Genomic DNA, 57,317 nt, shown 5'->3' on the forward strand with positions numbered 1-57,317 from the left:
CCATCACGGATGCGATGCACGCGCAGGACATGCTCTACACCGTCGTCGAGATCTCGCCCGACGGATCGACGTTCTCGACGCCACGCGTGCACACGGATGCCTTCGTTGCGGCACAGGAACCGCAGCGCGTTGTGGCGGCCATTGGCGCCGAGACCACGCGCATCGTATCGCTGACCGTCACCGAAAGCGGCTACACCTACAGTCCCGCAACCGGGTCCCTCAACGTCGCCGATCCTGACGTCCAGCACGACCTCGCCAACGGCCCGGTCCCCCGCACCCCGATCGGGCAGATCGTCCGCGGCCTCCAGCAGCGCGCACGGACCCACGGCAAGCCGCTGACAGTCCTCAGCTGCGACAACCTCGAGGACAACGGACACCACACTCAACGGCTCGTCCGCGAATTCGTTTCATTGCTGCCTGCCTCTGAGGCCGCGGAAACGCTGCCATGGATCGACGCCAACGTAACGTTCCCTTCGTCCATGGTGGACAGGATCGTGCCCGCCACGACAAACCACTACCGCAGGCTCGTCGCCGAGCAGCTCGGCTATGCGGACCAGATCCCCGTGCCCGCCGAGCCATTCACCATGTGGATCCTCGAGGACAACTTTATAGCCGGCCGCCCTGCCTGGGAGGCCGGAGGCGCGATCTTCACGGACGACGTCGCGGCATACGAGCAACTCAAAGTCAGGCTCCTCAACGGCACCCATTCGCTCATCGCCTACCTGGGAGCGTTGTCGGGTGCAGCCACCATTCCCGACGCCACTGCCATGGACTACGTCGAGGCGGCAGCCCGCCGCGTCCTCCGCGATGAGTACCTGCCGAGTGTCACCGTGCCCGGCGCCGTCGACGTCGACGCCTACGTGGAGCAGCTCTTCTCGCGCTGGCGCAACTCGGCATTGGGGCACCGGAGCAGCCAAGTGGGCAGCGATGGTTCGGTCAAACTGCGCCAACGGATCCCGATTCCAGCATTGGAAATGCTCGACGCCGGCGCCATGCCCCACTACCTCGCCCTCACCACGGCGGCGTACCTGTCATGCATCGCACCCCTGCAGGGTTTCGACCCCGGCAACCACGCCAACGAGATGCAAGACCCCGCCCGGGAAACACTCCAAAAACTCGCAGCAGCATCCACCTCCGGACGCGACCTTGCCGCCAAGGTGCTTGGCGAGCACCACCTCCTGGGTGACGAACTCGCGGTGCGTGAAGACTTCATCGACCGCACCGGCGAGCTGATCGACATCATTCACGGGCAGGGCCCCCTCGCAGCCGCCCAGGCGGCATCCGAGTCAACCTCGCTTCTCCCCGCACAGAACCGGAGCATTCGATGACCACACAAGCAGTCCGCCACGCCGAAAGACCTTCACTACCGCTCACCACGGAGGCAGCCGTCCTGCACGGTGCGGGCGACATCCGCATCGAACAGAAAACCGTGAAGGCCCTGGGACCGAACGATGTCCTCGTGGAAATGCGTTCGGGCGGAATCTGCGGCTCGGACATGCACTACTTCGCTGACGGCCGCAACGGCACCAACATCCTCCGCCAGCCCACCGTCCTGGGCCACGAGGGAGCGGGCGTTGTCATCGCGGCCGGTGAGGCGGCCAGCATTGCCGCAGGGACCGCCGTCGTGATTGAACCCGCGTTGCCCTGCCGGAAGTGCCCCACGTGCCTCTCCGGACGATACAACCTGTGTCCTACGGGGACGTGCTTCGGTTCCCCGCCCACAGACGGACTGTTCGCCCGCCACGTGGTGGTTCCCGAGACCGCCCTTCACGAACTTCCGGACAACATCCCGGCCGACATCGGGGCAGCAATCGAGCCGCTCGCCGTCGCGGTCTGGGCGGTTGAACGGGCCCAGGTCGAGGCCGGGCACCGAGTACTGATCACGGGTGCCGGCCCGATCGGGCTACTCGTCGCGCAAGTCGTGGCATCCCGCGGAGCGTCCGAGATCATCGTGACGGACGTCAACGACGATCGGCTGGCTGTTGCGGCGGCCTTCGGGGCGACGAAGACCATCAACACGGCCAACGAAGCCCTTGGCCTGAGGGACCTGGATCGCCTGATCGAATGCTCCGGCAACAGCAAGGCGCTGGCCGACGGCATCCAGACCTTGGCCCCCGCAGCCCGGGCCACAGTGGTGGGCCAGGCCCGTCCCACCGTGGACGGCATCCCACTCGGATTCCTCCAACGCTACGAAATCGACCTGGTGACCGCATTCCGCTACGCCAACGCATTCCCGACGGCGATCCAGCTCGCCTCATCGGGGGTTGTGGACCTCCGGTCCATCATCACCTCCACGTTTGACCTCACCAACGCCGCGGCCGCTCTCACGGCCCCAGTGACAGACCCCACCAACCTCAAAGTCCTCATCACCTACTGACTCGGCCCACCTACAGGCCAGCGGGCATCCATTCAAAGGAGTATGGAAATGACCACAGCAGCAAACCTCCCACCCACGCCGGTGGACCAAAGCAAGGTCCGGAAGGCCGCCGTCGCCGGACTTATCGGCACCACCCTGGAACTCTACGATTTCGTCATCTATGGAACGGCGTCGGCGCTGGTCTTCAGCAAGCTCTTCTTCCCCAACATCTCGCCCGCCGCGGCACTTCTCGCCAGCTTCACCACTTTCGCCGTCGGATTCCTGTTCCGGCCCCTCGGCGGGATTTTCTTCTCCCACTTCGGCGACCGGCTTGGCCGGAAATGGGTCCTCGTCGTCACCCTGCTCCTGATGGGCGGGGCCACGCTGGCCATCGGGCTCCTTCCGACGTTCGGCCAGATCGGCATCTTTGCCCCGGTCCTGCTTTGTGTCTGCCGTGCAGCCCAGGGCTTCGGCGCCGGTGCCGAACAATCGGGCGGCGCAACCCTGCTCACAGAGTCCGCAGCCCCCGGAACCCGAGGCAAGCTGGCTTCCCTCATCATGGTTGGTGCAGCCGCCGGAACGGCGCTCGGCGCACTCGTGTGGATCGCAGCGCAGTCCCTGGCACCCAACGACATGCTCACGTGGGGCTGGAGGCTCGTCTTCCTCTCCAGCATCTTCGTTACCATCGCCGCGCTGGTCATCCGGCGCAAGCTCGACGAATCACCGGTCTTCGAGGAGATCAAGCAGGCCCGCACGGAACCCCCGGCACCCCTGAGGGAGGTTGCCAAGTATGGCAAGGCCAACGTCCTGCGCGTCATCCTCATGAACCTCGGCGTCAGCACCCAGTCCTACACCATCCAGGTGTTCATGGCCTCCTACCTCATCACCGTGATCGGAACGGACCCGAAGTTCATTCCTCCCGTGCTCCTCATCGGTTCACTTTGCGGCGGCATCGCGGCCGTTTCCTTCGGAATCCTGTCCGACAAGATCGGGCGCCGGCGCGTCGTCTCCCTCATCACCGGGGCGCTCATCCTCTTCCCCGCCCCCGCATTCCTCCTACTGACCACAGGGTCGCCGGTAGCCATCGTGTTGGTGATCGTGGTCGGCTTCGTCCTGGCCTGCCAAGGCGTGGTGGGCGTGCACATGAGCTACTTCCCTGAGATCTTCGGCAGCCGCTACCGGTACGCAGGAGTCACCTTGGGCCGCGAGTTCTCCTCCATCATTGGCGGAGGTATCGCCCCCATGATCTGCGCTGCGCTGCTGGGCATGTTCAGCAACTCCTGGATTCCTGTAGCGATCTACATGTCCGCAACCATGCTCATCAGCTTCATCGCCACCCGGATGTCCCCTGAGACCCTGAACCGCGACCTCACGGACCCCGAGGACGCCGCGCACAGCAAAAGCGGGGTTATCCCGGTGACCGCCGAAGCGCAGCACGTCCAGTAACACCCGAAGGTCCGACGGCGGCACGCGCCGCCGTCGGAACCCCGCCAACCAAAAACCGCACGAAGGACTTCCATGCCCCGCCTCGAAACCCCGGACACCGTCTCCCGCCCGGCACCATCCGCCATCCTCCGCGACACCAGGGTCGTGGCGGTGCTGCGGGCCCGGCACGCGAAGGACTACACCCCCGTCATCGAGGCCCTCCGGGATGGCGGCGTGCTCAGTATCGAATTGACTCTGAGCACACCGGGAGTGTTCGACGAGCTTCCCCGACTGCAAGAGCGGTTCGGCAACTCCGTTGAACTCGGCGTCGGCACCGTGACCACTGCTGCCGAGGCCGAAACGGCACTCGACCTGGGTGCCGCCTACATCGTCACGCCCATCACTGAACCGGATGTCATCACCGTGTGCACAATGCGCGGCGTGCCCGTCTTCCCGGGTGGGCTGACCCCCACCGAACTCCACGCCGGTTGGAAGCTTGGTGCCACCGCCGTCAAAGTCTTCCCAGCCTCGACGGTCGGTCCTGGCTACGTATCCCAGTTGCGCGGCCCCTTTCCGGACATCCAGGTGGTTCCGTCCGGCGGGGTCGACATCGAGGACGTGCCGGCATGGATCCGCGCCGGCGCATTGGCAGTCAGCCTCGGAGGGCCACTTCTTGGCGACGCGTTCAAAGTCGGGAGCCTGACCGAGTTGACCGCACGTGCGCGACGGGTCCGCAACCTCGTTGATGAGGCACGTGGCGAGCGATGAACAGCAAGGCATACGTCGTGACCCTCGGCGAAACCATGGCGCTCATGTCATCGGACAAGGCCGGCCCGTTGGCCCATGCCTCCACGATGAGCCTCGGCATCGGAGGGTCTGAGTCCAATGTCGCCATCGGCCTGCAACGCTTGGGCGTCCAAAGTGTCTGGTGCGGCCGCATCGGTGCGGATTCCCTCGGTCAGCTTGTGGAGCGGGAGATCCGCGCCGAGGGCGTCGACGTCCGCGTGACTGTTGACGACGAGGCGCCGACCGGCCTGATGATCAAGGAACGCCGGACCCCCTCAGCCCAGAAGGTCGCCTACTACCGGTCCGGCAGCGCGGGCTCACGGATTGCCCCCGACGACGTCGACGAACGGCTGATCGCCGGGGCCGCCCTGCTCCACGTCAGCGGAATAACGCCGGCGCTCTCTTCCCAAGCTGCTTCCACGCTCCGGTACGCGATCGCAGCAGCCAAAGCATCGGGCGTTCCGGTCTCCTTCGACCTGAACTACCGCAGCAAGCTCTGGGCAGCCGAAACCGCCGGAAGCGCCTACCGCGAGATCATCCCGCGCGCGGACATCGTGTTCGCGGGACTTGAGGAAGCCCGGCTCGCCGTCGGACCCGCCGCCGACGCCGAAGAAGCCGCCAGGCGCATTGCCGCCATGGGCCCAAGCCAAGTGGTTATCAAGTTGGGCGCCGAAGGAGCCCTGGCTTGCATTGAAAGCCAGGTCTTCCGGCAGGAAGCACTGGCCATCGAAGCCCTCGACACCGTGGGCGCCGGCGACGCGTTCGTGGCCGGCTATTTGGCCGAATTTATCGAAGGACGCCAGCCCCGGGAGCGGCTTCAAACTGCCGTAAGCACAGGGGCATTTGTTTGCCTGGTACCCGGCGACTGGGAAGGGCTCCCGCGCCGCGAAGAATTGCGGCTCCTGGGCAACCATGAACCGGTCAGCCGATGACCGGGTTTTTCGTGGGAGCGTATGCCGCCGCTCCAAGCCTGACCGGTTGGAACCCATCGACTGAAGGAAGATTCCTGAAATCCGTTGTGGAACTGGAAGGCGTTGCCGGCCTCGAAGTCCCGTTCACGGGAGCGCTGCACAAAGACGACGAAGCCTGGTTCCTGCAGCAATTGCCTGACAAAGCGGACTTTGTGGTGACGACCATTCCCGGGACCATGGCCAGGCTCGGTTCAGACCCGTGCTTCGGGTTGGCCTCAACCTCCACAGCCGGGCGCCGGGCAGCGATCGACTTCATTCGCGATGCGCTGAAGGCCGTCGGAAGGCTCAACGAGCGCGTAGGCCGGCCCGCGGTTGCTGCGCTTGAGATCCACTCAGCCCCGTGGGCAGATGGGCAACGTGCCTCCACGGCCGCCCTGTCCGAGTCGTTGGCCGAAATTTCGCAGTGGGAGTGGAACGGTGCACGGCTTGCGCTCGAACACTGTGACGCATTTGTCCATGGCCAGGCACCGGCCAAGGGGTTCCTTGCCCTCGAGGATGAGGCCGAGACCGTGAACCGTGTGGTCGAGTCAACCGGCCGGCCCATGGGAATTGCCATCAATTGGGGGCGTTCAGTCCTTGAGCAACGCAGACCGGATGCAGCCCTGGAGCACATCAATTTCCTTCGCGAGGGTGACCTGCTCGGAGGTTTCGTGCTCTCGGGCTGCGCGGGCGTTGATACCCGCTACGGCGCGGCCTGGGCCGACGTGCATGTCCCGCCCGCGCCCGCCGCGGCAAGCGATGCGAATCCAACCGAACCGGCTTTGGCTACCGGCCTCGACGTCCTCGAGGTCGCGTCCCTCCTGACCGTGGAACGCATGGAGGAATGCCTGCGCGCCGCAGGCCCCGGGGCCGGCAACGACTTTCGAGGAATCAAGGTGGCCGCCCCTCCGCACGCAACCGTGGAGCAGCGCGTGTCCGTCATTTCAAAGACCCTCGATCTGGCCCGGCAAGCGAGCGGGCAGGACCTACGGAGCGGGACAGCCCCGTAGCGGGAGGGCCGAAAGACCCTCCCGCTACGGGCTGCGCATAAGCCAGTCTTCTGGCTGGGAACCCCTAGCGCTTGCCGGCGTCCGAGTTGCCCTCGGCATGGGCGCGGTCCGGCTTGTGCTGGCCTTTACCCTTCGACTCGTGGTCCGCCGTGCGGTCGCCAGCGTCTCCGTCCTTGACCTCCGTCATTCCGTCGTCGTCACGATCAGCGGGGTCAACCGCCGAGGCGTTGGACGAAGGTGACGCGTGGGTTGGAGCTGGAGCTGGTGGGCTCGGAGTCCGGGTGGACGCCGGGCCGCTGGTCTCCTCCTCAGCTGGCGCCTCAGTTGCGGGAGCCGACTCCGAGTGGCCCGAGGGCTCCGTCTCGGGAGCCTTCTCAAGGGGTACCGCCGTCGTCGGAGGCACCAAAGGCGCCGACGGCGACGGGCTGGCCGATGCGGTGGACGCAGGAGCCGGCGCTTCTGTGGTGCTGATGCTGGTAAAGGCGGCGGCGCCGCCTCCTGCTGCAATGGCCCCAGCAGTGATCATGGTGATCACTGCTTTACTGGCTGCAAGACTAGTCAGAATAGGCATGAAGACCTCCGGAATTCTCTTCTTGATTGCTCATTGGATATTTCACGGACTGGGTTGCGGTTGCCTCACCGCGCGCTCCGGTATCGGAACTCCCGCACCAACGTAGGCACAGAAGCCGCTGAATATCACCCCGCGGACGGGCGCTCGGGCCTTTGTTCACCCGCCATTCATCTTGTCAGGGGACTTTCGGCCGAACCGTAACTTTCTGGGCGCTCGGGACGATTACCCTAGAGGGGCGTGTGTCTCGCAAGCTGCATTGCAGTTTCCGCAGGTTCAAGAAAGCGAGGGGAGCTGTGCCGGATGGCTCTATCACCGGAGAGAACGATGCTCTTGTAGCAGGTCGATACAGGCTGGGAAGCCTGATCGGCCGCGGAGCGACGGCGTCCGTGTACCAGGCACAGGATGAGAGACTGGGCCGCGACGTGGCGCTGAAACTCTTTGCTCCGCTATTGGGAGGCCCGGACGAGCTCGCCCGGCACGAAAACGAAATGCGGCTCTTGGCGACATTCAATCATCCCTCGCTCGTCACTCTCTTGGACGCGGGTACCGACCATCGGGACCCGGAGCATGCCCGGACATTCCTCACCATGGAACTGATTCACGGTCCGGACCTGTATGCCAAGTTGCGGGACCGACCGCTGACGACACAGGATGTAGCCAACATAGGAGCGGATCTGGCTTCGGCCCTGGAATACGTCCATGGGCGCGGGATCATCCACCGCGATATCAAACCCGCGAATGTCCTCCTGCCTGACGCCCCCGTAGGATCCCCCATCCGGGCCAAGCTCACCGACTTCGGAATCGCGCGCATCATCGAGGGGACGCGCTTGACCGCAACAGGCACCATGGTGGGAACCGCCGCCTACCTGAGCCCGGAACAGGCCACCGGCTCTGCCCTCGGACCGGCTAGCGATATCTACTCCCTCGGACTTCTCCTCCTCGAATGCCTGACCGGAAAGCTCGAATACCCGGGAACCAGCGTGGAGTCGGCCGTTGCGAGGCTCCATCGCCCACCCCGTGTGCCGGAGGCCCTGGGGACACGGTGGGTTGACCTCCTCACCGCCATGACATCGACTGAGCCTTCCACACGGCCCGGCGCACTAGAGGTTGAGCAAGCACTTCGGAGCGCCGTCAGTTCCGGCGTCCCTGCGGCGACGCCCGTTGGCGCCAGCGGAGCCACGCAGACCCTTCCCCGTATGCCCGACCGTCCGCCCCGGACAGCCAAGGCAACCATCCAGATGCGGGTGCGGCCCGCGGCAACGGCGGGCGAAATCGCGGGCGGGGGCGACGTCGTCGGGCCGGCCTTAAGAAACGGGCGCCAATGGCGAGGGAAGCCGGTAAGCCGCGCGCGCAGACCGGCGTGGGCTGTGGGCGCCGCACTTCTTACCGCCGCCCTGGTGATCGTTGGTGTGAGCGCCTTCCAGCCCCCTGCTCCCGCCGCCCCGGACCGGTCCGTTTCGGCAACGCCGACGCCCAGCACCCCTACGCCAACGCCCTCACCGAGCGTTGAGGCCTCGACGCCGGTTGCGCCTGTTCCGGTGGCACCGGCCCCGGGGCGGCACAAGGGCAACGGCAAGGGAAATGGCGGTTAGGAACCGGCGCCTGCGCTGACGAACGATAGCTCTGGGGGTCGTACATGAACTCGCGGAGCTCCTGCGGGCAACGGCAGGCCACCGCGATCTTCCGTACCCACTCGACCGCGTCCCCGCGCGTCGGCAGTTCCAACACGGCGAACCCACCGGTGAGTTCGGAGCCCGGATAGATATCGGTGCTCACCGAGCCGTCGGCGGAAACCAGTACGGGATCGGTTTCCTCGTCGAATCCGCATCGAAAAGGGGAGGTTCGGCACGCCGACCCTCCCCTTCGTTCCTACTGTTGCTAGATTCCGCCGTCGCGGGTGTCCCGGGTCACGATGCGGTCCCCCGTGACCGGGTCTACTGTGGCGCGGCTTTCGCTGATTCGGCGGGTCCGGCGCGGGCCGAACACGAAAACGGAAACGATCAAGCCGATGACGCCGACAACCATGAGGATGTAGCCGACCATATGGAGGTCAATGAAAGACACGACATCTCCGGGGATGGCGAAGGCCAGGATGGCGCCTATCGCGATAAGGAAAATGGATGATCCGATACCCACTGCTGTACCTCCTGCTGAACCGCGGACCCGGCGGTGGCGGGTATTACTAAGGTTACTTTGCATCGCCAAAGCTACACGTCAGCACCTCATCCGGCAACCACGCCCGGAGTATCCGGAATCCGGGCGGTACAACCTGAGAAAACTAAGGGTGCTTTGCTTTAAGGTGACCGCCGGGTACGGTCGATAGAAGGACGATATGTCTCTATTGGGGAGGTCAGCGTGGCAGGAAAGTTTGAACTGTTTGTCGATGCGCGGGAACGCTACAGGTTCCGGCTTAAGGCAGCGGACGGGACTGTCATGGCGGTCTCGAAGGATTTTGAGACAAAACGCGCCGCAGTGGTGGGAATCCGCGAAGTGCGGGCATGCGCGGGAATGGGACTGATCACGGACCTGTGCCCGGGCCAGCCGGCAGCACCCGGACCAACACCGGGAATCTCCGCGCCTGCCCTGCCCGAAGCGAGGCCGCCCCGGGGCCGGAATTGGCTGGGCCGAACCTCCATCACTCGCAGGCGCGGCCACAAAGCACTGACGTCCAAGAGATGGCTCGACCGGGTCAAATAGCAGTCGAACTGCAGAACTGGCCGGGACTCAATGAGTCCCGGCCAGTCCCATTGCGCTTAGTACGTCCTCATGGCTTCCGGCGGTTGGGTGGTCCATTCGGTCTCGGTGGCGCGCATCCAGGGATACGGCAGGAGTTCCTCCAAGCCGACACTTCCAACCTCTCCCCCGGCATCAACCAGGACAGTTGCCTCGGCCGCAAAGTTCCGCAGCAGCTCCCGGCAAACCCCGCAAGGGTTGGTGACCTGGGGTTCGCCGTGTTCGTCCATGCTCACTGCGACGGACGACCGGATGGAGGCTTCCTGCGCGATGCGGGCATTGGCGAGGGCGCTGGATTCGGCACACACGTTGATTCGTTTCGAGCCGATGTGAAGGCCCAGGTAGATCGCCCCTGACTCGCCTCGCATCGCCGCGGCCACCCGGTGGTTCTCGCCGTGGTGGGCGGTGAGAAGCAGCTGACGGGCCGCAGTGTAGAGCTCCACATCGGACTGGCTGAGGTCAAACGAGATCACATTCCTACCTTCCAATGAAGATGCCGTTCTTCCGCCGCGCCAGCACGTAGAACACGATGCTCAGTGCGGACAGGACGGCCACATAGACCGGGAAGATCCACGATGCATTCACGGACTGAAGCCAGACCAGCAGGTAAGAAGCCGTGCCGCCGAAGAGGGCGACGCCGATTCCGTAGCCGAGTGCAGTTCCGGCGCCACGGCAGGACTTCGGCATCAGGGAACTTGTGACGACGTTGTAGAGGGTCATGTTCAGGACCAGGACCACCGAGCCGCCCAGGAGGACCGCAGCGAATCCGCCGATGCCTGGACGGACGTACATCAGCATCAAGAAGACCGAAGGAATGGACAGCGCACGAGTGATCAGGAACCACTTCGAAATCGACCGACCATCGGCGAGTTTGCCGATCACCAGGCTGCCGACAACCAGCACCACACCAAGAATGGTGGTGAGGGCGAAGACGGCGGTCGCGTCTTCCTTGAAGCCGCTGCGGGCCGCAGTGGGAAGTCCTGTGTTCCAGGCGTAGTTGTAGGCTTGGGCCGCTCCAACAACGAACGTAATCGCCAACACGCTTAGCCAATGCTTGCCCACCCCACCCCAGACCGCCTTCGACGAGGAGTTTTGGGCAAGCTCTTCCGGCTTCATGGTCTCCGGAAGGGTCCGGCGCAGGTAGACCACGACGAAACCAAACAGTGCACCCACGATGAAGGGGACACGCCAACCCCAGTCAGCCATGACGGCACCACTCAGCATCAGGCTGCACAAATAGCTGACCAGCGAAGCAAGCAGGATGCCCGAGTTGACGAAGAAGGAGATGATGCCTGCGACGAACCCTTCGCGCCCCTCCGGCACCAGCTCGACGGCGTGGGCGGTGGAAAGGGGTGCCTCAACACCCGTGGAGATGCCCTGCACAACGCGGCAGACCAGGAGGATGACGCCGGCAGCGCCGCCGATCTGCTGGTACGTAGGGCACAAAGCGATGATCAGCGTAGTGATCGCCATCATCATGATGGACCAAAGCATCACTTTTCGACGGCCGATTCTATCCGCGAAGGTACCGAGCAGGACGCCGCCAAGCGGGCGGAACGCGAAGCCGACGGCGAAGACCGCCAGGGCGTTGAGGGTTGCGGCGGTGGGGTCCTGCGAGGGGAAGAACTTTGGCCCGATGAATGCCGACAGGAGTCCGAAGACCATCCAGTCATACCACTCAAGGGTGTTCCCGAGTCCGAGGCCCAGCAGCCCACGTCGGATTTCCGGAGAGAGCCGGGATTTCCGGGCGCTCTCCGGGCCAGTCTTGACGACAGTGTCAGTCATGATTCTTTCCTTCCTCCACACCTTCGCGGTGCGTGAGGGTACGGATCACCATTGCCGCCCGGAGGGTGGCAAGTGATCGAAACTATCATTTTGGCTTGGTTCGGCAGGGCCGCACCAGCTCACCTCATGGGAGGAGAGTCAGCCCAGATAGCTACGCGTGCCTCTTCGTAGCGCTTGAATGCAAACGACGACATCCAGCCCGGCGACAAGGAGCTTGGACGGTGCGCTTGGATATCGCAGCATCAGCATGGAGAACACGAAGATGGACGTAGGGCGGGCTGGACCTTCCGCCAGAAGGATGAAAGCGCCCACGTTTCCGATCGTGCAGCAAACTTCCCCACGTGATGCGACTCACATAACTATATTGAAGATTTTCACCAGGTCAATGCTTTTTGAGAAATACCCCTCAGAAAGAATCTTCACCAAACCATTGATTCGCTAAAATTTTTCACTATAGTTATGTGAGTCAGCTCACCGAGAGAAAGCTGGATCATGACCAACGAGATCATTGCGGCATCCTCACCGGCCGGCACGAGCGCACTTCTTGCAACTGTCGGCAACAAGGTCCGCACCATGCGTAAGGACAAAGGGATGACCTTGTCCAAACTCTCGGAGATCACTGGCCTCAGCCCGGCGATCGTTAGCCAGATCGAGCGTGGACTGGCCAATCCGTCATTCACCACCTTGGCGCAACTGGCTCACGGCTTGGACATCCCTGTGGGGAAATTCTTCCTCGGGCAGGAAGAGACCAGGTCGCCCGTTGTCCGTAAGTCCGAGCGGCGAAACCTCAAAGGCGTTACCAAGAAGTCCGTGGGAGAGGCAGTCTATGAGCTGCTCACCCCGGATCTCAATGGCGCGTTGGAGGCCCAATGGATCGTGAGCCCGCCAGGCCACGACACCAGCGCCACTCCTTTCCGCCACAGCGGCGAGGAATTCGGCATCATCCTCTCGGGAAAGAAAGACATCTTCCTTGATGGGGAGTGCTACACGCTAGAGGCGGGCGATTCGATTACTTTCTCCTCGGATACGCCCCACTGGTACAAAAACAGCTACGAAGAGGTATGCGTAGCGATCTGGGTCAACGCCCCCCACGTGTGGTGATTAGCCGGGCCTAGCGTCCGTCGTCCGCGTACACCGACACGTACGGACCCTTCGGTGTCCGTTCGCAAACATCTCCATTTCCGCGTCCAGGTCCCTCAGGACCTCTACTCGTCATGCCCTCCGCCAGGTCCAGTCCGCTGTTTGCGTCCCCGCGAGCTCCTCCTGAGCACCTCTTCTATACCCCGGCAACCGTTCCAACGGCATGCCTGCCGGGAAGTAAGGATCCTCCACCATGAACCCCATTGCCACCACATCGTCACTGGAACTCAGTACGACGACGGCGGATCTCACCGCACCAGTCATTTCCCGCTCAGACGTCCTCGTAGTCGGCGGTGGTCCCGCTGGTGTGGCCGCGGCCGTTACTGCAGCACGTTCCGGCGCATCCGTTACGCTTCTGGAGCGCTACTCCTCGCTTGGTGGCCTTGCCTCCGGCGGCATGGTCCTGGTGCTCGACGACATGATCAACGGCCAGGAAATCACGGTCACCGGCATCGTTTCGGAGTATGTGGAACGCCTGGAGAAGCTCGGCCTGGCGATTGTCCCGCCTGCAGATGACCGCAAGACCTCCGAGGAACTCTGGAACAAGTGGGGCCGCTATGGCACCTTCGACTTCCACTCCCACACCAACCCCAAGCCCATCTGCTACGCCGCAGCCTTCGATCCCGACGGCTGGAAGCGCGTCTCCAACGACCTCGTCCGCGAAGCCGGCGTCAACCTCCGCCTGCACTCGTGGTTCTCACGCCCGATCGTGGACAACGGCGTCATCAAGGGTGTCATTTGCGAGACCAAGTCCGGCCCGCAGGCGTTCATGGCGGACATTGTCATCGACACGACCGGCGACATCGACGTCGCCTCCCGTGCCGGAGCCAGCCACATCAAGGACAGCTACCTCACCACCCTCGTCTTCCGCCTCGGCAACGTAGACACCGCCGCCGCGGAGGCCTTTGAACAGGCCAACCCGAAGGAAGCACGTGCCATCAACCGGACCATCAAGCGCCTCCTTGGCGGCGCTTGGGAACTGTGGTGGCTCAAGACCCCGATCGACGGCGTGGTCTGGTGCAACGCTCCCCACATGACCGGGTACGACGGCGTGGACCCGGCGGACATGACAGCCGCCGAGTTCGCTGCACGTGACCGGATCACTGAGGCGGTGGAGTACGTCCGCGCCCACCTGCCGGGCTTTGAGAACTGCTACATGCTCGACGTCGCGTCCCAGATGGGGGTCCGGCAAACCCGCCTTCTCGACGGAGAATACGTCATGACGAAGGACGACGTCACCTCCCGCCGCCACTTTGCGGACACCGTGGCACGCGGCCGTGACTACTACTACCCGTACCGCTCGCTGCTCCCCAAGGAAGTGGACCAGTTGCTCGTGGCTGGCCGCCACTACTCGGCCACCCCGGAGGCTCAGAAAATGTCCCGCGAGATTCCCCCGTGCATGGCCATGGGCCAGGCAGTCGGCGTCGCCGCGGCCCTCGCCGTCGAAAACGGTGTCACTGTCCGCGAGGTCTCCGCGCAGGACATCCAGCAGGGCATGCGCCGGCACGGCGCGGACCCCGGCGACGTCCCGTCGTCGAACGCTACCCTCGACAACGAAGCTGTGGTGGGGGCATGAGCACCGACACCCTTCTCGATGAGTTTGAGGAAACCACGACGGCGGCGCCCGCCGCCGCTGCCAAGCCCAACGGCACCCCGCTCCCCCTCGACGGCATCAAGATCGTGGACTTCACCCAGGTGTTCATGGGACCGTCCTGTACTCAACTCTTGGGCGATTACGGCGCGGACATCATCAAGGTGGAACGCCCGGGCGCCGGCGACATCTCGCGCAACTCGTTCCCGGACAAGGACGGCCAGGACAATCCCATCTTTCTGTCCATCAACCGGAACAAGCGCAGCATTTCCGTGGACACCCGCACCGACGAGGGCAAGGCGGTCCTCCGCCGCGTCATGGCCGACGCCGACGTGGTGGTCAGCAACTTCCGTTCCGGCGTGATGGAGCGGATGGGCTTTGGCTACGAGGAACTCAAGGCCGGGAACCCGGGTCTCATTTGGGCCTCCGGCACGGGCTTCGGCCCGGTTGGCCCCTACTCCCACAAAGGCGGCCAGGACGCGATCGCGCAGGCCTATTCGGGCGTGATGTGGCGCCGTGAATCGGACGACATGAAGCCGTCCATCTACCCCACCACGCTGTGCGACTACATCACGGGCATGCACCTCATGCAGGGCATCCTGCTGGCATTGCGTACCCGGTCGACCTCCGGTGCCGGGCAAAAGGTCGAGGTGACGATGTACGACTCCATGCTCCACCTGCAGATGCAGGAGGCCTGCATGCAGCTCAACCGTGGCTACGAGGTCAACTGGGGCGCCATGCCCCTGAGTGGCGTCTTCGAAACCACCGACGGAGCCGTCTGCATGGTGGGCGGTTTCACCCCGGACCCGCTCGCACGGATTTCCGAAGCGCTGGGCCTGGACGAGGACCTCACGCAGCGGCCCGAGTTCGCCAACCTGCAGCAGCAGTTCAAGCACAAGCCGGCCTTGCAGGCTATTTTCAGGGAGCGCATCGCCACGGACACCACTGAATACTGGACCAACCAGCTCGAAAGCCAAGGCCTGCTCAACGCGCCTGTCCACACCCTGGAGCAGGCCTTGGCCGATGCCCAGACAGAAGCCAACGGGATGATCGTGGAAGCGGAACACCCGGGCGTCGGCACGGTGAAGATGCTCAACGCGCCCATCCGGCTCTCCGCTACGCCGCCCACCGTCCGCCGCGTGGCGCCGAGGCTCGGCGAACACAACGTGGAAGTCCTGCTCGAGAACGGCTTCGACAAGGAGACCATCGAGCGCCTGCAGAAGTTGGGGGTCCTCCGGTGACTGCTTCGATAGACGAGTCAGTAGAGACAATCGTGGACGAGGTCACCCTGACCATCGAGAACCACATAGCCACAGTGGTCATAGACCGCCAGCACGTGCTCAACGCCGTCGACGGGACCGCCCAGGCCAGGCTCAATGAGATCTGGGACCAGCTCGAAGCTGATCCTGAAGTACGCGCCGTCGTCATCACCGGTGCCGGCGCGCGCGCGTTCTGCGTGGGGGCGGACATGTCCGCCTCTGCCGTGGACAAGACCGGCCTGCAGTACTGGGCCGAACTCGACCCCAACGGCTTCGGAGGACTGAGCCTGAGGACGAGCCTGGACATTCCAGTGATTGCCCGGGTGAACGGCTACGCGCTGGGCGGCGGCATGGAGATCGTGCTCGGTGCCGACATCGTCGTCGCAGCGGACACCGCGCGATTCGGCCTCACTGAACCTCGCGTCGGGCGTCTGGCGCTCGACGGCGGGATCCATCAGCTGGTGCGCCGCGTCCCGTACACCCAGGCGATGGGCATGCTCCTCACTGGTCGCAAGGCCGAGGCCTCGGAGATGCAATCGATGGGATTGGTCAACGAAGTGGTTCCCGCAGATGAGCTCGACGCCGCGGTGCAGCGCTGGGTGGACCAGATCCTCGCGTGCGCGCCCAGCTCCGTCCGGGCCGTCAAGCAGATGGTCATCAGGACCGGCCACCTCAGTGCCGCGGAAGCCCGCGGCCTCAGGCTACCGGCCCTCATGGCCGCCCTGGACAGTGAAGACTCCGCCGAAGGCGTGCGCGCCTTCCAGGAAAAGCGCCCGCCAGTGTGGCCGGGCCGCTAGATGCGGCGCGAACAAGTGCAGGACACCGAACTTCAGCATGAACGGAAGGACAATCCCATGCGGGAATCACTGACACCCGGAGTGTGGGGCGTCGTCGCCACGCCATTCCAGGGCAGCACCCTGAATCTGGACACCGGCAGCCTGGCCCAGTTGGTGGAGCACTATGAATCGATCGGCGCCACCGGGCTGACTGTCTTGGGTGTCTTCGGCGAGGCCGCCGCCCTGACCGCAGCGGAGCGCAGCCTGGCGCTGGAAGTGGTAGTCGAAGAAACCCGATTGCCCCTTGTGGTGGGGGTGACCTCGCTCTTCACCGGCACCGCGGTCGAAGAAATCCGCGCGGCCCAGGCCCTGGCCGGAGACCGGCTCGCGGCAGTCATGGTGCAAGCCAATTCGGCACGCCCGGAGGTGGTGATCGCGCACCTTAACGCCATCCACCAATCCACCGGCGCCAAGGTGGTCCTGCAGGACTACCCGGTGGCCAGCGGCGTCAGCATCAGCACGGAAGCACTTATTTACGTAGTCCAGACGTGCAAGTTCGTCGTCGCGGTAAAGGCGGAGGCCCCGCCCACGAGTGTGGCCATCGCCCAGCTGGCTGCCGCCGTCGACGTCTCCGTGTTCGGTGGGCTGGGCGGACAAGGGCTGCTGGATGAGCTGGTGGCCGGCGCCGCAGGCGCCATGACGGGGTTCTCCTTCCCGGAAGCCCTCGTGGCCTGCGTCCGCGCATGGCAGTCCAACGGCTACGACGCCGCCCGGGACGCACTGCTCCCGTATCTGCCGCTCATCAACTTCGAGCAGCAGGCCCGGATCGCCCTGGCGGTCCGGAAGGAGTGTTTCCGCGAGCGGGGCCTCATCAAGGACTCCGGCGTCCGCCCGCCTGCGGCTCCTTTCCCCGAGGTCCTCAGGAACGGAATGCTGACGCACCTCGCTGAAGCCGCCCGTGCACTCTCGCTTGCCCCAACCGCCCACACAGCAGGAAGGCTCTGATGGATTTCGGAATCAGCGGAAAGACCGCCTTCGTCGCCGCGTCCACTGGAGGACTCGGACTCGCCGTCGCCCGCGCCCTCGCTGCCGAGGGCGTGCGGGTGGCCGTTACCGGCCGCCGCGGCGAACTGGCCGAGAAGATCGCGGCGGAGCTGCAGGCCGACGGCCACAGCGCCGTGGCTGTCGAAGCGGACCTGAGCACCGCGGACGGAGTGACCGCCGCCGTCGAACGTGCCGTGGATCTGCTCGGTCCCATCGATATCCTGGTGCTCAATGGCCCCGGCCCCAAGCCCGGAGCCGCAGCGAGCCTTGGCGCCGACGACATCGCTGCGGCGTTCGAGTTGCTGGTGAAACCGCACCACGCGCTTGTCTCGAAGATCCTGCCAGGGATGCGGGAGCGGCGCTGGGGGCGAATCCTGGCCATCGGATCCAGCGGAATCGTGGCACCCCTGCCCAACCTTGCGGTCTCCAACACGGGCCGTGCAGCATTGGCCGGTTACCTCAAGACCCTTGCGGCTGAAGTAGCCCTCGACGCCGTCACGGTCAACATGCTCTTGCCCGGACGCATCGGCACAGACCGGGTCGCCGAGCTGGACCGGGCGGCAGCCAAGCGCCGCGGCACCACACCGGAGGAAATCCAACTCGAATCGCGCAAGACCATCCCGGCACGGCGCTACGGCGAACCCGAAGAGTTCGGTGCCGCGGGCGCCTTCCTCTGTAGTGCCCCGGCGTCGTACATCACCGGCGTCGCGCTTCGCTGCGACGGCGGCCTGATCCGGAGTCTCTAGTCCCCGGTCTCCAACAAAACCAAACTGCCCAATCCCAACTGCCAAGCCAAAGGATTACCATGACTTCCACCGCGACAGAATCAGCAACCTCCACCGACGCGGCAAGCGCGCTGCACCTGATCAACGGCGAATGGTGCGGTGAGCCCGAAACCCAGCGAATCAACCCGGCCCGCCCGGACGAACTCGCTTCCCTCTCCCCGAGTGGCACCGCCGCCGATGTCGACGCGGCCATCACCGCCGCTGCCGCCGCCCAACCGGCATGGGCAGCCTTGCCCGCCCCGACGCGTGGCGCCATCCTCATGACCGCCGGCAACCTGCTCGCGGACCGCCAAAGCGCCATCGCAGAGGACCTGGTCCGCGAGGAAGGCAAGACCCTCGCCGAGGCCATGGGAGAGGTCAAGCGCGCCTCGGACGTGCTGCGCTTCTTCGGCTCCCTCGGCTGGGCCGCCAGTGGCGAAGTGCTGCCCAGCGGCCTGCCGGACACGACCATCACCACCCGGCGCGAGCCGCTTGGCGTCGTCGGCCTCATTACCCCGTGGAACTTCCCCATTGCCATCCCGGCATGGAAAGCCGCCCCCGCACTCATCAGCGGTAACGCTGTGGTCATCAAGCCGGCCGAACTCACCCCGCTCTCCGCGACCCACCTCGCCCACGCGCTGCGGGACGCCGGACTCCCGGCCGGGATCTTCAACGTGGTGCACGGCAAGGGCCGCGTGGTGGGCGACGCCTTGGCGCGCGATCCCCGCATCGCCGGGCTGTCCTTCACCGGATCCACCAAAGTGGGGCTCGGGCTCCAGGAAATCCTGAACGCCCGCCGTGCCCGCGTGCAGCTGGAAATGGGCGGCAAGAACGGTGTTTTGGTCCTCGACGACGCCGATCCGCGCAAAGCCGCTGCGGTAGTCGCAGCCGGCGCGTTCGGACTCACCGGCCAGGCGTGCACGGCAACGTCCCGCGTCTACGTCACCCCGGGCATCCGCGACGCCTTTCTTGAGGCCCTGGTTGCCGAAGCGGCCAAGTACACTGCCGGTGACGGCCTCGACGGCGCCAAGATGGGCGCGGTGGTGAGCAGCCAGCAGTTCGAACAGGACCAGGCTGCGGTGCGCACCGCCGTCGAACGCGGCGCCACCCTCCTGCACGGAGAATACGACGGCGATTCCTCCGGCGCGCTGTTCTTCCCGGCCGCTGTGCTCACTGATATTCCGTTTGACGACGCTGCCGTGACGGAGGAAATCTTCGGTCCGGTGGTTGCGGTCCTGGAGGTCCCCGATTACGAGGCGGGCCTCGCCGCGATCAACGATTCCCGCTACGGCCTCACGGCCGGCATCTGCACAGATTCTTTGGTCCTGGCCACTGACTTTGCCGCGCGGGCGCAGGCTGGCGTGATCAAGGTCAACCGCCCCACGGCGGGCCTGGACTTGAACGTGCCGTTCGGTGGCGTGAAGGACTCCTCCACCAACACCTTCCGCGAGCAGGGCAAGTCCGCACTGGACTTCTTCACCTGGGGCAAGACCGTCTACACGGGTGTGTAGCGCGCCATGACGTACGTGATCGCGCAGCCCTGCGTGGATGTCAAGGACAAAGCCTGCATCGACGAATGCCCGGTGGACTGCATCTACGAAGGCGAACGCTCGCTCTACATCCATCCGTCCGAGTGCGTGGATTGCGGTGCGTGCGACCCCGTCTGCCCGGTTGAGGCAATCTACTACTCCGACGATGTCCCGGACGAGTGGGCAGACTATGTCCGCGCCAACGTCGAGTTCTTCGAGGACCTCGGATCCCCGCAAGGAGCATCGGCGCTGGGGAACCTCGGCCGGGACCACCCGGTGGTTGCAGCGGCGCCAGTACCGGGCTGATGTTAAGCGGCCAGCCTTGCCCGGATCGCCTCTCGAAGCGACTCCAGGCTGGGCAGGCCGGACAGGCCCCCGGCCGTACGGTAGACACGACACGTCATGGCCGGCTCTGCTGCAGAGGGGAAGAGGTCAATTCCGTCCACCGTGAATGTCGGGGATCCGTGGAATCCGGACGCTTCGGCCTCTTCGTCGCTCGTGATCTCCCTGGCCGCAATCAAGGCCGGGTCGTTCCCTTCCAGTTCAACGGCCCGGGAGAACAATTCCCTGGCCGCGGTGCCATGGGGACAGTCCTGGATGGTGAGCAATTCGAAATCCATGACCCCATTATCCGGCACCGCACTGTCAGGCTCACAGCAGGTCGGCGTGATGCTCTGCGACGACGTTCGGGTGGGCCCGAAGCCGGTAACGGAGCGCGTTGTCACCGTAGGTCTCCAGAATCGGACTATTCGTCGGGTCAACCGATAAGCCGCGGGCTTTTGCCTGGAACTCAGGGCTCACGGCAAGCTGCGGCATAGTCGCGTCAAGTGCAGGATTGTAGAAGAAGGGAAGGGAAATCCGGTCCGTTCCTCGAAGCGGTGAGATGACCCGGTGCAGGGTCGCCTTGAGGTAGCCGTTGGTGGCTAGTTCCAGCATTTCGCCGATATTGACCACGAAAGTCCCCGGCACTTGGGGCGCGTCGATCCACTTCCCTTGATACTCGACCTGGAGACCGCCCTTTCCCGGCTCAACCAAGAGGAGTGTCAGCACGCCTCCGTCACGGTGGGACCCCACACCCTGCTTGGGTTCCGGGTTCGACTCCCCCGGATATCTCACAATCTTGAGGACAGGGAAAGCCCGTGCGGCGAATGCCGCATCAAAGGTGTCCTCGGGCGCTCCGAGGGAAACTGCAAGGGCCCGCAGCAGGGCCAGGGAGATGGTGCTTAGCCGTTCGGTCCATTCTGAGACAATCTCCCGCATTTCCGGCAGCGCATCGGGCCACAGGTTGGGCCCCTCCAGGCGCCAATATTCCGCGACACCGGGACCCGGTTCAACAGAGTCACGTTCGACGCCGATGTCGATCTGCTCGCGCCAGTCGATCCCGCCGTCCGTGAGCTCGCCGCCAACGCGGGTGTAGCCGCGGAATTGGGGGCTGCGGACGTTCTCGATCGCGAGTTTTTCTTCTTCCGGCAGCTCGAAAAAGCGGCGCGACACGTCGAGAATGGCGTCCGTCAACTCCTGCGGAATGCCGTGGCCAGCCAGGTAGAGGAAGCCAACCTCATGCATGGCATCGCGCAGTTCGTCACGGAATCGGGCGGCCTCCTCCGGCCCTGCATTCAGACGGGAGAAATCGATTACGGGCAATGTATCGAGTGTCAATGCATTTCGTCCTTTTCATCGAGTGTCGCAAGCCTGCGCATTGTCCTGTCGCTTCAGTTCGGCTGTTTGGGACGCCACACGCCGAAACGGTTGCCGTGCGGGTCCAGGAGGTGCGCGAACTCGATCGCGCCGTTGTCGACGAACGGGATGGCTACCCTCGCACCGAGCGACTCGGCCCTAGCGATCGCGGCTTTTACATCGTCGACTTGCACGTAGAAGATCGCCCACGATGTTCCCTCGAGCGAGGACGTGTCCCACAACCCTCCCTTGTCGCCATTCACCATCTGGTAGCTGGCAGGCGAGGACTCACCAAACGACCAGTCGAAGAGTGAGCCGTAGAAGGCCCGCGCGCTCTCAGGATCGGGCGAACCGACTTCAAAGTAGTTCACTACGGAGGCCATGACAGTTTCCTTTACATTTCCGCCGCTGAAGGTCGAAGGCCGCCCGCGAGACCTGGGGGCGGCCTTCCTGATAGTTAGGGCATGACCTTGTAGAGATCGACGCCCGTCTCTTCCGGGGGCGACTCGAATCCACCCTCGATGCCCGCCTGCATGCGGGGCATGAGAATGCCGTCGCGGAATTTCTCCCAACTCTCTTTTGACTCGTGGACGGCCATTATCGTCCAACCGCCGGCCGAGGGGCCTGCGGCGTGGAAAGTCTGCCCCTCGGGCAGGAGCCCCTCCCCTGGGTGGACAGCGGCAATTGACGCCTCGTATTGGTCCTTCGTCCCTCCTGGGAAGAAGTGCACGACTCCATACAGCTCCATATCTGCTCCTTGCTGGTGTAAACGGGTGTGGACATGCCAAGCAATAGACCCCGCCACCCGGGATGTCAATGAGTTTTCAGGGGCAGGATCCAATTCCGGGATTCAGGTCCAGAATTCGTCTGCCTTGGCCGTGTCCTCGAAGAACTCCCTTCCCTCTACAACCTTTCCGTCGCGGAGGACGTACGTGATGGCGGTCGCCAGATCCAATGTCTTTCCGTTGTTCTCTGCGTGGCTTTGCTGGAGCCCAATTGTGTGGTTTTCTCCGCCGACGATGTCCTGGACCGTCGCTTGGAAGGTACCCTGGGAGCGCGCTCCCAGCTCGCCGAAATACGCCAGGATCGCGTCGCGTCCCTGCTTCGTCCCGGACAGCACGCCATTTCCAGCCGCGTACCAGACTGCGTCCTCCGCGAATAGCTCGCTGAGTGCCGCCAGATCACCTGCGTTAAAGGCCTCGTACCCCCGCCGGACCAATTCAGCGTTTTCTGTAGCTCCCATGTCGGATACCTCTCCGTCATCCTCGTCGGTCAATGGGACGGCTTAAGGCTATTCCTGGCCAGAGTGCCTGTCGATGGAAAGCTCCAAGTGCGGGGACCACACCAAGGGACGCTGCCGGCAATTCAGTGGCAAGCTTGACTACAAAGACGCCGCACCCATACGGAGGGCAAGCCGTGATTGACACCGCTGAAGCCGTTCTCCACGACGGCACGACAATCCCCATAACCTTGCACGGAAACGGACGCGCCCTTCTGGTCCCGGCCCGCGTCGCCCCCTATCCGCCGGAGGAAGCCGAAATGATGCGCCGCTGGGGCGCTGATCCGGATCTGGGACCCAACTTGGTCAACGGACTCGCGCAAACACACCGGGTCGTCGTCGCCGATTACGAGGGTCACCGGATGGCACACCCCGCGCCGGAGACCCTTACTCCAGGGAATGTCACGGCTGATCTCCTTGCCATCGCCGACGCCGCCGACGCCGGCAGCTTCGCCTACTACGGCTACTCCTGGCTGGCACTCTGCGGCCTGCAACTCGCAATCCGCACCGACCGGCTTTGGGCGCTGGTGATGGGCGGCTTCCCTCCCCTCGATGGGCCTTACGAGAGCATGTTGGCGGTGACCCGGGCAGCACATTCGATGTCCATACAATCCGCCGACCTGGTTCCTTCGCCGACCACGGACGTTGAGCCTGGAGACTGGGATTCGGTGCCGGTTCAAACGAACGAAGCCCAGACCCGCCAATTCGTGACCCTCTACGAAGCCCTTCAAGACTTCGACGATTCCTCCGCCGAAGTCCCGCCGGGCTTGCCCCGCCTCGCCTTCGCAGGGGCGGACGACCGGATCGATTACGGCCCGGCGTGGGGCAACGTCGAGGTGAAGATCGGCGAGCCCCTGGCGACACACAAACAAGCCCTCATTGAGGCCGGATGGGAGGTCCAAGTACTTCCCGGCCTCGACCACATCAGCGCGATGCACAGCTCAGTCGTCTTGCCCATCTTGAGCGACTGGCTCCAGAAGGTCGGCTAGGTCTGCTTCCATCGACGAGCCCGTCCCCATTGGCGGCCACGTGCCCGCCCACAAATATTCAGCCCCGAGCGACCCCCGGCTTCTTGCCAGCTTTGGCCTCTTGAGACCGCTCCGGGCCGGTGGGACGATGAAGCGGTGAATCCCTTCTTCGAATTTCTCAGCCATTACTGGTGGCTGGTCTTTCCCCTGAGCGGTTTGGCTGGCGGATGGGCGCGGTCCTGGTCAAGGGCCAGCGAACGGCGGTATCGCCGTCGGGTGGAGCTCTACCGGCTCCAGAACCAAGCGGCGCAGGCTGAGCAGGCCAGCAAGGCCGAGGTCCTCCGGCTGCAGGAGGCTCACGACGCAGTGAACCGGCGATGGCTGGAATACGAGCTTGACGTCGGAAAACTCATTGATTTTCCCGTCATGTCCGATGTGCGCGAACCGCTCACGGTGGCCTTTCTTCGGGCGAAGCGGGAAGCGGACGGTTTGCGCCCTGCCGCACCCGGCGACATTACTACGGCGGCCCGGTTGGCGGAATACCGCGCGGCCGTGCGCAGCTTTGAGCTGGCGTTCGACGTCGCCGAGCGGGAAGCCAAACGCGTCAAGGACAGCAACTTCTCCGAGCCCGAGCGCCAGCGGTTGGCGACCGCCAGGAAGCTGCTCAGGATCGCCTCGGACAGCGCTGCGACGCCGGCAGAGCGGCAGACCGCCTACAAGCGTGCCCGGCGCGAATTGGATGGGCTGATTGTCCTGCCCGAAGCGACCATCGCGGCTTTAGAAGAAAAAGTCGCCGGCATACTCGATGCCCCAAAGGCCCCCGACTTTCATCAAAGCTGACAAGCCCGCCAAGACAGGCGGCTGGGCGCCTACCCGCTCCCCATCAGTGTTTGAGGCGATGAATTATCACGTACTTGTGATGCTTCCGGTGGCCAGTCTTGCCGCGACGGGGACTCAGTCCCAGAGGGGGCAGTCCAAGAGCTTTCCGCCTGCGTGACAAACGAATGTTTACGTAAACCAAGAAGACGATGAAACCCAGCGACGGGATGAGCAGCACGAATATCCACGGTAAATTGCCCACGGTGCGCCTCCTATGCCCAGTTTCCGGCTGGCCAGACTGGACGTCAAGACACGCCCAAGGGCTAGCCATGCGGGCACGCCCGGCGTAGCTTTTTTCTCATCAGGACACCCGCGTTGGCTGCCAGTCGGCACCTATCAGGAGGTCAGCATGGACAACTTTCTCCGACGCGGCGGACTCGAAGTCCCGGAGCCCGTCAGACGTTTCCTTCAAGGCGAATCCGACCCTTCGCTTCGCATCGAGCAATACCAAGAAGGGGACACCCTGGTCGTCAGAGTGGACTTGCCGGGAATCGACCCGGAGACGGACGTCGACATCAGTGTCTACGAGGACAGCCTCCACATCCAAGCGCGGAGGGAGGAGAACGCCGATCACGTAGCCAAGAAGGGTTATCGCAGCGAACTTCGCTATGGCGAACGCTCACGTAGCATCCCGCTTCCCAGGGGTGTGCGCCAGGACGGCATCGTGGCCACGTTCGAGGACGGTGTCCTCGAAATCCGCATCCAGCTTCCCGAACAGTCGGAGTCCCCAACCGCGAAAATCCGCGTTGTCCGTCCGGGTAGCCGCGAAGCCAATCAGTCTCCAGAGGAGCCAGAGAACTTAGTCACCTGAGGATGCAAATCCTCAAGGACTGTGGACGGCATGGCGAGGACCGCGGCGACGGTGAGCGCTGCGCATACAAGCACCGCAAGAAATACCGCAGCAGAGGCGTATACGATCGTCTGCGGATTCTTCTCGCCTCCTGGGCTGCCAGCGTAGATTGCATTTGCCACGGCCCCGAAGACTGCAACCCCTAGTGAGCTGCCAATGGAACGCGCAAAGAGATTGGTGCCCGTCACTACTCCGCGCTCGCTCCAATCGACACTGGACTGGGCAGCGATCAGGCTCGGGGTTGCAAGGAGCCCCAGTCCGAGTCCAGAGATAAAACAACTGGAAGCGACGAGGACGAGGTTCGGCGTGTAGGCAGTGATGGCAAGGACCAGCGCACCGATGATAGTGACCGTGATCCCGATCAAAGCTGTTGCCCTGAATCCAATTCGAAGATAGAAACGCCCCGATTGCGAGGCGCTGATCGGCCAACCAATTGTCAAGGCCGCCAAGGAAAGGCCCGCCAGAACCGGGGAAACCGAAAGCGCTCCTTGGAGGAAAGTGGGAACGTAGGAGGTAAGTCCGAGCACTATTGCTCCGGCACCGAAGGAGATCATTGTCGTTGTAACAAGAAGGCGCCTCGAGACGACCCAGGGTGGAAGGACGGGCTCGGCCGCTCGCCGCTCGACCAAGACGAAGGCAACAAACAGGACTGAACCAATGGCGAACACGCCGACGCTGATCGGGGAGGCCCATGACCACGCCTGGCCGCCCTCCAGGGCTCCCAGGATTATCAGGGTCAAGGACGTCGTGAGAAGAGCGGCTCCGAGGTAGTCGACCCGGTGCTTTATGCGTTCGATGTTCTCGTGGAACTTTTGAGCCAGCATCCACGCAGCGACGACACACAGAGGAATGTTGACGAGGAAGATTCCGCGCCAAAGTCCGAGCGAAGAGAATACCCCTCCCAGGGTGGGGCCTACGACAGACGAGACCGCCCACACGCTGGCAAGGTAGCCCTGCACCTTCGCGCGCTCGGCCAGGGAGTAGATGTCTCCGGCGATGGTAATGGCAACGGGCAACACCGCACCGGCACCGAGCCCTTGCACGACACGGAACACGATGAGCGTCGGCATGCTCCAAGCCAACCCGCAGAGGATCGAGCCGAGCAGGAAGAGTCCGATGCCGGTGAGGATGATCGGTTTGCGACCTGCCATATCGGAGAGTTTCGCGTAAACGGGAACCGAGACGGCCTGCGCAAGCAGGTAAGCGGAAAAGAGCCACGGGAACGAAGAGAAACCTCCGATTTCACGCACAATCGAAGGCACCGCGGTCGCCACAATCGTGGAGTCGATCGCGACGAGCCCGCTCGACAGCATCAGGGCAATCAGCACCGGTCCACGCCGGGAGCGGAAGCCGATGCCTTCGGTTGGAGTTGTCATCTCATGACCCATCTTGGGGCTCCCTTGTGTGATCACGCTAGGCGCATCCTTCCCGGGACGCAACGACGGCATCCGGCAAGCCTCCGAGATCTACCAGAACGATCGACGGGCACTGATCGGCTAATGGGCGGCCCTGTCATTCACCCAAGCCCCGGCGTATTCTAATTACGCTTCCGGCACCGGCTTCGGCCGGCATACTGTTCCGTACCTACTCAGTTAGGCGTCATCCATGGAGATCGACATCAGGAACCACTGGGACAAGCTCAGTCCCGAAACGCGACGGTGGCTCACAGACAACCCTGGGTGCGTGGTTCTGCCCCGCACCATTGCGGAAATAATTCACCAAGAAACGGGCGTCACCCCTGACGCCGACCAGCATAGCCAGGTCAGCCTCTCACCCGAGGACCTCAGCTTCATCCGGGCCCAGGCCGAAGGGTAGGCGTGTTCGGTGGGCGGGGCGAACGCATGCACTAGCGGTCTTCCTTGCCTGGCGGTTCTAAAGCTTCGACCGAGATCAGGACCAGGCCGAGGTCCCGGACCTTCGTGAGTAGACCGTGCAGCGCCGCTTGGTCCGGGACGAAACCCCGAAGGCTCGTGGTGCCATCGCTTTCGGGGGTGAGGGTGAACTCACTGAACCAGGCAGACCAGTGCCCGGGGAGGTGCCCGTCGACCCGAAGCTGATAACCCGCGGCACCTGGCGGCTGCTGATGTCCTTCATGGGGGCCAGCCTCGCGGAAGCGTTACTTCGCGCCGGCCCGGTCGAGGGGCGAGGTGCTCTCAGTGGGTAGTGAATGGCCGACGGCGCGCTGCTCGCGCCATAGTGAGATGCCGAGACCGACCAGAGCGACGGCGGTAGGCAAGGCGAGCAGCCGTTCATTGATCTGCGGCAACAGCGGAATAGCGATGGTCGCAACGGTGCCAACGGCAAGCAGCACGGCAGCCCAACGCGCGAGGATGTTGGCACGGAAGAGGGCAATGCCGAAGAGCAAGCCGCCGCCCAGGTAGCCGATGCCCATGAACGAGAGGAGCGGCTGCATCAGCCCGATGTCGCCAGCCGCTTGGCCACTGGTGGACGCGGCAAGGACGTCGTTGACGTACTCGGGTGCGCTGTGGGCAATAGATGGGAGGACAACCGTCCCAATGACTTCGACGCTCAGCATGGTGAGGTAGCCGGCGCTGAATAGGACGTACCCGATCACGCCGAGGACACCGGTCTGCTTGACCTGGCGCAGGTACATTCCGGTGATCCCGAGGAGTGCCAGGACGGCCATGAGCACCTTCATGGTTTGCCGGACCGTCCATTCGGTCGTGGTAACGAAGTTGGCATCCAAGTGGGGGTGGTTGAACTGGACGGCAGCGAACAGCAGTCCTGCCGCAACGGCGCACAGGCCGGCCGCTCGGGTGAGCTTGGTGGTAGTGATGGACATGTCCGGCTCCTCGGTTTTGGTATCAGTGGCCTGGCGCCACGGGATAACTCAAATGTAGGAACCAACGGGGTGACCAGGCGTCACCCAACGATGTGATTGACGGGGTGAGATCCTGGCGGCCGGGCCGGCTACATCAGGCCGCGTTCCCGTGCGCGACGGACCGCCGCCCGGCGGTCGGCGACGTCGAGCTTGGTGAAGATGTGCTTTGTATGGGTGCGTAGCGTGTTGTACGAGATAAACAGCGCCTTGGCGATCTGCGGGCCGCTCATCTCACTGTCGAGGTGTCTGAGTACCTGCAATTCGCGCTCGCTCAGCGGTTCCGGGGACGACGACGGCGCACCCCGCCTTACGCCCGCGGCTTGACCTTCGGCGGGGCTGTTCAGCCCTCTGGCGCCATGTGCCAAAGCCTGCAGCATCCGGATCTCCAGCACGCTTCCGGCACGCCCCGATGCCTGGGCGGCGTCGAGAAGCCTGTCCAAAAGGCGAGTTGCCTGCTCGACTGCCCCGGTTTCGGGGAGTGCCCGGTGCTGCGCGATGAACAGGCGCACCAGCGTGAGGTGGTCGAACTCGCTGAGGTAGGTGACATCGTCCTCGATGGACAACCCTCGTTCGAGTGCCCATTCAGCGGCCGGCTCCAGCTTGCCCTGGGCAATCCACACACGTGCCTTCACCGCGGCGATGGGGCGTACGTCCGGGAAGAACCCGCGCCGATAGAGCGGTTCCGCCTGCTCAAGGAAGTTAATCGCTGCCACGGGATCTCCCTCGGCAAGGGCGAGCAGTCCCGTCGCCAGGAACCACCGGTAGCGGCTCTCGGTCATCAACCCGCGCTCAATGAACTGTGCGGCGGTCTCAAGGTGTCGCCTGGCGCTGACGAGATCCCAGGCTTCGCGGTCAATCTCGCTGATTCCCACGTGCAATTCGGCAGTTGCCCGCGCCACGGACTCGCCTTCCGCCTCGGCCCGCTCCAGCGCATTCCGGTAGAGTGTGCGTGCCTTGCCGGGCTGCCCTGCGACGACCCACATGTCAGCGAGCACCACGGTGCTGCTTAGCTCGTCGATCAGGTTTCCCGATGCGTGCAGGCTCGCCACAGCCTGCGTGAACGTTTGCGGCGCTGTGCTCACGTCGCCTTTCGACCACGCGGCGAGGCCGAGGAAGCCGGCCGCCGATCCACGGGACAGATGGTCGTTGGGGCCGGCGATGTCGAGCGCGTGCTGAGCGTGCTCGACTGTGCCTGCGACATCTCCTCGTGCTTGGGCGAGGGAAGCCCGGTAGACGGCGATAGTCGCCGGCAACGTGCGGAGTTCTTCGGTATCCGCCCATGGAGGCGCTGAACCGTCCGGCACTTCGGCGAGCGCCCTTTCCGCATCACGAAGCCTCGGCTCGACTGCATCGAGGTCACCGGAAGCCATGTGCATGAATCCATGGAAGACGCTTAGTGCCGGGCTGCGGCGGACGGCGTCGTCGGGCAGTGCCTTCAGCCACGCGAACAACATCGCGTCCTGGCGGTTACGCCGAATCGCCGGCAACGCGAGCTCCATGAGCCGCACCGCGCCGTCGAAATCGAGGGCAGCCAGCGCGTGCCGGACAGCGTCTCCTGCCATCTCGTGGCGCTCGTACCAGCCGCTGGCGCGCTGGTGCAAGAGCGGAATCTGCTCGGGCTGCTCGCTGAGTAGGCGCCCCCGCAGCACGTCGGCGAAGAGGTGGTGGTAGCGGTACCATTCCCGCCGATCGTCCAGGGGAACGATGAAGAGGTTGGCACTTTCCAGGGCCAGGAGCATCCGGCTTCCGTCATCACGGCCGGTGACGGCGTCACAGAGCGGACCCGTGAGCCGGTCAAGGATCGATGATCGCAAGAGGAATCCGCGGACTTGTTCAGGCTGATGCTTGAGCACCTCCTCGACCAGATAGTCGACGACGTACCGGTCGTCCCCAGCGAACCGCGCGACGAAGCCCGCGACATCGTCCCGCCCTTCGAGAGAGCGCGGCGAGCTGGAGCGCGGCAATCCAGCCCTCCGTACGCTGCTCCAAAGCGGCTACCTCAGCAGCCTCGAGGCCCAGTCCCGCCACCCCGTTGAAATACGAGCCGGCTTCCTCGGACGTAAACCGCAGATCCGCGGCGCGAATCTCGAGCAACTCGCCCCGCACTCGCCAACGGGGCAGCGGAAAATCCGGATCGGCCCGGGTGCTGATGACAACATGCACTTGTGGAGGAAGATGATCCAGCAGGAAGACCATCCCATCGCGGACGTCCTGGCTCTCGACCAAGTGGTAGTCGTCCAGCACGAGCCACACGCCGTGCTGTACAGCTGCAAGCTCATTCAATACAGTGCTGAGCACGAGATCGGTCGGCAAGGGGGAACTGGCAATGGGCTTGAGGGCCGCCGAGCCGACGCCGGGCACCGCCGTTTGGAGCGCTGTTACAACGTAGGTCCAGAAAGACACCGGATCGCTGTCCGCTGAATCGAGCGAGAGCCACGCAACACAGCGGACTTCGCCCTGTGCCTCCCTTAGCCATCCTGCGAGGAGCGTCGTCTTACCGAATCCGGCCGGCGCGGATAGCAACGTCAGTCTCGATTCGGCTGAGCGACGCAAACGCTCACTCAATCTTGGGCGCGGGACAAGGCCGCGGCCCGGTTTCGGGACGTAAAGCTTGGCCGCAATCACCGGACCCGCCATGCGATCCCCATTCCAACGTGAACAACCGCATCCGAAGAAGAGGGCGGCAATTAACACCAGAGTACCGGGGGCGGGAACTCCCCGTGGCGCTCGAGTAGGGCCACCTCGAAAGCTACCTGCTCTCAGGTAGAGCTTGTCGAGCCGCCGGTTGGAACGAGTGCATTCTTTTCGGAAGAGATAAGCGAAATGTAGGTCTCCAACTGGGACCGCAACTGATCCGGCGAGTGGTGTTCGGGCGTCAGAGTGGCGGTGATTTGGGCACCGAGGGCGAACGTCATGATCCCGCCAACGATGTCGTCGTCGTTCAGCCCCTCCTTCAGCTCGCCAAGGTCCCTCGCTTCACGGAGCCTGGCGAATAACGACTCACGCCATTGCTCCATCGAGGAATCATGCAAGGCCGCCTTCGCCGGATCCGTGAGTGCGCGCTGCCAGAACGCGATGGCAATTCGGGCTTCGTTGAGCCTCTCAGCATCAAGCGGCAGGATTTCGTGGCAATAGCTACGTAAAGCAGACAGGCCGCGCTGGCCGGCAGTGGACGTGTCCATGCGGGCGTTCGTCTGGTTGAAAACGTGGGCGAAGGCAAACGTCAGCAGATCGTCCTTCGTCGGAAAATAGGGCTTGAGCGCGCCGTTGGCAAAGCCTGCTTCCATGGCAATTTCACGCATGGTTGCACCCTCGATCCCCCTCTTCGCGATGATTCGCCAGGTGGCTTCGACCAGTTCCACCCGGCGCTTGTCGTGGTCTACGATCTTCGGCACATGTTCCCCAAATCTTTTTTCTACAACTGTTGTGACTCAGATTACACGATGCTATTCTCTACACACATAGAAAATAAACCGTCGACCACGAAGGCCTTCCATGAGCACAACTTCCTCTCCAGAAATCGCCGAAATGGCTGCGTTTGCCGGACTGTCTCCTTATGCAATGACCAGTGCCGAGGACATCACGGCGGTCAGGGACATCCTGGCCGATGCCGGACTCTTCGGTGAATCCATCAGGGTCGCTTATCTTGGACTGCTTGATCCCCCGCGCGATTCGGGGACTCGCGATTCGGGGACTCGCGATTCAGGAGCCGCGGACCGCAGGTTCAGGGCGTTCCTGCATAACGTTTCGTCCGGTGCGGCACAGGACGTCGTGGTCTCTGTGACCCACCGGGAAGTCGTCTCGAAAATGGAACTGGACACGTCCGTGACGGGCGAGCTTCCAGTCATCGAAGAGGAATTCGAGGTGGTTGAGGAGATCCTGGCCCAGGACGAACGATGGCTCAAGGCCTTGGCTGACCGGAATCTCGATGTCACCAAAGTCAGGGTCGCTCCGCTGTCCGCGGGGGTTTTCGAATACCCCGAAGAAAAGGGCCGCCGGATCCTGCGCGGCCTGGCATTCGTTCAGGATTTCCCGGAGGACAGCGCTTGGGCGCATCCGGTGGACGGGCTGGTTGCGTACGTCGACGTCGTGAGCAAGACCGTCGACCAGGTCCTGGATTTCGGCCCCGTTCCGGTCCCGGAGGAGCACGGCAACTTTACGGACCCTGAGCTGACCGGACCGATGCGCACTACCCAGAAGCCGATCCACATCAGCCAGCCGGAAGGTCCGAGCTTCACGGTCCAGGGCGGAAACCACGTCGAGTGGGAAAAGTGGAGCCTCGACATCGGTTTCGATGTCCGGGAAGGCGTCGTCCTGCACAATGTAGCGTTCGACGACGTCGATCGCCGCCGCAGCATCCTCAAGCGCGCTTCCATCGCCGAAATGGTGGTGCCTTACGGGGATCCCTCCCCCGTGCGCTCCTGGCAGAACTACTTCGATACCGGCGAATACCTGGTGGGCCAATACGCCAACTCCCTGGAGCTCGGCTGCGATTGCCTCGGCGAAATCACCTACCTCAGCCCGGTGGTCAGCGACGCGTTCGGCCAGCCACGGGAAATCCGCAACGGAATCTGCATGCACGAAGAGGACTGGAGCATCCTAGCCAAGCACAGCGACCTCTGGAGCGGCGTGAACTACACGCGCCGGAACCGCCGGCTCGTCATCAGCTTCTTCACCACCATTGGCAACTATGACTACGGCTTCTACTGGTACCTCTACCTCGACGGCACCATCGAATTCGAAGCCAAGGCCACCGGCATCGTCTTCACCAGCGCCCACCCGGGGAAAGGCTACCCCTACGCCTCGGAACTCGCCCCGGGCCTTGGGGCTCCCTTCCACCAACATCTTTTCAGCGCCCGACTGGACTTTGCCATCGACGGACTCACGAACCGCGTCGAGGAAGAAGACGCCATCCGGGTGCCGATGGGCGAAGGCAACGAACGCGGCAACGCCTTCACCCGCCGTCGTACTGTCCTTAAGCGCGAATCGGAAGCTGTGCGTGAGTCCGATATGGCGGCCGGACGGGCTTGGGTGATCTCGAATCCCGAATCACCCAACCGCTTGGGCGACCCCGTGGCGTACAAGCTCCATGGCCAAGGGCACCCCATGCTTCTGGCCGACCCTGAATCATCCATCGCCCGGCGTGCCGCCTTTGCCACCAAGGACCTGTGGGTGACCCGCTACGACGAGGCCGAGCGCTATCCCAGCGGCGACTTCGTCAACCAACACTCCGGAGGAGCCGGACTGCCGTCCTACATAGCCCGGGACAGGGACATCGACGGACAAGACATCGTGGTGTGGCACACCTTCGGACTGACCCACTTCCCGCGCCCGGAGGACTGGCCCATCATGCCCGTGGACACTGTGGGATTCAAGCTCCGCCCTGAGGGCTTCTTTGACCGTAGCCCTGTCCTCGATGTCCCCGCGTCAAAGCCCGCCGAAGGCGGCCACTGCCATATGGAGGCACAGAAATGAGTTTAACAACCGGAAAAGAGACCACCGAGGTGGGCCACCCGCATCACAATCGACGCCGTCTCGGCGTCCCGGCGGTGACCTTCATGATCATCGCTGCATCGGCCCCGCTCACTGTCCTTGCCGGCGGGGTGACGACGACGTTCGCCGTCACCGGGGTCACCGGCGTACCGCTGTCCTTCCTGCTGCTCGGCGGCACCCTCGCTTTGTTCGCCGTCGGTTACGCGGCGATGAGCAGGTACGTGGTCAACGCCGGCGCCTTCTATTCCTACGTCGCGCAGGGCATTTCCCGGCCGGTTGGCGTCGGGGTTTCCATGGTGGCGCTCATGGCCTACAACCTGATGCAGGTCGGGATTTACGGCCTGTTCGGCTTCACCGTCTCGAGCTTGATCAACGAACGTTTCGGCGTCACTGTCCCCTGGTGGATTCCGGTTCTGGTCTGCATCGCCGTCGTCGCATTTCTTGGTGTGAACCGGGTCGACCTGTCGGCGAAGGTCCTCGGGGTGCTGGTCGGCCTGGAGTTCCTCGTGGTGATCGTCTACGACGTCGTCTCCTTTGCCGTAGCCCCGGAAGGCGTCAGCGGAGCGCCGCTCAGCCCGGAGAGTCTCTTCGTGCCAGGCGTAGGGGCGGTCCTCTCCTTCGGCATCGCGGCGTTCATGGGATTTGAGTCGGCAGCGATCTATGGCGAGGAAAGCAAAGACCCCAAGCACACCGTCGCGCGGGCGACGTACACCGCCGTCGCCATCATCGCCCTGTTCTACGCTGTTTCTTCCTGGGCCATGGCCGTTGGCACAGGACCGTCCGCGGTGGTCGACGCTTCCGCAAAACAAGGACCGGACCTGATGTTCGGTTTCCTGGGCGATCACGCAGGCGTCCTTCTCGCCGACCTGGCCCGCTTGCTCTTCGTCACCAGCCTCTTCGCAGCCCTCGTCAGCTTCCACAACGCCGCCGCCCGCTACTTCTTCTCCCTCGGCCGCGAACAAGTCCTTCCCCGAAAGCTCGGTGCCGTACGCCGGCACAGCGGCGCTCCCTACGCTGGATCGCTTGCCCAGACGGTCATCGCCGTCGTGGTGACTGTAGCTTTCGCCGTTGCGGGAACCGGATCACCGCTGGGCGACCTCTACCCGGTCCTGACCATGTTCACCTGGTTGACCAATGACGGCGCTATGGGGCTTGTCCTCCTCATGACCGTTGTTTCACTGGCTGTCATTGGATTCTTCCGCAAGAACAGGCACGACGCCGGAATCTGGACCCGCGCGATCGCCCCTGCTCTGGGATTCGTGCTCCTGGCTGCGATCTTCATTCTGATCGTGATCAACTTCAACGTGCTGCTCGGGCAGAACGAAACCAATGCGCTCACGTTCATCTTGCCCGCCACTATCGTGGTACCCGGATTGGTGGGTGTCGCCTGGGCGTTCCGACTCCGGCGGAGCAACCCCGGGGTGTACCGGCGGATCGGACACGGCGAAGAGGACCCGGCCGCCGTGCACCTCGGTGACGAAGAAGACTTGTAGCGCCGGGACCGAAGATCGCTGAACAACATGCACACAGTCCTTTCGATCGTCATGCTGGCCTGCTGTGCCCTCGGAATCTGGAACCCACTGCGCGAAGGCATGGTCAAAAACCTCAGCCAATGGGGCCCGATGGCACTCATGCTCGTGGGGATGGCGGACACAACCGTTGGGCCGGGCATCATTCCTGGCGTTGTTTGGGGCTTCCTGCTGCTCCTTACTTCACCGCTTCCGTTGGTGCTCCTGCCCAAGGACCGCCGCGGCGGCATGGAAATACACCGCTCTATGTCAATCCTGGCCATGTTCGCGATCCTGGTCACAACCCTTTCCCCGGCGTCATCCGGTTCACCCCACCAGGCACACGCACACTCGGGTCTTGGTGGAGTGAACTCGGTCCTGGCGGTAGCCCTCGCGGTAGCAGTCATCGCCTACTCAGTCGTCTTGGCGGCCCGGTCGGTCCGGCCGAGCTGCCGCGGACACAGCCGTCACCCGTCTGTATCGTTTGAGGCCCTTTCTTCGGTAGGTGCGTTGGGCGCGATGATCCTGATGGCTGCTTGACCTTTAGAGACTTATTTCGAAACCGTTACCAACTCAGAGTGGAGTAAACCCTTGGAAACCTACGACGCCCTCCTGGCTTCAATCACCCCGTCCTCCGGCGAGACCCGGACGATTTTCGACCCCGCCACCGGCAACGCCGTCGGGCAGGCGCCCATACATACCGTCGAGGACCTCGAGTCCGCCATCGCCGCCGCCCGGGCCGCCCAGCCCGCGTGGGCTGCGCTGGGCCACGACGCCCGGTCCGCCGCGCTGCTCAAGGCCGCCGACGCCGTCGAACGCTCCGCCGAAGAACTCGCCCAGCTGCTCTCCCGCGAGCAAGGCAAACCACTCAACGGCCCCAACGCGCGCTTCGAAGTCGGCGCCTGCGCCGCCTGGCTCCGCGCAGCCGCCGGCACCCCGCTGGAACCGGAAACCGTGGTGGACGACGGCGAAACCCGCGCCGAACTGCACTACCGGCCCATCGGCGTCGTCGGCGCGATCGGCCCGTGGAACTGGCCCATGATGATCACCATCTGGCAGATCGCCCCCGCCCTGCGCATGGGTAACGCCGTGGTAGTCAAGCCCTCCGAATACACGCCCCTGTCCGTGTTGGCCTTGGCTAAGGTGCTCAACGAGGAACTCCCCGAGGGCCTGCTGACCGTGGTCTCCGGCGGCCGTGACGTCGGCGCGCGCCTCGCCGAACACCCCGCCATCGGCAAGGTCATGTTCACCGGCTCCACCGCCACCGGCAAGGCGATCATCAAATCGTCCGCCGACACCGTCAAGCGCCTCACCCTGGAACTCGGCGGCAACGACGCCGGCATCGTCCTGCCCGACGCCGACCCCAAGGCCATCGCCGAAGGCCTCTTCTGGGGCGCCTTCATCAACACCGGCCAAACCTGCGCTGCCCTGAAGCGCCTCTACGTCCACGACTCGCTGTATGAAGCAGTGTGCTCGGAGCTCACCGCCGTTGCGGCGGCGACGCCCATGGGTAACGGCCTGGACGAAAACAACGTCCTCGGCCCCCTGCAGAACAGGGCGCAATACGATATCGTCGCCCGCCTCGTGGACGCCGCGCGCGATTTCGGCGCCCGCATCCTGCTCGGCGGCAACCCGGACACGGACCAGCCCGGCTACTTCTACCCCACCACGCTCGTGGCCGACATCGACAACGGCAACCCCCTCGTCGCCGAGGAGCAGTTCGGTCCGGCGCTGCCGATTATCCGCTACAGCACGGTCGACCAGGCGGTCACCATGGCGAACGCGCTCGACGTCGGACTCGGCGCCTCGGTCTGGTCATCGGACCTGGACGGCGCCCGGAAGGTAGCCGCCCGTCTCGAGGCCGGAACGGTCTGGATCAACAAGCACGGCGCCGTGGATCCGCGCATTCCGTTCGGCGGCGCCAAGCAGTCCGGCTACGGCCTCGAATTCGGCGTCGAAGGCCTCAAGGCGCTGGGCGTGCCACAGATCATCAACGGCTAGGCGGTGACGGAGGCGCGGCTGCAGGTGCGGAACTCCTGCGCCGTCGCCTCTGAATCTCCACGTAGGCCGTGACGAGGAGCAAGACAATCGCGGCAAACACCAAGACGACGGCACCGGGAACCGCAGCGCTCACCGGTATGAGCAAAACAGCGGTCACCACTGTGGGCACTGCCCAGGGCAGCACCGCCCGCAGTGGCTGGCCGTAACGAAGCGAGACGATCGCATTGCAACCATAGAAAAGAGCTAGACCGCCGCCCAGCGAGATCCCCGAACCGAGCGGCAAGTGCACATAGGGTGCCGGAATGGCGGTCGCGATCGCCCCGGCGATTGCTGTCACTCCCAGCACCAGGAGAAACGGCAGGAACAACGTGGTCTGGAGTATCCCTGCGAAGTCCGAGCGAGCCTGCAGGCGCTCGAGCCCCGCGGTGATGGTCCCGGTGCCATATTGGAAGAACGCCCAGCCAAGGAACGCAACAATGAGGAATCCGAGTGCTCCGACCGCTCCGGCGCCCGGACCCCAATCATCCGAAACCTCAGTGACGATCGTGAAGATCGATTCGCCGAGGACAATGATGACGAACAATCCAAGCCGTTCGGACGCGTGTTCGATATTGATACCGCCGATGCCGCGGTCAGGCCAAAGGCGCGCGCTAACCACCATCATGCCAACCTCGATGACGATGGCCGTCGCCCACAGGACGACGGCGACATGGAGTGGCAAGAAGGCCGCGATGAACCAAAGGACGGCCGTGCCGCCGTTGTAAATCCAAATGCGCCACGGGGTTTCAACTGAATTCCCTCGGTGTTGATACAACCACAAGACCAGCAGGACAACGCGTATGGCAGCATTGGCGAGCGAGAAGGCCCACGCCCGTTCTCCAAAAGCACCCGGTGCAGCCGCGGCCATGACGCTCGCCGCCGCCATGGCCGCGAGCATCGCGATACCCAGCGCCCGGGACGACAATCCGGGCAGGAGGTTGACTACGGACACAATGTTCACCCATGCCCACCAAGCCGGGAAGAAAAGCAGGACGTAGGTACCGAACTCGGCCCATCCGGGGTCGCCATGGATCCCGCGTGCGAGCTGCCCGACGAAAGCGACAAAGACGAGGTCGAAGAACAGCTCCATCCAGTGAACGCGGCGAGGGTCACGGGCCAGCTCGTGCGTCAACGCGCCAGAATCCGACGACTTATCCATCATTGACCAATGCTATTGCTGCGGGCCCGGAGACGGGCGAGTGCCACAGTGGCGTTTGGGGTTCGCCAAGCGCCGAGATAGTAGCATTTGTAATACAGGAATACTTTTGACGCGTGGAACGTCCTACGCGCGTGGAAAACATTTGGGGCGACAAAAAGTCATGGATTCGGAACCGATACAGCCAGAGGTAAATCCGCGGTTCAGCAACACGCGGAATGAGAATATCGAGCTTGCTCTCCAGCAACTCCGCGACGGCGGATTCACCCCCATTCAGCTGGATGAATTCCTGGAGACGCTGCGCCGCATGGAGGCCGACGATTTGATACTTGCACCCCTGACAAATGCCTTGCTCGCCATGAATGTCACGGTTCAGTGGCTGATGTAGCGACGGGTCAACTACCGTCCCGGGGATAGACTCGGTTCAAGCCCAACAACCGCCATTTGAGGAGCCCCATGCGCGCCACCATCATCCACGGCCCCGGCGACATCCGTGTCGAAGACCGCAGCTACCCAACGGTCCAGCTGCCCACCGACGTCATTGTCAAAGTCACTGCCTCCTGCGTCTGCGGATCGGACCTATGGCCGTACCGCGGCGTGAAGCCCACCCACAAGCCGTCCGCGATCGGGCATGAATTCATCGGCACCGTGGAGAGCGTCGGCGACGATGTCACCACCTTGGCGGTGGGCGACTTCGTGATCGCCCCGTTCGTGGTCAGCTGTGGCGCGTGCCCGCAATGCTTGGACGGAGTCACGGTGGCCTGCGACCATTTGGCCGGTTGGGGCGGCAAAGATGACAGCGGGCACGCGATCGACGGCGGCCAGGGCCAGGCGGTCCGGGTACCACTGGCGGACTCCACCCTCGTCAAGGTTCCCGGCGTCACGGAACCTGACGACGCACTCCGTGCCAGCTTGCTGACGCTGTCCGATGTCATGGCCACCGGCCATCACGCCGCCCTCGCGGCGAAGGTCGGGCCCGGCAGGACCGTCGTCGTCGTCGGGGACGGGGCGGTAGGGCTCTGCGGCGTGCTCGCAGCGAAGCGGCTCGGAGCCGAGCGAATCATCGCGATGTCCCGGCACGCCGACCGTCAGGCAATTGCCCTTGAGTTCGGAGCCACGGACATCGTCGCCGAGCGTGGCGAGGACGGCGTAGCCAAGGTCCGCGCGTTGCTGGGAGGCGTCTTGGCCGACTCCGTGCTGGAGTGCGTCGGGACCAAGGAATCCATGGAACAGGCACTGCACAGTGTCCGCCCGGGCGGGGCCCTCGGCTTTGTCGGTGTCCCGACAGGTGGAGCCGAAGCCCCGCTGCGCTACTTGTTTGACACGAACATCTCGATTGCGGGCGGAATGGCCCCGGCCCGCACGTATATCCCGGAACTGCTCGTGGACGTACTCGACGGCACGATCAATCCGGGCCGGGTCTTCGACACGGTGATGCCGCTCGAGGAAGCACCCGAGGCCTACCGCGCCATGGATGAACGGCGCGCCATCAAGGTTCTTCTGACCCCCTGACGGGCATGGGTTGAACCGGAAGATTCCTGCGAATGGCAGGGCTGTGGCGCGCGCACTGGAACGGCGGGAGAATCCATATACAAGGCTGGATGAACCCAAAGGAGTGAGCGATCATGATCACTGCTGCCCATGCGCGCGCGGTGGTTAACCAGGATGGATATCTGCCCATCGAGGATCATGGACTCATCGGCGACGGATCCACATGCGCCCTGGTAGGCCGGGACGGGGCAATCACGTGGCTCTGCCTGCCAGAGTTCGACAGTCCCCCGTTCCTGGCAGGAATACTCGACGCCGAGTCCGGGGGTCGTTTTGAAATAGCTCCGGTTCACACGGTGGGATCCTTCCAGCGCTACACCGAGGACTCCTGTGTGCTGGTCACCTCCCTCCTGTCCGACCGTGGCGTGCTCGAAGTGACGGACGGACTGACCCTGCGCGCCGGCGCCGACCTCTCGGAGCCGGTACCGGCTGGCCGTTCCGAGCTCCTCCGGCACGCCCGGGCCGTGGGTGGAGACGTCCCGCTCCGCATCAGCCTGATACCTAAGGCCGGCGTCACCTTTGATGCCCTGGCCACGGGCTGGAGGTTCGATTGGCGGCAAGACGGCGTCCAGGAAGTCTACCTATGGTCCTCGGTTGAGCTCGTGCCTGATGGGCGCGGCCTGTCTGCCGAGCTGACGCTTCGTGCGGGAGAAACGCTGACCATGGTCCTGCACTGGTCGGGGCGGTTCCGGCTCCGCCAGCACCCGGAGAGCAAGAAGCTCATCGACCAGACTGTTTATGCTTGGCGCCGCTGGGCTTCAAGCTTGGACTGCGAAGGCTCCCAAGCTGGGTTGATGAAACGCTCGGCTTTGACTCTGAAGATGTTGGACCATGCTGAAACGGGCGCCATCCTGGCTGCGGCCACGTCCTCCCTGCCTGAGTGGCCGGGAACGTCGCGGAACTGGGACTACCGGTACACGTGGGTGCGTGACGCGTCCTTCTCCAATTACGTCTTCAGGCGCATTGGCGACCCAAGCGATGCGGACGTATTCCTTGCCTGGGTCCTGACCAATGTCGAACGCGACGGCGTCCCGCACGTTATGTACGCTCTGGATGGGTCCCAACCACCTGATGAGGTGGAGGATCCACAATTGCGGGGATACCGAGGATCAGCCCCGGTCAGGTGGGGCAACGGCGCCCGCCACCAACTCCAGCACGATGTTTACGGCGAAATAGTCGATATCGCATACCAGTGGTCGGGCAGCGGCAGGCGGGTCGACGAGCGGCTCTGGGCCGCGCTGGTGCCCATCGTGGAAATGGCGATCAAGAAATGGCGGGTTCCGGACTCTGGTCCTTGGGAGATACGCGATAAGAGCCGGCCCTTCACCTATTCCGCCGCGTTGTGTTATGTCGCGATCGACAGGGCCATCCAGATCGGGCGCCGGGACGGACTTCCTTATCCCAAGCGCCGTTGGGAGGCAACTGCGCGCCAAATCCGGCAGGCTGCCCTGACTCAATCCTGGGATCCCCGGCGTCGCACCTTCACTGAAAATTTGGGCGGCAGCGGCGGCCTGGACGCGTCGTTGCTGACCCTTCCTGTCCGCAACGTCATTGATTTCGACGATCCGAGGATGGTTGCCACCACAAGAGCTATTGCCGCCGAGCTCGACGCCGGCAACGGCCTCTTGTTCCGCTACTTGCCAAGGATTTCCCCCGACGGGCTGCCGGGAAGCGAGGGCGCCTTCTTGCTCTGCAGCTTCTGGCTGGTAGATAACCTAGCCGGGCAGGGCCGGGTGGATGAGGCGCACGAACTCTACGAATCCCTCTGCAGCCGGGCAAATCCGCTGGGCCTGCTACCGGAACAGATCCACCCGGACACGGGAGAGTTCCTAGGAAACTTCCCGCAAGCGTTCAGCCATGTGGGGGTACTGGCAAGCGGCCTTCGCCTACTGAAAGCGGAGCGACGCGCTGCCAACGCCGGTTCCACCGCGGAGAACCAGACCTAGCTTCGAGGCGATGCACGATGCGTGCATGGTGGGTGCATGAACCCGGTCCAATCGCGACGGGGCCGCTTGTTTGGGGCGAAAGGCCCGATCCGGAACCGGGGCGACAGGAGCTACTCATCAATGTCCGAACCAGCGGTGTCTGCCGGACAGATCTCCATTTGGCCGAGGGTGACCTTGAGCCGCGCATGCCGGACGTAGTGCCCGGCCATGAAGTGGTGGGAATAGTCATTGACACGGGCAAAGGGTGCACCCGGTTCCAGCCGGGTGACAGGGTCGGGGTGGCCTGGCTCGGAGGAACATGCGGGACGTGCCAATATTGCCAGCGTGGCGAAGAGAATCTCTGCCTCTCCCCCACGTTCACCGGATGGGATAGAGACGGCGGCTATGCGGAAAAGCTGACCGTGTCCGAGGATTTCGCCTATGCCATTCCGGAGCAATTTCCGGACGAGCAAGCAGCACCGCTATTGTGCTCGGGCATCATCGGGTACCGCGCACTCAAACGCGCCGCCGTCCCACCGGGCGGCCTGCTGGGCATCTACGGTTTCGGAGGTTCGGCCCACCTCACAGCGCAAATGGCACGCCACCAAGGTGCGTCCGTCTGCGTGATGACACGCTCGGAATCGGCCCGTTCCCTGGCGCGCGAACTCGGGGCTGTGTTTGTTGGCGACTCATACGATTCCCCGCCGGACCCACTCGACTCGGCGATACTTTTCGCCCCCGTTGGGGATCTCGTCCCGGTGGCACTGAGGGCACTCGGCCGGGGTGGGACCCTCGCGATTGCGGGCATCCACCTGAGCGACATACCGTCCCTGAACTATTCCGCCGACCTCTTCTATGAGCGGCAGCTTCGCAGTGTTACCGCCAATACCCGCTCGGACGGCGAGGAATTCTGGTCGCTGGCGGCAGAGATTCCCCTCACTCCCACCACAACGGCATATCCCTTGGCGGAAGCCGATCGGGCGCTGCGGGACCTGGCCGGGGACCGTATCACTGGGTCTGCCGTCCTGAAGGCCTGAGCTGTGGATCTAGCCCCTGGATTCTGCGTGCGGATACATGAGAAGGGCAAGCGACCGGCGGGTCCGGTTGAGGTCCCGCCGGCCGGTGCTCCACTGTTTAGGTGTTGCAGCTGTTCAGGGTTGCGGCCGTTCAGTGCGAAGGGCTGACCATGTGATGCCGGTGTTCCTCGGTGCTCGGCTTGATCGCCGTCGCGGTGACGACGAGCGCCACCAGACCGGTGATCCAGGACGTCCAGGCGACTCCACCTTGCATAGCGTAGGAACCCATCCACGGAGAAAGGAAGAGCAGGGCGCCCAAGCCTGCCTGGACCCACTCCATGACCGGCGTTCCGGGCATGGCCAGATTGATGACGCCGCTGATGATCAGCAAAGCGCCGAACACGACCATCAGGGCAGCCGACGAACCGGCCGCCGTGGTCCAAATGACCGATAGAGCAGCATAGAGACCGGCAATAACCGTGACCCAATCCTGCCATCGCGTCCATTTCTTCATTGAAACCACCTCTGTGATGTGGACTGCGCCCCAGGACACCTTGGACGGCACCCCAAGGGGCTTCACTTGTTGACGGTGACCTCCCAGGAGGTACCGCCATCCGGTGCCGCGATGACCATCCGTACGCCCCAAGCCGACCCCAAGGTTCCGCTGTCATCGCCGCTCCGGTATTGATGTAACAAAATCCGCCCGCCACTCCTTCCCGGCGTCGCCGTCGTCGAAATCCCGCGGCGCACAAAGCCTTGCTAAGCGCAGACTTCCGGTCTACAACGTAGTCATAGAGCAACATCGACGAACATGCCCGGCGTCGCCGGCATGTTCGTCCAGAGAGGACCCCGTGATATCGAGTCGCTGGTCGTAAGAGTCGCCAGCCAGTTTAGCGCTGGCTTATCGACGTCCGTTGGTGAGAACCGCCGTGGCCTCCGGCGTGGACCTGCGTCCGGCGCCAACGCCCAGGTTCCGGCCCGACCCCGCCAGGTCGCCTGTTGTCGCAACCAACGGAAGGAATGAAATGTTAAACATGAAGGTCACGGCACGAGGCGCCGGAACCGCCTTCATCGCAACCCTCGCTATCACGGCACTCGCCGCATGCTCGAGCACGAGCACATCGCCTTCGCCAAGCGCCACGAGTTCCGGCGGAACCGTACCGCAAATCTCCGCGGATGCGTTCACGGCCGACTTCTCAGCGATGAAGCAACTCACGTCGCTCGCTTCACAGGGCAAGGGCATGGTCGGCGTACTGCTGCCGGACACCACCACCTCAGCGCGGTACGTGACGTTCGATGCCCCGTACCTGAAGAAGGCATTCGAAGCCGCGGGACTCGACTCCAGCAAGTTCAAGATCGACAACGCGCAGGGCAGCGCAAGCACCATGCAGACACAGGCCGAGGCTGACATCACAGCTGGGGCATCCGTTCTGCTGGTAGATGCCCTGGACTCGGGTTCCGGCGCGGCCATCGAGGCGGCCGCCAGTTCGCGCGGGGTCAAGGTGATCGACTATGACCGGCTCGTCAAAGGCGGCGCGAAGGATCGAACCTACGTCAGTTTCGACAACGTCAAAGTTGGTCAACTGATCGGCCAAGGCGAAGTCAGTTGCCTCGCAGACTGGAAAGTCACCAAGCCGAACATCCTGATCATGGATGGCGACCCGACCGATAACAACGCGAAACTGTTCGCCGAAGGCTACAACGGCGTACTCAAACCGCACTTCGACAGTGGCGAATACGTGAACGTAGGCGAGCCTGCCGGGACGTGGACACCGTCCGTAGCACAGACAACATTCGCCCAACAGTACACGGCACACTCGAACATCAACGCGGTGGTCACGCCCAACGATGACAACGCCAACGCGGTGATTTCGTACCTGCAGAGCAAGCAAATCCCTGCCAAGACCTTCCCCACCACGGGGCAGGATGCGTCCCTGTCCGGGTTGCAGAACATCCTGAAGGGCTACCAGTGCGGAACGGTGTACAAGCCGATCTATTTTGAGGCCCAGGCAGCCGCGGCGGCGGCACTCTACCTGCGGGCCGGCATGACCATTCCCACAACCCTGGTGAACGGCAAGACGACCGACGACACCGCGAAGACCGACGTCGCCTCGGTCCTGCTGACCCCGCTGTGGGTGACCACGAAGAACATGGCCGACACCGTGGTGAAAGACGGCGCCGTGACGAGTTCTTCGCTGTGCATCTCTCAGGTGAAGGACGCGTGCACCGCGGCAGGAATCCAGTAGTTGGAACATGAGTGAGTTGGTAACCTCGGACCCCGCCGACGTCGGGCCTCTGCTTCGGCTGGTGGGCATCGACAAGAATTTCGGGCCGGTGCAGGCACTGGTCGACATCACCCTTGAGGTGCCGATCGGGAAGGTGACTGCGCTTGCCGGTGACAACGGCGCGGGCAAATCGGTATTGATCAAATGCGTCGCCGGCATTCACGCCCCCGACGACGGCCAGCTGTTTTGGGAAAGCAAGCCCGTACGGTTGAACTCGCCGCACGAAGCCGCCGCGCTTGGCATCGAGACCGTCTATCAGGACCTGGCCCTGTGCGACAACCTCGACATCGTGCAGAACCTGTTCTTGGGCCGCGAGCGGCTGCGCCATTTTCTCCTCGACGAGGAGAGCATGGAGGTCACGGCCAGGGAAACGCTTGCCAGCCTGGCCGTGACCACAGTGCGTTCCATCCGGCAGCCCGTCGCATCGCTGTCCGGTGGGCAACGCCAGTCGGTATCGATCGCGAAATCCGTGCTGTGGAACTCGAAGCTCGTCATTATGGACGAACCGACGGCAGCTCTCGGCGTCGCGCAGACCGAGGTTGTCCTCCACCTTATTCGCCAGCTCGCAGACCGTGGCGTCGCAGTCATCGTTATCTCGCACAACATGAACGACGTGTTCGAGGTTGCCGACCGCATCGCCGTGCTCAGGCTCGGGCGTCTCGTGGAAGTTCGGCCCGTCACAGAAATGGACCGGCAGATCGTGGTCGACCTCATGACCACGGGTTTCTCCGATCGGGCAAGGCCCGAACTTGCGCCGTCGGCGCCGTTGAAACGCCCGCTGCCCGCCGTCAAGGGGCCGCTCCCCTCGACCTCTGCTGCCCTCCAGGACGAGCCGACCACCGCAGCCGCAGCGCGGAAGGCCGCACTGGCGTTGAACCCCGACATCACCGCAACGTCGCTGCCTGAATACTTCCGCGCAGCGCTGGCGCGGGTTCGGGGCGGCGAGAGCGGGGTGTTGCCTGTACTCGCAGGCCTGTTGCTGATCTCTGTGCTGTTCCAATCGCTGAACCCGAACTTCCTGACTCCCGGCAACATGGTGAACCTGCTCATTCAAGGTTCAGTGTTCATGCTGCTGGCGATGGGCCAGGTCTTCGTGCTCCTGCTCGGCGAAATCGACCTCTCAATCGGGTACGTCGGCGGAGTGGGCGGCGTCATCATGGCCGAACTCGTCCAGGAGTCGACCGGCTGGCCGTGGTGGGCGGCTATCGCGGTCGGGTTGGTCAGCTGCGCCGGTATCGGGGTATTGCACGGAACCATCATCACCCGCCTCGGGCTACCGTCATTCGTCGTGACGCTCGGCGGCCAGCTCGGCTGGCTCGGCGTGATGCTCATCATCCTCGGCAGTGGCGGCGTGGTTCCCATCAACGACACCGTCATCAACAACATCGCCAGCGGCAACCTCAGCCCGATCACCAGCTGGATCCTCATGCTCGTCGTCGTCGGAGCGTTCAGCACGTGGACGTGGCTGCGGGACGGCCGCCGTCGTAACACGGGACTCGTCGCGCCGCCAGCCAGCGTGAGCGCCCTGAAGATCGCAGCGGTGCTAGCCGCGGGCGTGGCCCTCGTCTGGCTGTGTAATACCGACCGCGGCACCCTGGTCGAAATCAGCGGGGTGCCGTGGGTGCTACTCGTGGTGCTCGGAGTCCTCGCTACTTGGACGTTGCTGCTCGGGCGCACCCGGTTCGGTCGCTACGTCTACGCTATTGGCGGCAACGCGGAGGCCGCACGGCGGGGAGGCGTGAACCTCGCGCGCATTCGGACCCTCGCCTTCATGCTCGCTTCCTTCACCGCAGGTATCGGCGGAATCGTCTACGCGTCGCGGCTCCGCTCCGTCTCGACGTCGTACGACGGCGGCACGCTGGTTCTTTACGCCGTGGCGGCCGCGGTGATCGGCGGGACTAGCCTGTTCGGGGGGCGGGGCAAGGTACTGCACGGAGTGCTCGGCGGGCTGGTCATCGCGACGATCGATAACGGCATGGGACTGCAGGGCTACAGCGCGCCGGCTAAATACGTAGTCACCGCCCTGGTTCTGGTTGCAGCGGTGACGATCGACGCGGTCGCCCGCCGCGGGCGTTCCCGGACGTAAGGAGGCAACAATGACTGATTCCGGACCAGTGCTTGCGGTCGGCGGCACCGGCATGCTGGGTGGCCAGGTGGTGTCCGAGCTGTTGGCGCGAGGGAAGCAAGTCCGTGCCCTGGTGCGCCCGGGTTCGGACGCAACGCGCCTTGAAGCCCTTGGTGCCACGATCGCCCGGGGCGACATGATGGAGCCCGAGTCGCTGCTGCGCGCCATGGACGGCGTTGACGCTGTGGTCACCTCCGCAGCTGGATACACGCGGCACCGGGAGGGCGACAGCCCCGTCATCGACACCGTGGGCAACATCAACCTTGTCGATGCGGCAAGCCGCGCCGGCATTCGCAGATTCGTCCTGACGAGCATCCTCACCTGTGACCAGACCCCGGATGTTCCGCACTTCTGGCACAAGAAACTGACTGAAGATCGCCTCGAAGAACTCGGGGTCCCGTTCGTGGCACTGCGTCCGGGCGCATTCCTTGACCAGATCACTCGCTACGGGGACCCTTTCAGCGAAGGGCGGATCACGTGGTTCGGGTCGTCGAGCGTTCCGCTGACGTTCGTGCTCACCGCCGACCTCGCTGGCTACCTTGCCGCAGCGGTCGAAGCAAGCGGGGTCGAGGGGCAGCGTATCGACATCGGCTGGGACCAGCCCGTAAGCATGCAGGAGATCGCTGACCTCTCCGCCCAGCTGCTCGGCAGACAGGTTCAGCTCGTCCTCAACCCAATCAACCCGATGGCGAAGGACCTTGGCGCCATGATGGACTGGTTCCAAAGCGGCCGCTATGTGGCCGATACCTCACGACAACGCGAAGTGTTCGGCCCTCCTCCAACCGCAAAGGACGCCGTCGCCCGCCTGATCACCAGCCTCGGACATCCAGTCTGACTAAGCCGGCCCGACGACGGCCAAGCGCGGTTTACTGCTAACTTACGGCGGGCAGTGCGTCTAACTTACGGCGGGCAGTGCGTCGGGGATGCGCGGCTTGGCATTGCCTGCGAACGTGAACTTGGCGTCGTCGCCTTCTCCTTCCACGTCAACCACCACAATATCGCCCGGGTGCAGTTCTCCGAAGAGGATCTTCTCGGAGAGCTGGTCTTCGATCTCGCGCTGGATGGTGCGTCGCAGCGGCCGGGCGCCCATGGCCGGGTTGTAGCCACGTGTGGCCAGGAGCACCTTGGCGGCGGCGGTGAGCTCGATGCCCATGTTCTTGTCCGCCAAGTGCTGCTCCAGGCGGCCGATCATCAAGTCCACGATCTCGATGATCTCCTCCTGGCTCAGCTGGGGGAACACGATGACGTCGTCAACGCGGTTGAGGAACTCGGGGCGGAATTGCTGTTTGAGCTCTTCGGTCACCCGTGCCCGCATCCGGTTGTAGCCGGTGGTGGTGTCCGTGCCGGACTGGAAGCCTGTCGCCACGCTCTTGGAGATATCGCGGGTTCCCAGGTTGGTGGTCATGATGATCACGGTGTTCTTGAAGTCCACCACGCGGCCATGGCTATCCGTCAGCCGGCCGTCCTCGAGGATTTGCAGCAACGAGTTGAAGAGGTCGGAGTGGGCCTTCTCCACTTCATCGAACAGCACCACGGAGAACGGACGACGGCGGACCTTCTCGGTCAGCTGCCCGCCCTCGTCGTAGCCGACGTAGCCCGGAGGGGCACCGAACAACCTTGAGACCGAGTGCTTTTCCGAGTACTCGGACATGTCCAGCGTGATGAGCGCCTCTTCATCGGCGAAGAGGAATTCGGCGAGGGCCTTGGCGAGTTCGGTCTTGCCGACGCCGGTGGGGCCCGCGAAGATGAACGAACCGCCGGGACGCTTGGGGTCCTTGAGGCCTGCACGGGTGCGGCGGATCGCCCGCGACACCGAGCTAATCGCCTCATTCTGGCCAATAACCCTCTTATGAAGTTCCTCCTCCATCTTGAGCAGGCGGCTGGATTCTTCCTCGGTCAGTTTGAAGACCGGGATACCGGTGGAATTCGCCAGCACCTCGGCAATCAGTTCCTCGTTGACCTCTGCCATGCCGTCCATGCCGCCGGACTTCCATCTGCGTTCCTTATCCCTGCGCTCGGCGAGGAGATTCTGCTCCTTCGCGCGCAGCGAGGCGGCGCCTTCGAAGTCCTGGGCGTCGATGGCCGATTCCTTCTCCATCTTCACTTCGGCGATGCGCGCATCCATGGCCTTGAGCTCCGGCGGTGGGGTCATGCGGCGAATGCGCAGGCGGGCACCTGCTTCGTCGATCAGGTCGATCGCCTTGTCCGGCAGGAAACGGTCGGAGACATAACGCTCCGAGAGGTTCGCCGCAGCGACCAGCGCGCCGTCGGTGATGGTCACGCGGTGGTGCGCTTCGTAGCGGTCACGCAGGCCTTTCAGGATCTCAACAGTGAGGGAGACTGAGGGTTCCTGGACCTGGATCGGCTGGAAGCGGCGCTCCAGGGCGGCATCCTTCTCGATGTGCTTACGGTACTCATCCAGGGTGGTGGCCCCAATGGTCTGGAGCTCGCCCCTCGCGAGCAATGGCTTAAGAATCGACGCGGCATCGATGGCACCCTCTGCCGCACCGGCGCCCACCAGGGTGTGGATCTCGTCAATGAACAAAAGGATGTCGCCGCGGGTGCGGATCTCCTTGAGGACCTTCTTCAGCCGCTCTTCGAAGTCACCGCGGTACCGGGAACCCGCCACAACGGAGCCCAAGTCGAGGGTGTAAAGCTGCTTGTCCTTGAGAGTGCCGGGGACGTCCCCACGGACGATCGCCTGGGCGAGGCCTTCGACGACGGCAGTCTTGCCAACGCCGGGCTCGCCGATCAGGACGGGGTTGTTCTTGGTGCGGCGGGAGAGGACCTGCATGACGCGTTCCATCTCCAGCTCGCGGCCGATCACCGGATCAAGCTTGTTTTCGCGCGCGGCCTGGGTGAGGTTGCGGCCGAACTGGTCCAGCACCACCGAACCGGCAGGGAGGACCTCAGCTTGGGCCGGTCCGGCACCTGGGCTGGCGCCGGATGGTTCCTTGCCTTGGTAGCCGGAGAGCAGCTGGATGACCTGCTGGCGGACCCGGTTGAGGTCCGCGCCAAGCTTGACGAGCACCTGCGCGGCAACCCCTTCGCCCTCACGGATGAGGCCCAGCAGGATGTGCTCGGTGCCGATGTAGTTGTGGCCGAGCTGCAGGGCCTCCCGCAGTGCGAGCTCAAGTACCTTCTTGGCGCGCGGCGTGAAGGGGATGTGACCGGACGGCGCCTGCCGGCCCTGGCCGATGATCTCCTGTACCTGCTCGCGGACGCCCTCGAGCGAGATGCTCATGGACTCAAGCGCTTTCGCGGCAACGCCTTCACCCTCTTGGATCAGACCCAAGAGGATGTGCTCGGTACCGATGTAGTTGTGGTTGAGCATGCGTGCCTCTTCTTGGGCAAGCACGACAACGCGACGGGCACGGTCCGTAAATCTCTCAAACATTTCGCCACACTCCTGGCTGCCGCCTACCTTGATGCTACGTCTCTGCAGGCCTTCTTGGGGCATTTGCCGGGGCAGAATATTAGAGGGCCAAATTCGTGAAGAATGGAAGCACCACTGAGGAGAGGGATCGCAATGAACACCCTGAAGGACCGCCTGCATGCCGACGTCGTCGTCCATATGAAGGACCACAACAAGACCGCGCTCACCACGGTGCGCAACGTGCTGGGAGAAATCGAGACGCGCGAGAAGTCCGGTAAGACACCCATCCAACTGGACGACACCCAGGTGACGGCTCTGCTGCAAAAGGAAGCCGCCAAGCGCCGGGACACCGCCCGCATCTACACGGAAGCTGGTGAAGCGGGGCGCGCCGCCGCGGAAATCACCGAAGCAGAAGTCATCGAGGCATACTTGCCCAAGATGTTGACCACAACCGAAGTTGAGGCAATCGTCGACGAAACCATCGCTGCCTTGAAAGCCGACGGCCAGGAGCTCACCATCAGGCAGATGGGTGCAGTGATGAAGCCGGTCACAGCCAAGGTGGCTGGCCGCTTCGACGGCAAGTTGGTCAGCGACATCGTCCGGACCAGACTGGCATAAACCGGAACCCGTGTTGGCCGGGAGGAGTAGCCATGGCCGCAATCATTTTGGTATGGAATCCAGGCCTTTGGAACGCTTGGAACTACGATGCCGTGATCGATCATGTGGCCGACGCGGGTCAATTCCTTGACCGGTGGAGCGTCGGGCGACACCGGAACATCCAGCCTGGAACACAGGCGTGGCTCCTCCTGCAGGGCCAGGGCCAACACGGGCGCGGGCTCATCGGGCATGGCGTGGTCATGTCCGAAACCTATGAGGCGCAAGAATCCTCCGATCCGGGCAGCGCCGTGCGGTACGTAAACGTCGCTTTCGATGCCTTGCTTCCCCTCGGAGACCAAATACCAACTAGTGCTCTCGCCAGTGAAGCGCCCGGCGTGGTCTGGAACAGGGTCCGCGGTTCCGGGAGGGCCATCCCCCCAGGGCTGGAACGCGGGCTTCAGCGCCTGTGGCGCGAGCACGGACCAGCGGCGTCCGACCCGAGCCTGACAGTTCCCGGAACCTACCCCGAGGAAGCCGTCAGCCGGGTTGAAGTGAACCGCTACGAGCGGAGCCGGGAAGCCCGACGGATCTGCCTGGCTTTCCACGGAACGTCCTGTGCCGCATGCGGCTTCTCCTTCGAAGTCACGTACGGGGATATCGGCAAGGACTTCATCCAGGTCCACCATGTGGTTCCCGTGTCGCAACTCGGTAGCGGCTACCGGCTGGATCCGGTATCGGACCTCGTTCCGCTCTGCGCCAACTGCCACGCAATGGCACACCACGGCGTGGGCACGCCACGCACGGTGGCGGAGCTGCGCAGGGCGATCGCCGCTGCAGGTCACTTGTCCGGCCAAGTAGTGGACGACACGGCATTGGCCGCTCAGGACGCCGCCCACCGGATCCTCGAGCAGCGGTAACCGTCCCGCCCCCACCTTGCACTAGCCAGTCGCGGTTCTTCCCCGTATTTTGGTTAACCACACTGTGTGGCGGGCATCGCACGCTGTGAGTCAGATGATCCATTTGCCGGACCAAACGTCCAGGGCGCGACGGCGCGTCTTGGACCCGGCGAGACCTACCGGGCGTCACCAGCCGCCCGCTGTTCAGGAGGATACGCATGACCGGAATGTTTGAAGTCTTCATCGACGAGGACACGAGCTTCAGATTCAGACTCAAAGCACCGGACGGAACCGTGGTGGCAGTCTCCAGGTCCTTTCCCGACAAACTCGCCGCAGTGTGCGGCATCAGTGATGTGCGTGAGTGTGCCGGAATGGGCCTGATCACCGATCTATGCCCGGAAGTACCCGTCCGCGGACCTTCACCAACGCCGCCGGTCCCCGTTGCAAAGCAAGCCAGCCCATCCGCGATTCCACATCTTCCCGTCCCGCCGCGGCGCCACAATCCACTGCCGGCAAGAGATCGAACCGCCCAGCCCTGGCACACCGCGGAACGGGTGGAGGCGGCTTGCGTGGGATTGGTTGAGGCGTAGACCCACCTTGGAAGCAGACTTGGTGCGGGCGAACTTCCCTCGGCCCAGGCTACCGTTGACCCTGCGGAGCAGGAGGGACGCGCAGGCTGCCGTACCGCTCCATTCGATGCCACCGCAAATGCACGCCTGCCAGGGCAGTAACCACCGACTGGATGACGACGAGATACATGAGCTGCCGATACACGAACTGCTGAAGCGGAAGCGTCCACAGCGGGCGAAGCCGTTCATTGTCGAGCCGGAACGCGTAGGCGGCCATGAGGAATTGAACGAGAAGGAAGACCAGCCAGAGTTCCGCGATCCTGACCGGATCAAGGAATATCAGGCCGTAGACAGCAAAGATATCGACGATAGGGGCGAACAAGGGAAGGAACACTTGGAGGACCAGCAGGTAACCGAGCCCTCGCCGGCCGAGCTTGCCGGCCTGGCCACCCTGCACTACCGCGCCGCGGTGCTTCCACATTGCCTGGAGCGTGCCGTAGCACCAACGGTATCGCTGCTTCCAGAGCGCGCCCAGGCTCGCGGGTGCCTCGGTCCAGGCCCTCGCGTCCTCCTGGTATACGACGCGCCAACCGTCGCGGCACAGGGACATGGTCAGGTCCGTGTCCTCGGCGAGAGTGTCGTCGCTGACTCCGCCAACCCGGTGGAGGGCTTCGCGCCGGAAGGCACCGATAGCCCCGGGAACGGTCGGCATGCACTCCGCAACGTCGAACAATCGGCGGTCCAGATTAAAGCCGACGACGTACTCGATGTGCTGCCAGGCGCCGAGGATCCCTCCGCGGTTGGCTACCTTGGTGTTCCCCGAAATCGCGCCCACCCGTGGATCGGCAAAAGGCTGAATGAGGGCATGGACCGTGTCCGGTTCGAAGACTGTGTCGCCGTCCACCATCACCACAAGGTCGTGGCTGGCGGCAGCGATTCCGGCATTCAGGGCCGACGGCTTACCGCCGTTCTCCTTCCGGATCACAGTGACGCCCGGCAGCCCAAGCGCTTCCACGATGTCGGCGGTACTGTCGGTCGATCCGTCGTCGACAACGATGATCTCAACCGGATGGGTCGAGGCAACGATGGATCGGACTGCGGCTTCGATGCCTGCCGATTCGTTGTAGGCGGGCACAATCACGCTGACAGGCTCGGTGACCTCGGGCCGCACCGGCACGTCCACCCGCCGGCGGCCGCCGGTGGCCGCCCGGAGGCGACGCGAAACTCGCCTATGGCGCGCCGCGAAGGCGACGACGAGTACGGCACGGATGACCGTGACAATTCCCGCCGCAACGAGAGCCCACGAAATGGCGGTGATGACAAAATCGCTGAGCCGTATGCCCCACACGAACGCCGTTCCGCTGAGTTGCTCCCCCGCTGATGCGTCCCGCATGCTTGTGATCCCGACGGTGTCGCCCACCGTCGTGACCCGGAAGCCTTGGTCCGCGAACGTCGTCAGGGCGGAGTCGAGCGCCGCGACCGTCTGGTCCCGGTCTCCACCGCCGTCGTGCATCAAGAGGATCTGGCCCTGCGGGCCGGACGGGGCCAGGTTCCGCTCGATCGCGGCGATGCCGGGCCGCCGCCAATCCTCGCTGTCCTTGGTGGTGAGCACGGTGAGGTAGCCCTGATCCGCCGCGGCGCGCATCGCTCTCCAGGTGCCGTCCCTGACGGCGTCGCTCTCAGAGCTGTACGGCGGCCGCAGGAGCGTAGCGGCGTGGCCGGTGATGCCGGCGATCGTTTGCTGGCCTCCCTGGACCTCGAGCTGCTGGCGCCAAGCCGGAGCGCTTCCGAGGTCGGCGTGGGTCAGCGTGTGAACGCCGATCTCGTGGCCTTCGGCCGTAATTCGGCGCAGGAGGTCGGGGTTGTCGATCGCTGCCGAGCCGACCACGAAGAACGTCCCATGGACGTGATGTTTCCGCAAGACGTCAAGGATCTGCGGAGTCCACACGGGGTCCGGTCCGTCGTCGAACGTCAGGGCGACAGTGCGATCCGGCGGACTTACGGTGCGGACAGTCCCGCCACGGGAATCGATGACCGGACCGCCCTGGGAGACGGACTTCGGGACGGAACTTGCGGGCCCGTCCGCTGGCACGGAGTCATCGCCGATCCCGCCGAGGTGGTGCATATATCCCTGCACCACAAGCGCAACACCAAGCGCCAGCAGGACGGCCACAAGGATGAACCAGTGTGCCTTGACACCAACCGGAGCAGTCCGCTTGCTGAGGCGACGCCCAGTCACGGGTGCGCGGGCGTGGACGGGCGCGTTGCCTGGCCGGGAGCGTTCCCACTCTTGCCCGGACTGGTTGGCGGCGCAGGAGTCGCGGCAGGAGCGAAGGGGGCAGCGTGCAGCGCGGCCGCACCGTTGATCGGTTGTGCCACAGGAATGGGCGACGGCGGAGTCCCCGGAGCCTGGAAAGCCACCGGCGCTACTGGCGCAAGCCGCTGATCTTCGTTTGCTGGGGGCCCTGCGGCATTGGAAACCGGTGCCGCAGGAGATGACGGAAGATCACGGGCAACCGGGGCCGCCGGAGCGGCAGGAACCGACGGCAGGGGCAGGTACGGCGCCGCAATGTTTGGCCCGCCGACTAAAGCGACCAACAGGAGAATGACATACCCTGCCGCGAGTCCGAGTGCCCCGAGGCCGATCAGCTTAACCCGACGCAGACGCCGACCCGAGGCGTCTACAAAGACGGGCCCACGCTGCGATGCGGACTCGGGCTGATCGGAGGTTTCATTAAGTGCTGCCATCAAGCATCAATCCTAGAGGACTCGCCACCGAGCCGGAAAAGCATCACGAGCGAATGTCCCGCTACCGCTTCGCCAGGGTCCGCAGGAGTTTCAGGGCCACGGAGATCGAGGCGAGGTCCACCTGGCCGGGCTTGGTGACCTCCGCGAAGGTGTCCTTGATCCGTCCAAGTTGCTCTTGACGTCCGCGCTCCCACTCCACGATGCGTTCCACGGCCGAGGCTCCGGAGGCTTCGCTCCTTTGGGTGGTCCGCATGACGGAAATTGTTATGTTGACGACGGCGGAGTAAGCGTCGTCGCGCAGGGCAGCACGGGCCAGCGCTTCCCACCGGCTCTGCCGCGGCAGGTCAGTGATGCGGAGCAACAAGGTTCCCACACCGATCCAGTGAATGACCGTGTGGTACATGTCGGCGATCGTGGTGAGTGGTTCATCCACCTGCTCCGACACGAGCGAGATGTCCAGCAACGAGAAGCTTTCCAACAGATCAGAGGCGCGCCGTCCCAGCTCTGGCGGCATTCCGACGTCGATCCAGTGCGCCAGCCGCTCCTTGGCGCGGTCCAAATCCGAGCCGCGCAGAAACTCGGACGTCCGGGTCCGCAGCAGGTCCAGTGTCGGCGCGATCCTGTTCAAGGCCTCGGCGACTGTCTGGTCCCGATGGTCATGGGTCACGTACCAGCGGGTTGACCGGTCGAGGAGCCTGCGCAAGGGCAGGAGCACTGCCGCGGCGTGTCCACGGGGAAATCCCGGAGGTAGCCCGGCAATCCTGTCCACGAACCAATGCAGCCCGTATGCCTCGCGGACAACCACGAAGGCCTTGGCTACGGCCGCGGCAGTGGCCGTGGTTTCCTCGATGGCACGGAACGCGAAGGTGATTCCTCCGAGGTTGATCATGTCATTGGCTAGCACCGTGCAGATGATCTGCCGGCGCAGGGGGTGTTCGTCCAGCTCCGCATCGAAGCGCTCGGACAACTGGTACGGAAAGTAGCCGCGGAGCACCCGCTTGAACCACGGATCATCGGGGAGGTCGCTCTCAATGAGTTCCTTCGCGAGTTCGATCTTCGCGTAGGCGGCAAGCACCGATAGTTCCGGGGCAGTCAATCCTTTGCCCGCCTGGAGCCTGTGTTGGAGTTGTTCCGTACTCGGCAACCCCTCCAAGCCGCGGTCCAAGTCGGCAGTCTTTTCCAGCCCGTCCATGATCCGTTCAAAACCGGCGCTCAGGTCCGGGGCCATGTACCGGTCGTTGAAAAGGAGGACGTTTTGGTCCACATTGTTTGCCAGGACCTGCCTGGTGACTTCGCCGGTCAGGGATTGAAGGAAGCCCGTCCGATCCTCGGCCCGCATCTTCCCGGTGGCGATCATCCGGTCAATGAAGATTTTGATGTTGACCTCATGGTCCGAGCAGTCGACGCCGGCCGAATTGTCTATCGCATCAGTGTTAAGCAGGACCCCGCCAACGGCCGCCTCCACCCGTCCGTGCTGGGTGACGCCCAGGTTTCCGCCTTCGACCATGGTGCGGGCCCTCAGTTCGTTGCCGTTGACCCTGATGGCATCGTTGGCCTTGTCGCCCACGTCGGTTTGGCTCTCCGTAGCGGCTTTGACGTACGTTCCGATGCCACCGTTGTAGAGCAGGTCCACGGGGGCGCGGAGAATGGCCTGCAAGAGTGCGTGAGGTGCCAGAGATACGGTTTCCGGCTCCAGACCGAGGCATACCCGGACCTCTTCCGTGACGTCGATGCTCTTGGCCCTGCGGGAGTGGACGCCCCCGCCTTCGCTGATCAGGGCGGGATCGTAATCGGCCCAGGACGAACGGGGAAGGGCAAATA

General features: G+C 63.9%; 54 protein-coding genes (2 of these 54 running past the window's edge). 34 read left to right on the forward strand and 20 right to left on the reverse strand.

Going from position 1 to position 57,317, the window contains the following annotated elements; genetic code table 11:
• From OW521_RS22745 to OW521_RS22770, 6 genes are all read left to right on the forward strand, one after another.
• Positions 1–1,328, forward strand: the 3' portion of a protein-coding gene (locus OW521_RS22745) for a mannitol dehydrogenase family protein (RefSeq protein ID WP_268021715.1). 196 nt of this gene lie to the left of the window's left edge; only the last 1,328 of its 1,524 coding nucleotides appear in the window; the start codon falls outside the window, past its left edge; the stop codon is at positions 1,326–1,328.
• Positions 1,325–2,377, forward strand: a complete 1,053-nt coding sequence (locus tag OW521_RS22750; protein WP_268021716.1) for an alcohol dehydrogenase catalytic domain-containing protein — start codon at positions 1,325–1,327, stop codon at positions 2,375–2,377. Before OW521_RS22745 ends, OW521_RS22750 begins: the two co-directional genes overlap by 4 nt.
• Positions 2,378–2,425: 48 nt before the next feature.
• Positions 2,426–3,802, forward strand: coding sequence for an MFS transporter (locus OW521_RS22755; protein WP_268021717.1), 1,377 nt, complete (start codon positions 2,426–2,428; stop codon positions 3,800–3,802).
• A 72-nt stretch (positions 3,803–3,874) separates the two neighbouring features.
• Positions 3,875–4,549, forward strand: a complete 675-nt coding sequence (locus OW521_RS22760; RefSeq protein ID WP_268021718.1) for a bifunctional 4-hydroxy-2-oxoglutarate aldolase/2-dehydro-3-deoxy-phosphogluconate aldolase — start codon at positions 3,875–3,877, stop codon at positions 4,547–4,549.
• Positions 4,546–5,499 carry a sugar kinase gene (locus OW521_RS22765; RefSeq protein WP_268021719.1) on the forward strand — a complete coding sequence of 318 codons (954 nt, stop codon included), beginning with the start codon at positions 4,546–4,548 and terminating at the stop codon, positions 5,497–5,499. The genes OW521_RS22760 and OW521_RS22765 overlap by 4 nt, the downstream gene beginning before the upstream one ends.
• Positions 5,496–6,527 (forward strand): DUF4862 family protein, encoded by a 1,032-nt coding sequence (locus OW521_RS22770; protein ID WP_268021720.1) that lies wholly within the window; start codon positions 5,496–5,498, stop codon positions 6,525–6,527. Before OW521_RS22765 ends, OW521_RS22770 begins: the two co-directional genes overlap by 4 nt.
• Before the next feature lie 64 nt (positions 6,528–6,591).
• Here the strand turns inward: OW521_RS22770 and OW521_RS22775 are convergent, their stop codons facing one another.
• Positions 6,592–7,098 (reverse strand): hypothetical protein, encoded by a 507-nt coding sequence (locus tag OW521_RS22775; protein WP_268021721.1) that lies wholly within the window; start codon positions 7,096–7,098, stop codon positions 6,592–6,594.
• A gap of 293 nt (positions 7,099–7,391) precedes the next feature.
• On the opposite strand from OW521_RS22775, the gene OW521_RS22780 reads away from it, so the two are divergent.
• On the forward strand, positions 7,392–8,690 hold the full coding sequence (locus OW521_RS22780; RefSeq protein WP_268021722.1) for a serine/threonine-protein kinase: 1,299 nt from the start codon (positions 7,392–7,394) through the stop codon (positions 8,688–8,690).
• Between the two features lie 286 nt (positions 8,691–8,976).
• Here the strand turns inward: OW521_RS22780 and OW521_RS22785 are convergent, their stop codons facing one another.
• Positions 8,977–9,234: a DUF6458 family protein gene (locus OW521_RS22785; protein ID WP_268021723.1), complete on the reverse strand. Its 258-nt coding sequence runs from the start codon at positions 9,232–9,234 to the stop codon at positions 8,977–8,979.
• A 219-nt stretch (positions 9,235–9,453) separates the two neighbouring features.
• On the opposite strand from OW521_RS22785, the gene OW521_RS22790 reads away from it, so the two are divergent.
• Positions 9,454–9,795 carry a YegP family protein gene (locus OW521_RS22790; RefSeq protein WP_268021724.1) on the forward strand — a complete coding sequence of 114 codons (342 nt, stop codon included), beginning with the start codon at positions 9,454–9,456 and terminating at the stop codon, positions 9,793–9,795.
• Between the two features lie 56 nt (positions 9,796–9,851).
• Here OW521_RS22790 and OW521_RS22795 read toward each other — a convergent pair whose 3' ends face one another.
• Both OW521_RS22795 and OW521_RS22800 read right to left on the reverse strand, forming a co-directional pair.
• The gene (locus tag OW521_RS22795) at positions 9,852–10,304 is read right to left on the reverse strand and encodes a hypothetical protein (protein ID WP_268021725.1); all 453 of its coding nucleotides are present in this window, start codon (positions 10,302–10,304) and stop codon (positions 9,852–9,854) included.
• A 4-nt stretch (positions 10,305–10,308) separates the two neighbouring features.
• Positions 10,309–11,616: an MFS transporter gene (locus tag OW521_RS22800; RefSeq protein WP_268021726.1), complete on the reverse strand. Its 1,308-nt coding sequence runs from the start codon at positions 11,614–11,616 to the stop codon at positions 10,309–10,311.
• A gap of 492 nt (positions 11,617–12,108) precedes the next feature.
• Between OW521_RS22800 and OW521_RS22805 the strand changes: the two genes are divergently transcribed.
• The 8 genes from OW521_RS22805 (at position 12,109) to fdxA (ending at position 20,025) form a co-directional block, all read left to right on the forward strand.
• Entirely contained in the window at positions 12,109–12,717 is a 609-nt protein-coding gene (locus tag OW521_RS22805; protein ID WP_268021727.1) for a helix-turn-helix domain-containing protein, read from the forward strand.
• A 232-nt stretch (positions 12,718–12,949) separates the two neighbouring features.
• Complete coding sequence (locus OW521_RS22810) at positions 12,950–14,332, forward strand: FAD-dependent oxidoreductase (protein WP_268021728.1); 1,383 nt, start codon at positions 12,950–12,952, stop codon at positions 14,330–14,332.
• The gene (locus OW521_RS22815; RefSeq protein WP_268021729.1) at positions 14,329–15,588 is read left to right on the forward strand and encodes a CaiB/BaiF CoA transferase family protein; all 1,260 of its coding nucleotides are present in this window, start codon (positions 14,329–14,331) and stop codon (positions 15,586–15,588) included. The genes OW521_RS22810 and OW521_RS22815 overlap by 4 nt, the downstream gene beginning before the upstream one ends.
• On the forward strand, positions 15,585–16,403 hold the full coding sequence (locus OW521_RS22820; RefSeq protein ID WP_268021730.1) for an enoyl-CoA hydratase-related protein: 819 nt from the start codon (positions 15,585–15,587) through the stop codon (positions 16,401–16,403). Before OW521_RS22815 ends, OW521_RS22820 begins: the two co-directional genes overlap by 4 nt.
• A 57-nt stretch (positions 16,404–16,460) precedes the next feature.
• Positions 16,461–17,387, forward strand: a complete 927-nt coding sequence (locus OW521_RS22825; protein ID WP_268021731.1) for a dihydrodipicolinate synthase family protein — start codon at positions 16,461–16,463, stop codon at positions 17,385–17,387.
• Positions 17,387–18,172, forward strand: a complete 786-nt coding sequence (locus OW521_RS22830; RefSeq protein ID WP_268021732.1) for an SDR family oxidoreductase — start codon at positions 17,387–17,389, stop codon at positions 18,170–18,172. Before OW521_RS22825 ends, OW521_RS22830 begins: the two co-directional genes overlap by 1 nt.
• 59 nt (positions 18,173–18,231) lie before the next feature.
• Complete coding sequence (locus tag OW521_RS22835; RefSeq protein ID WP_268021733.1) at positions 18,232–19,701, forward strand: aldehyde dehydrogenase family protein; 1,470 nt, start codon at positions 18,232–18,234, stop codon at positions 19,699–19,701.
• Between the two features lie 6 nt (positions 19,702–19,707).
• A complete protein-coding gene (fdxA, locus tag OW521_RS22840) occupies positions 19,708–20,025 on the forward strand; it encodes a ferredoxin (protein WP_268021734.1) in 318 nt (105 codons plus the stop codon).
• Positions 20,026–20,027: 2 nt separating this feature from the next.
• On the opposite strand, the gene OW521_RS22845 is transcribed toward fdxA, so the two are convergent.
• The 5 genes from OW521_RS22845 to OW521_RS22865 form a co-directional block, all read right to left on the reverse strand.
• A complete protein-coding gene (locus OW521_RS22845; RefSeq protein WP_268021735.1) occupies positions 20,028–20,339 on the reverse strand; it encodes a hypothetical protein in 312 nt (103 codons plus the stop codon).
• Positions 20,340–20,370: 31 nt separating this feature from the next.
• On the reverse strand, positions 20,371–21,378 hold the full coding sequence (locus OW521_RS22850) for an isopenicillin N synthase family dioxygenase (RefSeq protein ID WP_268021736.1): 1,008 nt from the start codon (positions 21,376–21,378) through the stop codon (positions 20,371–20,373).
• A 53-nt stretch (positions 21,379–21,431) separates the two neighbouring features.
• Complete coding sequence (locus tag OW521_RS22855; RefSeq protein ID WP_268021737.1) at positions 21,432–21,779, reverse strand: VOC family protein; 348 nt, start codon at positions 21,777–21,779, stop codon at positions 21,432–21,434.
• Between the two features lie 74 nt (positions 21,780–21,853).
• On the reverse strand, positions 21,854–22,144 hold the full coding sequence (locus OW521_RS22860) for a hypothetical protein (RefSeq protein WP_268021738.1): 291 nt from the start codon (positions 22,142–22,144) through the stop codon (positions 21,854–21,856).
• A 102-nt stretch (positions 22,145–22,246) separates the two neighbouring features.
• Positions 22,247–22,639: a nuclear transport factor 2 family protein gene (locus OW521_RS22865; RefSeq protein ID WP_268021739.1), complete on the reverse strand. Its 393-nt coding sequence runs from the start codon at positions 22,637–22,639 to the stop codon at positions 22,247–22,249.
• Between the two features lie 173 nt (positions 22,640–22,812).
• Between OW521_RS22865 and OW521_RS22870 the strand changes: the two genes are divergently transcribed.
• The 3 genes from OW521_RS22870 (at position 22,813) to OW521_RS22880 (ending at position 25,333) form a co-directional block, all read left to right on the forward strand.
• A complete protein-coding gene (locus tag OW521_RS22870; RefSeq protein ID WP_268021740.1) occupies positions 22,813–23,664 on the forward strand; it encodes an alpha/beta hydrolase in 852 nt (283 codons plus the stop codon).
• Between the two features lie 135 nt (positions 23,665–23,799).
• Positions 23,800–24,483 carry a hypothetical protein gene (locus OW521_RS22875; protein WP_268021741.1) on the forward strand — a complete coding sequence of 228 codons (684 nt, stop codon included), beginning with the start codon at positions 23,800–23,802 and terminating at the stop codon, positions 24,481–24,483.
• Positions 24,484–24,871: 388 nt separating this feature from the next.
• A complete protein-coding gene (locus OW521_RS22880) occupies positions 24,872–25,333 on the forward strand; it encodes an Hsp20/alpha crystallin family protein (protein WP_268021742.1) in 462 nt (153 codons plus the stop codon).
• Here the strand turns inward: OW521_RS22880 and OW521_RS22885 are convergent.
• Positions 25,297–26,748 (reverse strand): MFS transporter, encoded by a 1,452-nt coding sequence (locus OW521_RS22885; RefSeq protein WP_268021743.1) that lies wholly within the window; start codon positions 26,746–26,748, stop codon positions 25,297–25,299. The genes OW521_RS22880 and OW521_RS22885 overlap by 37 nt on opposite strands.
• Positions 26,749–26,977: 229 nt before the next feature.
• On the opposite strand from OW521_RS22885, the gene OW521_RS22890 reads away from it, so the two are divergent.
• Entirely contained in the window at positions 26,978–27,187 is a 210-nt protein-coding gene (locus OW521_RS22890) for a hypothetical protein (RefSeq protein ID WP_268021744.1), read from the forward strand.
• A gap of 301 nt (positions 27,188–27,488) precedes the next feature.
• On the opposite strand, the gene OW521_RS22895 is transcribed toward OW521_RS22890, so the two are convergent.
• From OW521_RS22895 to OW521_RS22910, 4 genes are all read right to left on the reverse strand, one after another.
• A complete protein-coding gene (locus tag OW521_RS22895) occupies positions 27,489–28,175 on the reverse strand; it encodes a hypothetical protein (protein ID WP_268021745.1) in 687 nt (228 codons plus the stop codon).
• 128 nt (positions 28,176–28,303) lie between these two features.
• Complete coding sequence (locus OW521_RS22900; protein WP_326494043.1) at positions 28,304–29,953, reverse strand: LuxR C-terminal-related transcriptional regulator; 1,650 nt, start codon at positions 29,951–29,953, stop codon at positions 28,304–28,306.
• Between the two features lie 94 nt (positions 29,954–30,047).
• The gene (locus OW521_RS22905) at positions 30,048–30,767 is read right to left on the reverse strand and encodes a hypothetical protein (protein ID WP_268021746.1); all 720 of its coding nucleotides are present in this window, start codon (positions 30,765–30,767) and stop codon (positions 30,048–30,050) included.
• A gap of 206 nt (positions 30,768–30,973) precedes the next feature.
• A complete protein-coding gene (locus tag OW521_RS22910; RefSeq protein WP_268021747.1) occupies positions 30,974–31,609 on the reverse strand; it encodes a TetR/AcrR family transcriptional regulator in 636 nt (211 codons plus the stop codon).
• A gap of 133 nt (positions 31,610–31,742) precedes the next feature.
• On the opposite strand from OW521_RS22910, the gene OW521_RS22915 reads away from it, so the two are divergent.
• From OW521_RS22915 to OW521_RS22930, 4 genes are read left to right on the forward strand one after another with little or no spacing between them, the layout of a single operon-like run.
• A complete protein-coding gene (locus OW521_RS22915; RefSeq protein ID WP_268026072.1) occupies positions 31,743–33,689 on the forward strand; it encodes a primary-amine oxidase in 1,947 nt (648 codons plus the stop codon).
• The gene (locus OW521_RS22920) at positions 33,686–35,200 is read left to right on the forward strand and encodes an APC family permease (protein ID WP_268021748.1); all 1,515 of its coding nucleotides are present in this window, start codon (positions 33,686–33,688) and stop codon (positions 35,198–35,200) included. Before OW521_RS22915 ends, OW521_RS22920 begins: the two co-directional genes overlap by 4 nt.
• Positions 35,201–35,227: 27 nt before the next feature.
• Positions 35,228–35,755, forward strand: a complete 528-nt coding sequence (locus OW521_RS22925) for a hypothetical protein (protein ID WP_268021749.1) — start codon at positions 35,228–35,230, stop codon at positions 35,753–35,755.
• A 51-nt stretch (positions 35,756–35,806) separates the two neighbouring features.
• Entirely contained in the window at positions 35,807–37,216 is a 1,410-nt protein-coding gene (locus tag OW521_RS22930) for an aldehyde dehydrogenase family protein (RefSeq protein WP_268021750.1), read from the forward strand.
• On the opposite strand, the gene OW521_RS22935 is transcribed toward OW521_RS22930, so the two are convergent.
• Positions 37,206–38,417, reverse strand: a complete 1,212-nt coding sequence (locus tag OW521_RS22935) for a low temperature requirement protein A (protein ID WP_268021751.1) — start codon at positions 38,415–38,417, stop codon at positions 37,206–37,208. The two genes, OW521_RS22930 and OW521_RS22935, sit on opposite strands and share 11 nt — an antisense overlap.
• Before the next feature lie 157 nt (positions 38,418–38,574).
• On the opposite strand from OW521_RS22935, the gene OW521_RS22940 reads away from it, so the two are divergent.
• The 4 genes from OW521_RS22940 (at position 38,575) to OW521_RS22955 (ending at position 42,921) form a co-directional block, all read left to right on the forward strand.
• Complete coding sequence (locus OW521_RS22940) at positions 38,575–38,799, forward strand: hypothetical protein (protein WP_268021752.1); 225 nt, start codon at positions 38,575–38,577, stop codon at positions 38,797–38,799.
• A 68-nt stretch (positions 38,800–38,867) separates the two neighbouring features.
• Complete coding sequence (locus tag OW521_RS22945) at positions 38,868–39,923, forward strand: zinc-dependent alcohol dehydrogenase family protein (protein WP_268021753.1); 1,056 nt, start codon at positions 38,868–38,870, stop codon at positions 39,921–39,923.
• A gap of 113 nt (positions 39,924–40,036) precedes the next feature.
• Complete coding sequence (locus tag OW521_RS22950; RefSeq protein ID WP_268021754.1) at positions 40,037–41,905, forward strand: glycoside hydrolase family 15 protein; 1,869 nt, start codon at positions 40,037–40,039, stop codon at positions 41,903–41,905.
• A gap of 17 nt (positions 41,906–41,922) precedes the next feature.
• Positions 41,923–42,921, forward strand: a complete 999-nt coding sequence (locus OW521_RS22955; RefSeq protein WP_268021755.1) for a zinc-dependent alcohol dehydrogenase family protein — start codon at positions 41,923–41,925, stop codon at positions 42,919–42,921.
• Between the two features lie 130 nt (positions 42,922–43,051).
• Here the strand turns inward: OW521_RS22955 and OW521_RS22960 are convergent, their stop codons facing one another.
• Entirely contained in the window at positions 43,052–43,414 is a 363-nt protein-coding gene (locus tag OW521_RS22960) for an SPW repeat protein (RefSeq protein ID WP_268021756.1), read from the reverse strand.
• Positions 43,415–43,925: 511 nt separating this feature from the next.
• On the opposite strand from OW521_RS22960, the gene OW521_RS22965 reads away from it, so the two are divergent.
• Genes OW521_RS22965 through OW521_RS22975 form a run of 3 tightly spaced genes read left to right on the forward strand, consistent with a single transcriptional unit; the run spans position 43,926 to position 48,145 of the window.
• Positions 43,926–45,146, forward strand: a complete 1,221-nt coding sequence (locus OW521_RS22965) for a sugar ABC transporter substrate-binding protein (RefSeq protein WP_268021757.1) — start codon at positions 43,926–43,928, stop codon at positions 45,144–45,146.
• A 7-nt stretch (positions 45,147–45,153) separates the two neighbouring features.
• Positions 45,154–47,271 (forward strand): ABC transporter permease subunit, encoded by a 2,118-nt coding sequence (locus tag OW521_RS22970; RefSeq protein WP_268021758.1) that lies wholly within the window; start codon positions 45,154–45,156, stop codon positions 47,269–47,271.
• Positions 47,272–47,281: 10 nt separating this feature from the next.
• Positions 47,282–48,145, forward strand: coding sequence for an SDR family oxidoreductase (locus tag OW521_RS22975; protein ID WP_268021759.1), 864 nt, complete (start codon positions 47,282–47,284; stop codon positions 48,143–48,145).
• 60 nt (positions 48,146–48,205) lie between these two features.
• Here the strand turns inward: OW521_RS22975 and OW521_RS22980 are convergent, their stop codons facing one another.
• The gene (locus OW521_RS22980; protein ID WP_268021760.1) at positions 48,206–50,707 is read right to left on the reverse strand and encodes an ATP-dependent Clp protease ATP-binding subunit; all 2,502 of its coding nucleotides are present in this window, start codon (positions 50,705–50,707) and stop codon (positions 48,206–48,208) included.
• 132 nt (positions 50,708–50,839) lie between these two features.
• On the opposite strand from OW521_RS22980, the gene OW521_RS22985 reads away from it, so the two are divergent.
• The 3 genes from OW521_RS22985 (at position 50,840) to OW521_RS24250 (ending at position 52,769) form a co-directional block, all read left to right on the forward strand.
• Positions 50,840–51,304 carry a GatB/YqeY domain-containing protein gene (locus OW521_RS22985; protein WP_268021761.1) on the forward strand — a complete coding sequence of 155 codons (465 nt, stop codon included), beginning with the start codon at positions 50,840–50,842 and terminating at the stop codon, positions 51,302–51,304.
• A 32-nt stretch (positions 51,305–51,336) separates the two neighbouring features.
• Positions 51,337–52,200: an HNH endonuclease gene (locus OW521_RS22990; RefSeq protein WP_268021762.1), complete on the forward strand. Its 864-nt coding sequence runs from the start codon at positions 51,337–51,339 to the stop codon at positions 52,198–52,200.
• A 206-nt stretch (positions 52,201–52,406) separates the two neighbouring features.
• Positions 52,407–52,769, forward strand: coding sequence for a YegP family protein (locus OW521_RS24250; protein WP_326494044.1), 363 nt, complete (start codon positions 52,407–52,409; stop codon positions 52,767–52,769).
• Between the two features lie 49 nt (positions 52,770–52,818).
• Here the strand turns inward: OW521_RS24250 and OW521_RS23000 are convergent, their stop codons facing one another.
• The 3 genes from OW521_RS23000 to OW521_RS23010 all read right to left on the reverse strand — a co-directional run.
• Entirely contained in the window at positions 52,819–54,987 is a 2,169-nt protein-coding gene (locus OW521_RS23000) for a bifunctional polysaccharide deacetylase/glycosyltransferase family 2 protein (RefSeq protein ID WP_268021763.1), read from the reverse strand.
• Positions 54,984–55,496: a hypothetical protein gene (locus OW521_RS23005; protein WP_268021764.1), complete on the reverse strand. Its 513-nt coding sequence runs from the start codon at positions 55,494–55,496 to the stop codon at positions 54,984–54,986. The genes OW521_RS23000 and OW521_RS23005 overlap by 4 nt, the downstream gene beginning before the upstream one ends.
• 61 nt (positions 55,497–55,557) lie before the next feature.
• A protein-coding gene (locus tag OW521_RS23010) for an NAD-glutamate dehydrogenase domain-containing protein (protein WP_442781193.1) crosses the window boundary here: on the reverse strand, positions 55,558–57,317 show its 3' portion. The gene runs 1,489 nt beyond the window's last position; only the last 1,760 of its 3,249 coding nucleotides appear in the window; its start codon lies beyond the right edge, outside the window; the stop codon is at positions 55,558–55,560.

This window comes from Arthrobacter sp. MMS18-M83 (genome assembly GCF_026683955.1).
GTDB lineage: Bacteria > Actinomycetota > Actinomycetes > Actinomycetales > Micrococcaceae > Arthrobacter.

Excerpts from the sequence above, each read along its gene's own strand:
- OW521_RS22830 (WP_268021732.1), top strand. The coding sequence starts at position 17,387 with ATGGATTTCGGAATCAGCGGAAAGACCGCCTTCGTCGCCGCGTCCACT.
- OW521_RS22955 (WP_268021755.1), top strand. The coding sequence starts at position 41,923 with ATGCGTGCATGGTGGGTGCATGAACCCGGTCCAATCGCGACGGGGCCG.
- OW521_RS22805 (WP_268021727.1), top strand. The coding sequence starts at position 12,109 with ATGACCAACGAGATCATTGCGGCATCCTCACCGGCCGGCACGAGCGCA.
- OW521_RS22920 (WP_268021748.1), top strand. The coding sequence starts at position 33,686 with ATGAGTTTAACAACCGGAAAAGAGACCACCGAGGTGGGCCACCCGCAT.
- OW521_RS22900 (WP_326494043.1), bottom strand. The coding sequence starts at position 29,953 with ATGCTCCTGGCCCTGGAAAGTGCCAACCTCTTCATCGTTCCCCTGGAC.
- OW521_RS22945 (WP_268021753.1), top strand. The coding sequence starts at position 38,868 with ATGCGCGCCACCATCATCCACGGCCCCGGCGACATCCGTGTCGAAGAC.
- OW521_RS22835 (WP_268021733.1), top strand. The coding sequence starts at position 18,232 with ATGACTTCCACCGCGACAGAATCAGCAACCTCCACCGACGCGGCAAGC.
- OW521_RS22985 (WP_268021761.1), top strand. The coding sequence starts at position 50,840 with ATGAACACCCTGAAGGACCGCCTGCATGCCGACGTCGTCGTCCATATG.
- OW521_RS22895 (WP_268021745.1), bottom strand. The coding sequence starts at position 28,175 with ATGTCCATCACTACCACCAAGCTCACCCGAGCGGCCGGCCTGTGCGCC.
- OW521_RS22760 (WP_268021718.1), top strand. The coding sequence starts at position 3,875 with ATGCCCCGCCTCGAAACCCCGGACACCGTCTCCCGCCCGGCACCATCC.
- OW521_RS22810 (WP_268021728.1), top strand. The coding sequence starts at position 12,950 with ATGAACCCCATTGCCACCACATCGTCACTGGAACTCAGTACGACGACG.
- OW521_RS22980 (WP_268021760.1), bottom strand. The coding sequence starts at position 50,707 with ATGTTTGAGAGATTTACGGACCGTGCCCGTCGCGTTGTCGTGCTTGCC.
- OW521_RS22765 (WP_268021719.1), top strand. The coding sequence starts at position 4,546 with ATGAACAGCAAGGCATACGTCGTGACCCTCGGCGAAACCATGGCGCTC.
- OW521_RS22935 (WP_268021751.1), bottom strand. The coding sequence starts at position 38,417 with ATGATGGATAAGTCGTCGGATTCTGGCGCGTTGACGCACGAGCTGGCC.
- OW521_RS22855 (WP_268021737.1), bottom strand. The coding sequence starts at position 21,779 with ATGGCCTCCGTAGTGAACTACTTTGAAGTCGGTTCGCCCGATCCTGAG.
- OW521_RS22800 (WP_268021726.1), bottom strand. The coding sequence starts at position 11,616 with ATGACTGACACTGTCGTCAAGACTGGCCCGGAGAGCGCCCGGAAATCC.
- fdxA (WP_268021734.1), top strand. The coding sequence starts at position 19,708 with ATGACGTACGTGATCGCGCAGCCCTGCGTGGATGTCAAGGACAAAGCC.
- OW521_RS22940 (WP_268021752.1), top strand. The coding sequence starts at position 38,575 with ATGGATTCGGAACCGATACAGCCAGAGGTAAATCCGCGGTTCAGCAAC.
- OW521_RS22960 (WP_268021756.1), bottom strand. The coding sequence starts at position 43,414 with ATGAAGAAATGGACGCGATGGCAGGATTGGGTCACGGTTATTGCCGGT.
- OW521_RS22815 (WP_268021729.1), top strand. The coding sequence starts at position 14,329 with ATGAGCACCGACACCCTTCTCGATGAGTTTGAGGAAACCACGACGGCG.
- OW521_RS22775 (WP_268021721.1), bottom strand. The coding sequence starts at position 7,098 with ATGCCTATTCTGACTAGTCTTGCAGCCAGTAAAGCAGTGATCACCATG.
- OW521_RS22950 (WP_268021754.1), top strand. The coding sequence starts at position 40,037 with ATGATCACTGCTGCCCATGCGCGCGCGGTGGTTAACCAGGATGGATAT.
- OW521_RS22755 (WP_268021717.1), top strand. The coding sequence starts at position 2,426 with ATGACCACAGCAGCAAACCTCCCACCCACGCCGGTGGACCAAAGCAAG.
- OW521_RS22845 (WP_268021735.1), bottom strand. The coding sequence starts at position 20,339 with ATGGATTTCGAATTGCTCACCATCCAGGACTGTCCCCATGGCACCGCG.
- OW521_RS22880 (WP_268021742.1), top strand. The coding sequence starts at position 24,872 with ATGGACAACTTTCTCCGACGCGGCGGACTCGAAGTCCCGGAGCCCGTC.
- OW521_RS22965 (WP_268021757.1), top strand. The coding sequence starts at position 43,926 with ATGTTAAACATGAAGGTCACGGCACGAGGCGCCGGAACCGCCTTCATC.
- OW521_RS22975 (WP_268021759.1), top strand. The coding sequence starts at position 47,282 with ATGACTGATTCCGGACCAGTGCTTGCGGTCGGCGGCACCGGCATGCTG.
- OW521_RS22750 (WP_268021716.1), top strand. The coding sequence starts at position 1,325 with ATGACCACACAAGCAGTCCGCCACGCCGAAAGACCTTCACTACCGCTC.
- OW521_RS22860 (WP_268021738.1), bottom strand. The coding sequence starts at position 22,144 with ATGGAGCTGTATGGAGTCGTGCACTTCTTCCCAGGAGGGACGAAGGAC.
- OW521_RS22970 (WP_268021758.1), top strand. The coding sequence starts at position 45,154 with ATGAGTGAGTTGGTAACCTCGGACCCCGCCGACGTCGGGCCTCTGCTT.
- OW521_RS23005 (WP_268021764.1), bottom strand. The coding sequence starts at position 55,496 with ATGGCAGCACTTAATGAAACCTCCGATCAGCCCGAGTCCGCATCGCAG.
- OW521_RS22885 (WP_268021743.1), bottom strand. The coding sequence starts at position 26,748 with ATGACAACTCCAACCGAAGGCATCGGCTTCCGCTCCCGGCGTGGACCG.
- OW521_RS22990 (WP_268021762.1), top strand. The coding sequence starts at position 51,337 with ATGGCCGCAATCATTTTGGTATGGAATCCAGGCCTTTGGAACGCTTGG.
- OW521_RS22825 (WP_268021731.1), top strand. The coding sequence starts at position 16,461 with ATGCGGGAATCACTGACACCCGGAGTGTGGGGCGTCGTCGCCACGCCA.
- OW521_RS22915 (WP_268026072.1), top strand. The coding sequence starts at position 31,743 with ATGGCTGCGTTTGCCGGACTGTCTCCTTATGCAATGACCAGTGCCGAG.
- OW521_RS22770 (WP_268021720.1), top strand. The coding sequence starts at position 5,496 with ATGACCGGGTTTTTCGTGGGAGCGTATGCCGCCGCTCCAAGCCTGACC.
- OW521_RS24250 (WP_326494044.1), top strand. The coding sequence starts at position 52,407 with ATGTTTGAAGTCTTCATCGACGAGGACACGAGCTTCAGATTCAGACTC.
- OW521_RS22890 (WP_268021744.1), top strand. The coding sequence starts at position 26,978 with ATGGAGATCGACATCAGGAACCACTGGGACAAGCTCAGTCCCGAAACG.
- OW521_RS22865 (WP_268021739.1), bottom strand. The coding sequence starts at position 22,639 with ATGGGAGCTACAGAAAACGCTGAATTGGTCCGGCGGGGGTACGAGGCC.
- OW521_RS22925 (WP_268021749.1), top strand. The coding sequence starts at position 35,228 with ATGCACACAGTCCTTTCGATCGTCATGCTGGCCTGCTGTGCCCTCGGA.